48 protein-coding genes and 3 tRNA genes (1 of these 51 running past the window's edge) are annotated in these 57,671 nt (G+C 36.3%); 26 read left to right on the top strand and 25 right to left on the bottom strand.

Going from position 1 to position 57,671, the window contains the following annotated elements; translation table 11 throughout:
* The 6 genes from QWY78_RS13345 to QWY78_RS13320 form a co-directional block, all read left to right on the top strand.
* Positions 1-931, top strand: partial view of a vWA domain-containing protein gene (locus tag QWY78_RS13345; RefSeq protein WP_435389075.1) — the 3' portion only. The gene continues 77 nt to the left of window position 1, outside the view; only the last 931 of its 1,008 coding nucleotides appear in the window; its start codon lies beyond the left edge, outside the window; it ends in the stop codon at positions 929-931.
* 182 nt (positions 932-1,113) lie between these two features.
* Entirely contained in the window at positions 1,114-2,121 is a 1,008-nt protein-coding gene (locus QWY78_RS13340) for a vWA domain-containing protein (protein WP_290220640.1), read from the top strand.
* A gap of 88 nt (positions 2,122-2,209) precedes the next feature.
* Positions 2,210-2,953 (top strand): tetratricopeptide repeat protein, encoded by a 744-nt coding sequence (locus tag QWY78_RS13335; protein WP_290220638.1) that lies wholly within the window; start codon positions 2,210-2,212, stop codon positions 2,951-2,953.
* Positions 2,953-4,689 carry a BatD family protein gene (locus tag QWY78_RS13330; RefSeq protein WP_290220636.1) on the top strand — a complete coding sequence of 579 codons (1,737 nt, stop codon included), beginning with the start codon at positions 2,953-2,955 and terminating at the stop codon, positions 4,687-4,689. The genes QWY78_RS13335 and QWY78_RS13330 overlap by 1 nt, the downstream gene beginning before the upstream one ends.
* A gap of 43 nt (positions 4,690-4,732) precedes the next feature.
* A complete protein-coding gene (locus QWY78_RS13325; RefSeq protein ID WP_290220634.1) occupies positions 4,733-5,329 on the top strand; it encodes a MarC family protein in 597 nt (198 codons plus the stop codon).
* Complete coding sequence (locus tag QWY78_RS13320) at positions 5,329-5,535, top strand: hypothetical protein (protein ID WP_435389074.1); 207 nt, start codon at positions 5,329-5,331, stop codon at positions 5,533-5,535. Before QWY78_RS13325 ends, QWY78_RS13320 begins: the two co-directional genes overlap by 1 nt.
* 12 nt (positions 5,536-5,547) lie before the next feature.
* On the opposite strand, the gene QWY78_RS13315 is transcribed toward QWY78_RS13320, so the two are convergent.
* The 6 genes from QWY78_RS13315 to QWY78_RS13290 all read right to left on the bottom strand — a co-directional run bounded on the left by QWY78_RS13315 (position 5,548) and on the right by QWY78_RS13290 (position 12,373).
* The gene (locus tag QWY78_RS13315) at positions 5,548-6,600 is read right to left on the bottom strand and encodes a diphosphomevalonate decarboxylase (RefSeq protein WP_290220632.1); all 1,053 of its coding nucleotides are present in this window, start codon (positions 6,598-6,600) and stop codon (positions 5,548-5,550) included.
* Positions 6,601-6,702: 102 nt separating this feature from the next.
* Positions 6,703-8,466, bottom strand: coding sequence for an AMP-dependent synthetase/ligase (locus tag QWY78_RS13310; RefSeq protein ID WP_290220631.1), 1,764 nt, complete (start codon positions 8,464-8,466; stop codon positions 6,703-6,705).
* A 2-nt stretch (positions 8,467-8,468) separates the two neighbouring features.
* On the bottom strand, positions 8,469-9,473 hold the full coding sequence (locus QWY78_RS13305) for an NAD-dependent epimerase/dehydratase family protein (protein ID WP_290220629.1): 1,005 nt from the start codon (positions 9,471-9,473) through the stop codon (positions 8,469-8,471).
* A gap of 46 nt (positions 9,474-9,519) precedes the next feature.
* On the bottom strand, positions 9,520-10,305 hold the full coding sequence (locus QWY78_RS13300; RefSeq protein ID WP_290220626.1) for an alpha/beta fold hydrolase: 786 nt from the start codon (positions 10,303-10,305) through the stop codon (positions 9,520-9,522).
* Positions 10,306-10,387: 82 nt separating this feature from the next.
* The gene (locus tag QWY78_RS13295; RefSeq protein WP_290220624.1) at positions 10,388-11,107 is read right to left on the bottom strand and encodes a pyridoxine 5'-phosphate synthase; all 720 of its coding nucleotides are present in this window, start codon (positions 11,105-11,107) and stop codon (positions 10,388-10,390) included.
* Positions 11,108-11,113: 6 nt separating this feature from the next.
* Entirely contained in the window at positions 11,114-12,373 is a 1,260-nt protein-coding gene (locus tag QWY78_RS13290; RefSeq protein WP_290220622.1) for a mechanosensitive ion channel family protein, read from the bottom strand.
* 69 nt (positions 12,374-12,442) lie between these two features.
* On the opposite strand from QWY78_RS13290, the gene QWY78_RS13285 reads away from it, so the two are divergent.
* The gene (locus QWY78_RS13285; protein WP_290220620.1) at positions 12,443-12,928 is read left to right on the top strand and encodes a DUF456 domain-containing protein; all 486 of its coding nucleotides are present in this window, start codon (positions 12,443-12,445) and stop codon (positions 12,926-12,928) included.
* 11 nt (positions 12,929-12,939) lie between these two features.
* Positions 12,940-13,551: a hypothetical protein gene (locus QWY78_RS13280; RefSeq protein ID WP_290220618.1), complete on the top strand. Its 612-nt coding sequence runs from the start codon at positions 12,940-12,942 to the stop codon at positions 13,549-13,551.
* On the opposite strand, the gene QWY78_RS13275 is transcribed toward QWY78_RS13280, so the two are convergent.
* Positions 13,538-14,179 (bottom strand): uracil-DNA glycosylase, encoded by a 642-nt coding sequence (locus tag QWY78_RS13275; RefSeq protein WP_290220617.1) that lies wholly within the window; start codon positions 14,177-14,179, stop codon positions 13,538-13,540. The genes QWY78_RS13280 and QWY78_RS13275 overlap by 14 nt on opposite strands.
* Before the next feature lie 336 nt (positions 14,180-14,515).
* Between QWY78_RS13275 and QWY78_RS13270 the strand changes: the two genes are divergently transcribed.
* From QWY78_RS13270 to QWY78_RS13255, 4 genes are all read left to right on the top strand, one after another.
* On the top strand, positions 14,516-16,666 hold the full coding sequence (locus QWY78_RS13270) for an endonuclease MutS2 (protein WP_290220615.1): 2,151 nt from the start codon (positions 14,516-14,518) through the stop codon (positions 16,664-16,666).
* A 271-nt stretch (positions 16,667-16,937) separates the two neighbouring features.
* Positions 16,938-18,185, top strand: a complete 1,248-nt coding sequence (sqr, locus tag QWY78_RS13265; RefSeq protein ID WP_290220613.1) for a type III sulfide quinone reductase, selenoprotein subtype — start codon at positions 16,938-16,940, stop codon at positions 18,183-18,185.
* Between the two features lie 20 nt (positions 18,186-18,205).
* Entirely contained in the window at positions 18,206-18,514 is a 309-nt protein-coding gene (locus QWY78_RS13260; protein WP_290220612.1) for a TusE/DsrC/DsvC family sulfur relay protein, read from the top strand.
* A 37-nt stretch (positions 18,515-18,551) separates the two neighbouring features.
* Positions 18,552-19,070 (top strand): DsrE/DsrF/DrsH-like family protein, encoded by a 519-nt coding sequence (locus QWY78_RS13255; RefSeq protein WP_290220610.1) that lies wholly within the window; start codon positions 18,552-18,554, stop codon positions 19,068-19,070.
* Positions 19,071-19,166: 96 nt separating this feature from the next.
* Here QWY78_RS13255 and QWY78_RS13250 read toward each other — a convergent pair whose 3' ends face one another.
* From QWY78_RS13250 to QWY78_RS13235, 4 genes are all read right to left on the bottom strand, one after another.
* A complete protein-coding gene (locus QWY78_RS13250) occupies positions 19,167-19,757 on the bottom strand; it encodes an HD domain-containing protein (RefSeq protein WP_290220608.1) in 591 nt (196 codons plus the stop codon).
* A 194-nt stretch (positions 19,758-19,951) separates the two neighbouring features.
* Positions 19,952-20,025, bottom strand: a tRNA-Arg gene (locus tag QWY78_RS13245).
* 80 nt (positions 20,026-20,105) lie between these two features.
* A tRNA-Pro gene (locus tag QWY78_RS13240) sits at positions 20,106-20,180 on the bottom strand.
* 21 nt (positions 20,181-20,201) lie between these two features.
* Positions 20,202-20,288: transfer RNA gene (locus QWY78_RS13235), tRNA-Ser, on the bottom strand.
* Between the two features lie 132 nt (positions 20,289-20,420).
* On the opposite strand from QWY78_RS13235, the gene QWY78_RS13230 reads away from it, so the two are divergent.
* The 4 genes from QWY78_RS13230 to QWY78_RS13215 all read left to right on the top strand — a co-directional run bounded on the left by QWY78_RS13230 (position 20,421) and on the right by QWY78_RS13215 (position 27,259).
* Complete coding sequence (locus QWY78_RS13230; RefSeq protein WP_290220606.1) at positions 20,421-21,437, top strand: N-acetylmuramoyl-L-alanine amidase; 1,017 nt, start codon at positions 20,421-20,423, stop codon at positions 21,435-21,437.
* Between the two features lie 115 nt (positions 21,438-21,552).
* Positions 21,553-22,956, top strand: coding sequence for an aspartate ammonia-lyase (gene aspA, locus QWY78_RS13225; RefSeq protein ID WP_290220604.1), 1,404 nt, complete (start codon positions 21,553-21,555; stop codon positions 22,954-22,956).
* A gap of 134 nt (positions 22,957-23,090) precedes the next feature.
* The gene (locus tag QWY78_RS13220; protein WP_290220602.1) at positions 23,091-26,006 is read left to right on the top strand and encodes a M16 family metallopeptidase; all 2,916 of its coding nucleotides are present in this window, start codon (positions 23,091-23,093) and stop codon (positions 26,004-26,006) included.
* Positions 26,007-26,563: 557 nt separating this feature from the next.
* Positions 26,564-27,259: an ABC transporter ATP-binding protein gene (locus QWY78_RS13215; protein ID WP_290220600.1), complete on the top strand. Its 696-nt coding sequence runs from the start codon at positions 26,564-26,566 to the stop codon at positions 27,257-27,259.
* 49 nt (positions 27,260-27,308) lie between these two features.
* On the opposite strand, the gene QWY78_RS13210 is transcribed toward QWY78_RS13215, so the two are convergent.
* Positions 27,309-27,695 carry an SRPBCC family protein gene (locus QWY78_RS13210; protein WP_290220598.1) on the bottom strand — a complete coding sequence of 129 codons (387 nt, stop codon included), beginning with the start codon at positions 27,693-27,695 and terminating at the stop codon, positions 27,309-27,311.
* Between the two features lie 33 nt (positions 27,696-27,728).
* Here QWY78_RS13210 and QWY78_RS13205 point away from each other — a divergent pair, with 33 nt between their 5' ends.
* The gene (locus tag QWY78_RS13205; protein ID WP_290220597.1) at positions 27,729-28,334 is read left to right on the top strand and encodes an NUDIX hydrolase; all 606 of its coding nucleotides are present in this window, start codon (positions 27,729-27,731) and stop codon (positions 28,332-28,334) included.
* Here the strand turns inward: QWY78_RS13205 and QWY78_RS13200 are convergent.
* Positions 28,331-29,605: a UDP-N-acetylmuramoyl-tripeptide--D-alanyl-D-alanine ligase gene (locus QWY78_RS13200; protein WP_290220595.1), complete on the bottom strand. Its 1,275-nt coding sequence runs from the start codon at positions 29,603-29,605 to the stop codon at positions 28,331-28,333. The genes QWY78_RS13205 and QWY78_RS13200 overlap by 4 nt on opposite strands.
* 61 nt (positions 29,606-29,666) lie before the next feature.
* The gene (gldJ, locus tag QWY78_RS13195; RefSeq protein ID WP_290220593.1) at positions 29,667-31,274 is read right to left on the bottom strand and encodes a gliding motility lipoprotein GldJ; all 1,608 of its coding nucleotides are present in this window, start codon (positions 31,272-31,274) and stop codon (positions 29,667-29,669) included.
* A 161-nt stretch (positions 31,275-31,435) separates the two neighbouring features.
* Here gldJ and porU point away from each other — a divergent pair, with 161 nt between their 5' ends.
* From porU to QWY78_RS13180, 3 genes are all read left to right on the top strand, one after another.
* Entirely contained in the window at positions 31,436-35,329 is a 3,894-nt protein-coding gene (gene porU / locus QWY78_RS13190) for a type IX secretion system sortase PorU (protein WP_290220591.1), read from the top strand.
* Positions 35,330-35,364: 35 nt separating this feature from the next.
* Complete coding sequence (porV, locus tag QWY78_RS13185; protein ID WP_290220590.1) at positions 35,365-36,498, top strand: type IX secretion system outer membrane channel protein PorV; 1,134 nt, start codon at positions 35,365-35,367, stop codon at positions 36,496-36,498.
* Between the two features lie 76 nt (positions 36,499-36,574).
* Positions 36,575-38,818 carry an FUSC family protein gene (locus QWY78_RS13180; protein ID WP_290220588.1) on the top strand — a complete coding sequence of 748 codons (2,244 nt, stop codon included), beginning with the start codon at positions 36,575-36,577 and terminating at the stop codon, positions 38,816-38,818.
* Here QWY78_RS13180 and QWY78_RS13175 read toward each other — a convergent pair.
* Positions 38,815-39,426, bottom strand: a complete 612-nt coding sequence (locus QWY78_RS13175; RefSeq protein ID WP_290220585.1) for a 4'-phosphopantetheinyl transferase family protein — start codon at positions 39,424-39,426, stop codon at positions 38,815-38,817. The genes QWY78_RS13180 and QWY78_RS13175 overlap by 4 nt on opposite strands.
* Before the next feature lie 203 nt (positions 39,427-39,629).
* On the opposite strand from QWY78_RS13175, the gene ahcY reads away from it, so the two are divergent.
* A complete protein-coding gene (ahcY, locus tag QWY78_RS13170) occupies positions 39,630-40,943 on the top strand; it encodes an adenosylhomocysteinase (protein ID WP_290220583.1) in 1,314 nt (437 codons plus the stop codon).
* A gap of 61 nt (positions 40,944-41,004) precedes the next feature.
* Here the strand turns inward: ahcY and QWY78_RS13165 are convergent, their stop codons facing one another.
* Entirely contained in the window at positions 41,005-42,789 is a 1,785-nt protein-coding gene (locus QWY78_RS13165) for a tetratricopeptide repeat protein (RefSeq protein ID WP_290220581.1), read from the bottom strand.
* A 708-nt stretch (positions 42,790-43,497) separates the two neighbouring features.
* On the opposite strand from QWY78_RS13165, the gene QWY78_RS13160 reads away from it, so the two are divergent.
* From QWY78_RS13160 to QWY78_RS13140, 5 genes are all read left to right on the top strand, one after another.
* The gene (locus QWY78_RS13160) at positions 43,498-44,307 is read left to right on the top strand and encodes a phage tail-like protein (RefSeq protein ID WP_290220579.1); all 810 of its coding nucleotides are present in this window, start codon (positions 43,498-43,500) and stop codon (positions 44,305-44,307) included.
* 11 nt (positions 44,308-44,318) lie between these two features.
* Positions 44,319-45,158: a phage tail-like protein gene (locus QWY78_RS13155; protein ID WP_290220577.1), complete on the top strand. Its 840-nt coding sequence runs from the start codon at positions 44,319-44,321 to the stop codon at positions 45,156-45,158.
* A gap of 50 nt (positions 45,159-45,208) precedes the next feature.
* A complete protein-coding gene (locus QWY78_RS13150) occupies positions 45,209-45,967 on the top strand; it encodes a phage tail-like protein (RefSeq protein WP_290220575.1) in 759 nt (252 codons plus the stop codon).
* A 525-nt stretch (positions 45,968-46,492) separates the two neighbouring features.
* Entirely contained in the window at positions 46,493-47,149 is a 657-nt protein-coding gene (locus QWY78_RS13145) for a GDSL-type esterase/lipase family protein (protein ID WP_290220574.1), read from the top strand.
* A 52-nt stretch (positions 47,150-47,201) separates the two neighbouring features.
* A complete protein-coding gene (locus QWY78_RS13140; protein WP_290220572.1) occupies positions 47,202-47,648 on the top strand; it encodes a hemerythrin domain-containing protein in 447 nt (148 codons plus the stop codon).
* Positions 47,649-47,689: 41 nt separating this feature from the next.
* On the opposite strand, the gene QWY78_RS13135 is transcribed toward QWY78_RS13140, so the two are convergent.
* From QWY78_RS13135 to QWY78_RS13095, 9 genes are all read right to left on the bottom strand, one after another.
* On the bottom strand, positions 47,690-48,802 hold the full coding sequence (locus tag QWY78_RS13135; protein WP_290220569.1) for a 5-(carboxyamino)imidazole ribonucleotide synthase: 1,113 nt from the start codon (positions 48,800-48,802) through the stop codon (positions 47,690-47,692).
* Between the two features lie 348 nt (positions 48,803-49,150).
* Positions 49,151-50,125: a chorismate-binding protein gene (locus QWY78_RS13130; protein ID WP_290220567.1), complete on the bottom strand. Its 975-nt coding sequence runs from the start codon at positions 50,123-50,125 to the stop codon at positions 49,151-49,153.
* A 28-nt stretch (positions 50,126-50,153) separates the two neighbouring features.
* Positions 50,154-50,570 carry a PaaI family thioesterase gene (locus tag QWY78_RS13125; protein WP_290220565.1) on the bottom strand — a complete coding sequence of 139 codons (417 nt, stop codon included), beginning with the start codon at positions 50,568-50,570 and terminating at the stop codon, positions 50,154-50,156.
* A gap of 51 nt (positions 50,571-50,621) precedes the next feature.
* The gene (locus tag QWY78_RS13120; RefSeq protein WP_290220562.1) at positions 50,622-51,188 is read right to left on the bottom strand and encodes a 1-acyl-sn-glycerol-3-phosphate acyltransferase; all 567 of its coding nucleotides are present in this window, start codon (positions 51,186-51,188) and stop codon (positions 50,622-50,624) included.
* Between the two features lie 340 nt (positions 51,189-51,528).
* Positions 51,529-53,226: a PspC domain-containing protein gene (locus QWY78_RS13115; RefSeq protein WP_290220560.1), complete on the bottom strand. Its 1,698-nt coding sequence runs from the start codon at positions 53,224-53,226 to the stop codon at positions 51,529-51,531.
* 4 nt (positions 53,227-53,230) lie between these two features.
* On the bottom strand, positions 53,231-53,602 hold the full coding sequence (locus tag QWY78_RS13110) for a PadR family transcriptional regulator (protein WP_290220559.1): 372 nt from the start codon (positions 53,600-53,602) through the stop codon (positions 53,231-53,233).
* Positions 53,603-53,862: 260 nt separating this feature from the next.
* Entirely contained in the window at positions 53,863-56,154 is a 2,292-nt protein-coding gene (locus QWY78_RS13105; protein WP_290220558.1) for a GEVED domain-containing protein, read from the bottom strand.
* A gap of 139 nt (positions 56,155-56,293) precedes the next feature.
* On the bottom strand, positions 56,294-56,560 hold the full coding sequence (locus QWY78_RS13100; protein WP_290220557.1) for a chaperone modulator CbpM: 267 nt from the start codon (positions 56,558-56,560) through the stop codon (positions 56,294-56,296).
* Complete coding sequence (locus QWY78_RS13095; RefSeq protein ID WP_290220555.1) at positions 56,557-57,474, bottom strand: DnaJ C-terminal domain-containing protein; 918 nt, start codon at positions 57,472-57,474, stop codon at positions 56,557-56,559. Before QWY78_RS13095 ends, QWY78_RS13100 begins: the two co-directional genes overlap by 4 nt.
* Between the last annotated feature and the right edge of the window lie 197 nt (positions 57,475-57,671).

Genomic DNA, 57,671 nt, shown 5'->3' with positions numbered 1-57,671 from the left:
AATCATCCGTGATGTGCGTAAGAAAAAACGCGCAGGAATCACCGTTCCATCTACCCAAAATATGGAGGAAAACAAATCGATTCTCTTCGTGTTATTTTTACTAAAGATCTCAAAATACCTCCTGCTTTCTTGTTTGATTATCGCCTTGGCAAGACCGCGAACCTTTACAATTTCCCAAAATCAAGATGACAGCAAAGGAATAGACATCATGCTCTCGGTGGATGTTTCACTCAGCATGTTGTCCAAAGATTTAGATCCCGACCGTTTAACCGCGTTAAAAGAAATTGCAAAAAAATTCGTCAACAGCCGCCCAGCCGATAGAATTGGCCTTGTAACATACGCTGGAGAAGCATTCACCAAAGTTCCGGTCACCTCTGATCACGCTGTAATTATCGATGAACTAGAAAATCTTAACACCCGTGAATTAATTCAAGGCACCGCAATTGGTGAAGGACTTTCGGTCGCTGTGACTCATTTGATCACCAGCAAAGCGAAATCAAAAATTATTATTTTAATGACTGATGGGGTCAACACCATTGAAAATGCAATGCCTACGCAAGTTGGTGCAGAACTGGCACGCAGCAACGGAATTAAGGTGTATTCCATCGGAATCGGGACCAACGGTTATGCCTTAATGCCCACACGACAGGATCTTTTTGGAGACCTTGTATTCACCGAAGAAGAAGTTAAAATTGATGAACCTGTACTCAAAGAAATTTCTCAAACTACTGGTGGAAAGTACTTTCGAGCTACCTCCAAACAAAGTTTAGAAGAAGTGTATAATGAAATTAATCAACTCGAAAAATCAGAATTAAAGACGAGTAAGCTCTACAATTACCAGGAATACTTCCGCAATTTTCTGTGGATGGCTTTAGCCATTTTGTTATTTGATGCCCTATTGCGCTGGGTTTTCTATAAATTTTTAAGTTAGGTGCAAAATGAATATTTTTGGGCGCAATACTATTAATTATAAGAGCAGTCGCACGTGGCGTTGCGGTTACTCATTTCGACGAGTCAAATTAAAAGGATGATTCAATGAATCAGTCGAGCTTACAACTTTAGGCATTTGCTCCATTAAAAGGAAACTAAAAGAATTATAATGAATTACAATAAATGAATTGGACTTTAGGAAATAACTGGTATTTATTTTTGTTGCTGCTTTTGCCGCTGCTGGGAATTATCATGATTGCGTACCTCAACTGGAAGAACCAGCGAAAAAAAATATTTGCAGCGGAAAAATTTCAAAATCAATTATTTGAAAAAAAATCAGGTTTTTCAAAAATATTATCCATTCTCTATTTAATAGCCACCTTATTTTTGGTGCTATCTATCGTTGATTTACTAAGCGGTTCAGAAGAAATAAAATCCAAACAGAAAATGAATAACGTAATTTTTCTACTGGACGTTTCTAATTCTATGAACGCGCAAGATGTAGAACCCAACCGTTTAGATGAAGCCAAAAACATCATCATCAATACCATGGGGCAGATGAAAAATGACAAAGTAGGCATCGTGGTTTTTGCGGGCGAAGCCATATCAATAATGCCATTAACTACGGACTTTACGGCCGCTGAAACTTACCTTGGCGGTGTAGAAACTGCCATTATAAAAACCCAAGGAACCAATTATTTACGGGCCATGCAAACCGTTGCCGACAAATTCAAAAACATTCCTAAAGGCTCTCGGCAAGTGGTTTTACTAAGTGATGGCGAAGATAATGAAGGAAATGAAAAACCAGCCATAAAACTTGCGCAGAAAGAGGAAATTTCAATAATCACCGTCGGTATTGGATCTGAAGAAGGTGCTCCGATTCCGGAATATGTTTTTGGACAGTTGATGGGCTATAAAACAGATCGTAGTGGAATAACCGTGATTTCAAAGCGAGAAAATATAGCCTTGCTAAATATTGCGGACCAAACAAACGGCTCGTATGTCGACGGAAATAATCTAGAAAATGCTAGCACGCAAGTTATTGATGGACTTGGTAAAAGTGCAACTTCTACTGAAACTATGGTTAAATCTAATAATGCGATTCATTATTATCAATATTTTCTCGGTGTTTCGCTCTTTTTCTATCTGTTTATTTTTCTGTTAAATCCCAAGCGTGACTTCAATATTTGATTCAAAATCAACATATTCGCTAGACTTTAACCGAAATTTAACAATTTCAGCCATAGACTTTAACATATAAAGGAATAATTTTGCAGTGATGAATTTAAAATTATTTTTTACGGGATTTTTTTTAGCGCTTGGCTCAGTCTTTTTTTCTGCCCAGGAAAATTATAAGACTTTAGTATTCAAAGGCAATCAGCAATTTGATAAAGAAAATTACGAATCCTCTTCTTCAAAATATATGGAAGCTGTGCAACTCAATGAGAACGAGTTTATGGCACACTATAATCTTGGCAATTCTTTATATAAAAGAAAAATGTATGAGGAAGCGAAAGCGGAATACGAAAAAGCTGAGAAACTTTCTACCACTCTTCCCGACAAAAGTGCTGCACTCTATAACTTGGGTAATTCCTATATGATGCAGGAAAATTCTAAAAAAGCTGCCGAACTTTACAAGCAAGCCTTAAAACAAGATCCTTATAATGAAAGCGTTCGTAAAAATTATGAGATTGCCATGTTAAAAGAGAAAGAAAAAGAACAGCAGAAAAACAAAAAAGATGATTCTGGCGAAGGCGAAGGCGATGAGCAGAGCAAAGAAAAAAACAAAGGCCAAGACAAAGGCGATCAACCACAGAAGGAAGCTGGAAATGGCCAACAAAATAAAGGAGAAGGAGACGGCAAGGATCCCAATGAAAATAAAAATAACAATTCCGATAAAATGCCGAAAGATTTAGAAGATGCTATTCTAAACCGGGTTGGTAATAAAGAAAGAGAAACTGCCAAACGCATTCTTAATAAAAACTCCTACTCCATGCCTGAAAGCAACGAGAAGGATTGGTAATGAAACAACAAATTTCCTACATATTATTTCTTTTTTCTGCCGTATTCACTTACGGGCAGGTGACTTTGGCGATATCTGACGTGAAAGACCAGAAGATTAATCAACGGTTCACGCTTACGGTTCTGCTAGAAATTAGCGGTGAAAATATGGAGCAACAAACCCCACTCCAAATGCCGGATTTTTCAAAGTTTGATATTATTGGTAGTGCTTCTGAACGAAATACGGTTGTACTCGATGCCAGCAAAGGAAATGTTATTAATCAGTTGGTTTATCAATATGTTCTTTCCCCCAAACAATCAGGTAGAATCAAGATCGGCTCAGCATTGGTGACCGTAAACGGAAAAATTTATAAAACCGAACCCTTTGACATTACCGTTCGCGAGGCTGATAAAACAAATTCAGTCGCAGATAATACCGATCGAAACGATCTCTATTTAAACTTAGAAGTTCAGGATAAAGTAGTCTACAAGAATGAACCTACGATTGCCGTTTTACGAGCTTACAGTCGTGATTACGACAATTTCAGAAAATTGGGAAAACTTCATTTCCCTTCCCAAAGAAATGCGAATATTAAACCGGTAAGTTTTGCAAAATCTGAAATCGAATCCAGCGCGGGTATGGCCTCGCAAATCATTGGCATCTTTATGATTTTCCCTTCTGAAACAGGAACGATTGAAATTAACCCAATTTCCGCGACGTTTGCCAATCCTGCAAAGGAAAATAAAATCTCATCAAATAAAATACAGCTCAATGTAAAGAAGCTTCCCGTAGGAATGCCCAATCATTTTAAAAATGCGGTCGGGCAATTTACCATTGATTTATCAACGAATGTGAGCAACCAGATTTCCGAGATTAATAAGCCAGTACACCTTTTCTTAAAAGTCGCAGGCTCAGGAAATTTAGGAAGTTTACATCTTCCCAAGATTTTAAATTCTGAAAATTATTCGTTTTTTACGCCAAAAGTTACTTCCCAAACCACAGCCAATAAAAACGGACTCTCTGGAGCAATCATTGCAGAATACATTGTGGTTCCAAAAATCCCAGGAACGGTGATGATTAAGTTTGAAAATTTCTCCTACTTTGATCCCAATTCAAAAAAATATACCGATTTAGGCTCAAAAGAATTGGTTCTTCAGGTAAAAACACCTGAACAAATCGCCGAAGCCAAAACAACTTTAGAAAAAGTAAATGATTATACCAACACGGTTTTAGAAACGGTGAACACTCCGGTATTGCAAACTCAAAATTTTATAGTAACAGACAAAAACCAAATCAACTGGAAAATTGTGGTAGGCAATATTGCTTTGCTGACCTCCTTAATTACTTTGTTTGCAGTGGTAATGCGCAAAAGAGAAAAAAGAAAATTGAAACCACAACTGCTTTCAAAACCAATCACCACCATTGCGGATACAGAGGAGATGCTTCGAAAAAACCTTAGCAACCATTTCGAGGAAAGTATCGCTTATTTAAATATTTTAAAAGACAATAAAGATATCACCAATTTCTTCTCTGCGTACGACGACCTTCACCGCGAAACGAAAGATTACTACGCTGCTAATACCGAGTCCGATTTTCGAGCTTTTTTAGAACAAAATTTTGGCAAGCAACTTTCTGAACAATATCGTGCACTTTCAGAGCAAATTCAAATTGAAAAATATGCGCCATTTCATTCAGAAGAGCAAGTAGATGAGTTGTATACATCGATTAAAACTTTATATTCTGACATTAACAAATAATGAATAATTTTTCATATTTTTGCGAAATTAATAATTTACACAAATGTTTGAATTTTTCTCTCTAAAAGAAACACTTACCGCTTCGATGATTCTTTTTGCAGTAATCGATATTATCGGTTCTGTGCCTATTATCGTGGGTTTAAAAAAGAAGTTTGGTAAGATTGAAGCTGAACGTGCTTCTATTGTTGCGGGCGCTTTGATGATCGCTTTTCTTTTTATTGGAAATAATATCTTAAAATTAATTGGTGTAGATGTTAATTCATTTGCAATTGCGGGTGCATTTGTAATTTTCATTATTGCCGTAGAAATGATTTTAGGAATTGAAATTCAAAAAAATACCGAAGCCAAATCAGCGTCGATTGTTCCGATTGCATTTCCCTTGATCGCAGGGGCGGGAACATTGACTACAACACTTTCTTTACGTGCAGAATATCATGACATCAACATTATTGTAGGGATTATTATCAATACAATTTTCGTATATTTGGTGCTGAAATCAGCAGATTGGATGGAGAAAAAATTAGGTGATGGAACGCTCCAAGTTTTACAAAAAGTATTCGGGATTATTCTACTCGCCATTTCTATTAAATTGTTTACTGCAAATTTCGCCCAACTTTTTTCAACGTATGTTAAATTTTAATGATTAAAAAAATGCAATTGTTTTACAAAATATTCTTAGCTCTTTTCGTAATATTTATCGGTATTAACCTGTATGTTATCGAATGGAATCTAGGATTTCTTGCGGAAGAAAATTCAACTTTCATCCTTTCAATGTCGGCAGCCATCGTGGGAATTATCATCGTGTTTATCTTGCACAATTTGAGTCGACTTTCGCTTAGGAAATAATTTTTTCAGTAGTTAAAACTGCATTACATCTTTTACCACACCGTTATTTTGGGTATGTGGCATCAATTCTTTGATGATGAATGCCTGAATTTTTTCTTCATCTTTGGTAGTCGGGAAAAGCAAATGAACGTTCGCTCCGGCATCTAAAGTAAAAAATAGCGGGAGATGGGTGTTTTTTCTGAACTCCCAAATTTTATTAATAACCGCTAAAGTTCCGGTTTTCATTAAAATAAATGCAGGTTCGCTCATCATCATCATCGCATGCAATGTTAAGGCCTCATGCTCTACCATCATGATAAAACTTTTCATATCTCCATTTTTCAAAATGGTTTTTAAGGAAGCGAAATTTTCATGCGCTTCTTGAAATCTTCTTTCTGCGTAAGGATTGGTATTCATCAAACCGTGTCCTACGGTAGAACTCACCGATTTTTCACCTTCGTGAATCAATAAGACCCAATCATTGAAGTTTCTAAAATCGGCATGGATTTCTTCGTTAGGATAGCGAACGGCAAAAAAATCAGAACTGCCAGAAACTTCTTTTGTCTCGCCCCAAACAACGAGCCCCTTATACAAACTTCTACACGCACTGCCGCTTCCTAAACGGGCCAGAAAACTTGCTTTCTTTAGAGAAAATTCATCATTTATTTTCCCGCTAAAAGCAGCATCTAAGCTCATCAAACATTTGGCGATCGCACCAAAACCTGAGGCAGAACTCGCAATACCGGAACTGTGTGGGAATGTATTTTCTGTTCTAATGATGTATTTTCCTTTCAAAATCCATGGTAAATATTGTTCTATATTTTGAAAGTATTTTTCAATTTTCTCAGCAAATTTTACTTCTGATTTGCCAGCTAAAAAAGTCGTTACCGAAAATTGATCATCCGCAATAAATTCAATTTCTGTATTTGTTTTACAGTGGTTTAAGGTATAACTAATGCTGGGATTTGCAGGGATTTGATTTTCATATTTTCCCCAATATTTGATCAAAGCAATATTTGACGGACAAGACTCCGCTATTTTTCTATTTGAAATGATATAATTATTTGCACCAAAAAACTCTTCCATATCTACTCTATCGCGGGTTGGCCGCTATTTTATAACGATTAAAATTACTGCCCAAGGGTCATTCCTTCGTCGCATGTTTTACATTATTAAAAAAAATCAGCTTTAAGAAATATACATTTTTTCGACGATGTCGGCATATTTCTGCAAAACCACATTTCGCTTTACTTTCAAAGTTGGGGTAATTTCACCACTTGCAATTTCAAATTCTGCTGGCATCAACACAAATTTCTTAACTTTTTCAAAACCAGAAAATCCTTTTTGTATTTCATCGATTTTTTCTCGGTAAAACTCTTTAACCCGATCCATATTCACCATTTCCTCCCACGAGGTAAATGGAATATTCATTTTTGAAATCTGGTCCTGTAACGCTTCAAAATTAGGAATAATCAAGGCGGTCACGTAAGGTTTTCCTTCGGCAACGATCATCGCTTGATTGATGAAATTATTATTTGAAAGCACATTTTCTATGGGCTGTGGCGTGATGTATTTTCCGTTAGAAGTTTTCATTAAATCTTTAATGCGATCGGTAATAATTAAATTTCCAGCTTCGTCAAATTTCCCTGCATCACCTGTTTTAAACCAACCGTCATGGGTAAAAACTTCTGCGGTCTCCGTTGGTTTTTTATAATAGCCTTTCATAATCCCGCTTCCTTTGGCTAGAATCTCATCATTTTCACCAATTTTAATGGTGGTATCACCAAATGGAATTCCGGCTGAACCATGTTCAAAATGATGAAAAGGGAAGCAAGTTAAGGTTGCAGTTGTTTCGGTTAAGCCATAGCCCACCGTAATATGTATTCCCAAGGCTTCAAAAAACTGCGTAACTTCTGCTGAAACAGAGGCACCGCCACATGGCATAAACCACAGTTTACCACCCATCTTTTTCTTGATCTTATTAAAGACCATCATTCCGGCAATTTTGTTTTTTATATTTAACACCAGCGGAATAGTCTTATTTATTCGTCTGAGTTCAGCAACCTCAGCTCCAGTTTGGATGGCCCAATTGAAAATTTTCTTTTTAGAATCAGAACTGGTATTTACCATTTCGTGAACGCCTGCGTAAATTTTTTGATAAAATCTTGGTACCGCACACATTACGGTTGGTTTTACTTCTGCCAACGCACTCGCAATAAGTTTCGTATTCTCTAAAAAATAAACCTTCGCACCGCCATAAAGCGCAAGTAAAGTCCATGAACGCTCGAAAATATGCGTTAAGGGCAAAAAAGCCAAAGAGGTTTCTTGCTCAAAGTTTTTAAATTTAAAAAAATCAAAATGAGCTTCTACCGATTTATGGAAATTTCCATGCGTGAGCATCACTCCTTTAGGAACTCCCGTTGTACCAGAAGTATAAATAATGGTAGCCAACTCTTCATCATCTTTAGCAATAATCTCAAAAGTTTCTGCTGCTTTTTTGATAAAATCTTCAAGATATTGACTGTCTTCTTTTTTAATCCAAATTGATTTTTTCGCAACGATGACTTGCTTTAAAATCTGATTTCTATTTAAAATATTAAAAGCGGCGTCATATTGTTCCTGATTGCCAACCAAGATGATTTTACACTCCGATTCGTTTAAAATATATTCTGCCTGCTGCTCGTTGTTGGTTGCGTAAATAGGCACTGTTACCGCTCCTAAGGACAAAATCGCTAAATCGGTTACAATCCATTCCGCGGAGTTGTCTGCATAGATGGCAACTTTATCATGTTCATTTATTCCTGCCTCGCGAAGCGCATTTGCGGTTTTAAAAACCAATCTTCTAAAATCGGTCCAGCTAATTTCTGTCCATTTTTCTTTCTTCTTAAAGCCGATCGCCGATTTCCTGGGAAATTTTGCGGTATTTATATTTAAAAACTCTGCAACGTTCATAGTTATTTTTTATCTGAAATGTAATTATTTAAATGAAAATCAATGCTATCAAGCACAGGGATAAACTCAAAATCGAGTTCTTTTTTAATTTTCATATTGGAGATGATATGGTGTGAAGTTACGGTTTCCAGGTTTACTTTACTCATCATTCTAAGCTTAGAGAAAAACCATCCAAACAATATATTGAGCAAATAGCCTATGGTCAAGATTTCTTTCGAAATCATTTTTGCTTTATTTTTTCCTAATTTCTGCCGGACAAAATTGGCAACTTCGAGTATTTTCTTGGTTTCAGAAATGATAATATATCGTTCTCCAAACCTGTTGTTTTCCATTAATGAAATGGCGATTGCCGTAACATCTCTTACATCAACATACGCTGTACTTCCGCTCATCGCATAGGGATATTTCTCGAACGCCTCAAACATTTCGCCGCTACTCGACTGCCAATTTCCACTGCCGATAATCACGCCGGGATTAATGATGACGGTTTGAAGTCCCTCTGCTGAGGCACGCCACACTTCCATTTCTGAAAAATGCTTTGATCGAGCGTAGGGAGAGTGGTTGACTTTTGGGTTGTAATTGGAGTCTTCCGTTGTTTCGCCATTGTCATCTACTCCATCTAAAACTGCGGTTGAACTTACAAAGCAAAATTTCTGAACCGATGAATTTTCACAGGCAAAAAGCAATTGGCGAGTCCCTTCGATATTGGTATGATACATTGTACGACGGTCATCTGGGTGAAAACTTACCTGTGCAGCGCAATGATAGACTTCTGTAACTTGATGTAAGGCTTTGGTAAGAGAATCCTGATCTTCAAAATCAATATCAATCCACTCAATTTTATTAAAAAATTCTTGCGGTTGCTCCGTATAAAATCGGTAGGACTTGTGAACTTCTTCAATATTACTGGAAGTTCTTTTGGTGGCCCGCACCGATTTTCCGCGCTTCAGTAATTCTAAAACGATAACTCTGCCGAGAATTCCTGTAGCACCTGTAACTAAAACCATAATTGCGAGCTAAAATTAAGCATTTTCGTGGTTGTATATTTTTGGATTAAACTCTATTTTCGGATAAAAAATCTTTAACTACTTCATTGAAATCAGTTGGATTTTCGGCCTGAACCCAATGTCCTGCATTATTTATCGTCACTATGGAAGAATTGGGAAACTGTTGTTTCATTTCAAACTCATCTTGAGGCAAGATATAGTTGGATTTTTCGCCGGCTATAAATAATGTTTCGCCTGAATAGACGCCAAATTTTATTGCATTTGAGACAAATTGCGCATATTTGTCGGCTAAAGTTTTGAGGTTGAACCGCCAATTTAATCTTTTATCATCCGTCCAATAAAGGTTTTTAGCAAGAAACTGAACGACCATTTTCTCGGGGATATACTGAAGCAAAACTTCCTCCACCTCTTGTCGGGTTGTACTTACCGCAAAGTCAACACTTTCCAGCGCCTTCAAAATCCCCTGATGATGTGGTGGATAGGCTTTCGGCGAAATATCTACGACCACTAATTTTTGTACTTTGATGGGATATTTAATCGCAAACTGCATCACCGCTTTCCCTCCCAATGAATGCCCCAACAAATTTACTTTCTCCAACTTATGAAATTCCATATAATGAAGAATATCGTGAGCTAAATCATCATGAGACATTTCTGTTGAATGAAAACTTTTACCGTGATTCCTTAAATCAATTAAATGCACTGGGAAAAACTCACCCATTTCTCTACCGAAACTTCCCCAATTATCGAGCATTCCAAATAGCCCATGAAACACCAGCAAAGGTGTTGCTGATTTATTTTCTCCGTAAATTTTTGAATGTAGAATTTCCATCAATAAATATTAAAGTTCAAAATTGAAATAATTATTTGCCAACGCCTAAAAATAAAGAATGGTTACTAATCGGTTAATCTAATTACCATTTCGCCAAGCGCTTCAAATAGGCCTGAACGGTATTTTCAAGTCCCATGTAGAGTGCTTCGGAAATCAAAGCATGACCGATGGAGACCTCTAATAAATTAGGAATATGATCTGAAAAGTATTTCAAGTTTTCTAAGCTTAAATCATGTCCGGCATTAATTCCCAAACCATATTTCTCAGCTTCTAAAGCGGTTTGAATATAGGGTTTAATTGCTTCTTCCTTATTTTTTGAATAATTTATCGCGTAGGCTTCGGTGTATAATTCGATCCGATCAGCGCCTGTTTTCTTGGCATATTTCACCATTTCCGGATTTGGGTCTAAGAAAATTGAAGTTCGAATACCAGCATCTTTAAATTCAGCAACGACCAATTTTAAAAATTCTAAATGGTTTTCGCAATCCCAGCCCGCATTGGAGGTGATGGCATCTTCGCCATCGGGAACGAGCGTCACTTGCTCTGGTTTTATTTCTAAAACCAGAGCAATAAAAGCGCGGTGTGGGTTTCCCTCAATATTAAATTCGGTATGTACCAAAGGTTTTAAATCATAAACATCTCTGCGGGTAATATGTCGCTGATCGGGTCTGGGATGAATGGTAATCCCTTGAGCACCAAACTCCTGTAGCTTTATAGCAGCGTCGGTTACGCTGGGCAACTCACCACCTCTGGCATTTCTGAGCGTTGCGATTTTGTTAATATTTACACTTAGTTTTGTCATTTATTTTTAAATTTTATTCAACTGCATTATTTCCAAATCAAATTCTTTGGAGGCTACCATAAGATGATCGAAAATATCAGCCATAATCACCTCGTAGTTTTCCCAAAGCGAATCATTGGTAAAGCAATAAATTTCTAAAGGCATTCCTTGAGGTGTGTTTTCCAATTGCCTAACCATCAATGTTCCTTCTTGATCGATATGTTCATTCTGCTTCAAATAATTTAAAGCATAGTGTCGGAAAACTCCAATATTGGTTAGTTGCCGACCATTAATAACTAACTCTGCATTTTCCATAGGACCTCTTTCCCTATTTATTTGCTTTTTCATCTCTTCCAAATACTCTTTAATTAAATTTATTTTTGAAAGGTGAGCAATTGCTTCCTCATCCAAAAACTTAAAGGACTTGATATTGAAAATAATCGAGCGCTTTATTCTGCGGGTATTACTTTCAGACATTACTTGGATATTCTTGATCTCTGTAGTTAAAAAATCATAGGTCGGAATGGTAGACATTGTTTTATCAAAATTTTCGATTTTGGTTGTTAAGAGATTTAAATCTACGATGGTTCCTTCCAGATTATATTTGGGAATCCCAATCCAGTCGCCCACTTTCAAATTTTTTGAAGTTGCCACATGAATTCCGGTAACAAACCCAAGAATCGTATCACGAAAAACCAAAACCAGCACAGCCGTAATTGCTCCTAAACTGCCCACAATCGCTGATCCACTGATGCCAAAAAGCACACTGATCGCAATGACCGACGTTACGAATACCGTGAAAATATTTAGGGTTTGAGAAACCGCGTTTAAGGCGATGATTTTATAATAATCTTTATTGATTATAAAATAATTTCTAATCGCTGTAATCCCACGAAAGAGCATTTGAGCAACCACCAAGACGATTAATAAACCAATGAGGCGTTCTAAAAATATATGGCTTTTCGGGTGGCGGTAAAAAAATGAGGACAGTGCAAAACTTCCGAATAAAAGCGCAATTAAATGCGAAACGGAGTTGGTGAGTTTTGCGCCATACACTGATTTTAGAACTGGATATTTATCTTTATCAAAAAAAATCCGAAATATACTGTTGATGATTAATTTGAATAAGAAATCAACCAGATAAATGATGGCGATAAAGACCATAAATTTCGTTAGAATCTGCAACAGAAGAACCCAGCTATCGGGCGTGTTATCTTTCACAAAAAAATGAATATAATCACTTATATTCTGCAGGAAATCTTTGGTATCGGTCAGCTCTTTATTCATTCCTACAAAAATAAGAATATTGTTTGTCTTTACCAGATTTATAAGTACATTTAACAAAATTTAGCATCCATGGACATTGCTTTAATACAAGTTGCAAGTATTATTTTATTAATTCTAGGTATTTTGGGAACATTTTTGCCGGTATTGCCAGGTTTACTTTTAAGTTTGGCGGGCCTTCTCATTTATAAATTCGGAACTGATTCATCATTATCAATGGTTTATATTTGGATTTTTGTATTTCTTACCATCTTGTCTGCGATTTTAAATTATGTGATTCCCGCCAGAACGAATCGAAAATACGGCGGTACACGTTGGGGAAGTGTTGGATCTGTACTGGGAACGCTAGGAGGATTATTCTTCATTCCGGTTCCTTTTGGATTCTTGATCGGCATGTTCTTGGGCGTTTTCATTGGGGAATTACTCCACGATGCCTCCGACAAAAAAAAAGCGTGGAACTCTACCAAAGGTGCTTTAATTGGATTTCTTTACGGAACAGGTTTCAATTTCATCGTGGGATTGGCAATGTTTTTGGTAGTACTCATTGACCTACTTTAAAAAACAAACCTATGATTTACAGACTATTATTAAGTTCGTTAACCATTTTCACTTTGGCAACCTGCCAGAATCAAAAGACTGCGACTGCTAAAAAAAGCAATGCTGTTGAGCATACCAAACACGTCATTAGTACGGAAAACAATCCAATCAAAGAGACCCCAAAAATTACACAAGGCATACCAGCAGGTAAGAAAGTGGTAAAAACCACCTATGAAGAAAAACAAGAAATTATCAATAAAAAAAATGTGGTTTATTTAGCAGAAGGCGAAAATAAATTCTTAAAAGAATTTGAAATGAATGTCACGTTCAAAAGAATGGTGGAAGACAGCCGGTGTCCGAAAGATGTAGAATGCATTTGGGCCGGAAATGCCATGGCAGAAGTAGAACTGATGGGTCTGTATACGCGCCCGGTCACCATTCAACTCAGCACCATGAATGACACCAGTAAAAAATATGTAAACACCCAGAACTTCAATGGTTATTCGATTTCATTGATTGAGGTAACACCGGAAACCACCTCAGCTAAAGGTTTTAAAGCGTTGAAAGGAACGTATAAAATTGCACTTCAGTTCAATAAAGAGCAGCCGAATCCGAGCGAACGTGGCGGATCTACCACCAAATAGGAGTTTTACCATTTGAAATCAAATAATCATTAATCTGCGAAAATGGTTTGCTTCCGTAGAAGCCGCAATACACAGAAAACGGCGACGGATGCGCAGATTTTATAATAAAATGTTGAGAGGAATTAATCAGTTCCTCTTTTTTTTGGGCAAATGCACCCCATAAGACAAAAACGACCTGTTCTTTCTTTTCTGAAATTTCTTTAATAATGAAATTGGTGAATTTGTCCCAACCCAAATCTTTGTGAGCATTCGGCGAATGCGCTTTCACCGTTAGCGTTGCATTCAGCAATAAAACACCTTGTTTTGCCCAATCATCCAGCTCTTGCTGGGAGCGCTCAACATCTAAGTCATCTTTTAATTCTTTAAAAATATTTTTAAGTGACGGCGGAGCTTTCACTTTTTCAGAGACCGAGAAACACAAGCCATTTGCCTGATCATCATTATGATAAGGATCTTGACCAATGATTACGACTTTTATTTGGTCAAAAGGTGTTAATTCTAAAGCCCGAAAAATCTGATCTTTTGGTGGGAAACATTTTTCGGTTGCATAGGCCGCTTCTACTTTTTCCCAAAGTTGTTCAAAATAGGCGCTGCTTTTAATTGGGGAAAGAATTTCAGTCCAATTCATGGGTTGATTTTGATGGGTTGATGTGGTGATTTGTGACGTCTAAAGTAAGATTTTCTGCGAATTTTCCGTGGCTGCATTAAAGGCAGAAAATTTCATCTTTCAAAGATAAAAAAAATAGAATCCTCCACATTCTCTACCTACAGACGTTTTGCCGAGTAAGAGCTGGTTTAAATTTGCAAAAAAAATCTTTTTATTTCCTCCTGAAAAGTGGTATATTTCTTAAAACCATATCAAAACTGCATGCTTTAGGGAGTGAAAAATAGATTTTATTGAATTTTACATGCACTCTAAAAAAACAATTGCAACTGTTCTATTTAAATAAATTATTTTTGCAAGGTGCATATACAAAAAGAAGATTTAAACGAACTTGAGTTTCCGGAATTATTAGCGGAAATTTCGCCCTTTGCTTTCTCCAAAAAAATCGCAGATAAAATCGCAACCATTCGTCCATTTGAGCTAGAAGAAGCGGAATTATCCTTAAAAAAAGTCGCTGAATATCTGTCGAGTTTCGAGAGTGACAATGCCATTCCATTCAATGAATATGAAGATATTGAAGCAGAATTAAAATTAATGTTGATCGATAATTTCCGGTTAGACAACGCTGCTTTTCTTAAAATAAAAAGTTTGACCGAACAAATTGCCAGACTTCAAAAATTTTATCCGGTGTATGATGATCTATTTCTTCATTTGAATAATGATGTTAAAGATTTAGAATACCGCAAAGAAATCATCGATAAAATCGATAAGGTTTTTAATCGTTTTGGTGAAGTTAAAAGCGAAGCTTCGCCACTCCTGAAAACCCTTCGAAGTGAAATTTCGCAGGCTAAAAAAGCAATTCAGGAGAATTTTAACCGTGCCTTAACCGCACTTTCCTCGACTGATTTTTTAGATGATATTCGGGAAAGCATTGTAGATGATCAGCGGGTTTTGGCCGTAAAATCAGGATACAAAAAACGCGTTGCAGGTCGGGTTTTAGGACTTTCTAAAACAGGTTCAATTACCTATATTCAACCCGAATCTGTGGTAAAACACCAGTTTAAATTAAGGGAAAATATTGAAGAAGAGAAAAAGGAAGTTGATAAAATCCTGCGAAAACTTACTTTTGAAATTTCAGAATTCCAACCCCAACTTTTTGATTATCAAAAGTATATTTTTGATTTAGATGTAACGAGAGCCAAAGCAAAATTTGCCGAAAAAATAGATGGCGTTTTACCCAAAATCAACCATCACCGGACAATGCGATTGGTTAATGCTTTTCATCCGCTGTTGCTTATTAGAAATAAAGAAGAACAAAAAAAAATCTATCCGCAGACTTTAACTTTAACGGAGCAAAATCGCGTTTTGTGTATTTCTGGGCCAAATGCAGGTGGCAAATCTATCACCCTAAAAACGGTAGGCTTACTTCAATTAATGATTCAGAGTGGCATTTTGGTACCGGTTCATCCGAAATCTGAAATGTTTTTCTTTGAAAAATTAATGACGGATATTGGTGATAATCAATCGATTGAAAATCATCTATCCACCTACTCTTCCCGCTTGAAGAAAATGTCGAAAATTATTCGCGAAGCCAATTCAAAAACACTATTGTTGATTGATGAATTTGGTACAGGATCTGATCCGGAATTGGGTGGTGCTCTAGCGGAAAGTTTCCTGGAGTTTTTCTATGAGAAGAAAAGTTTTTCGATTATTACGACGCATTACACCAACATCAAATTGGTGATTGAGCAGTTACCGCACGCAACCAATGCGGCGATGCTTTTTGATGAACACTCGTTGGAACCTCTTTATAAATTAGAAGTCGGACAAGCCGGAAGCTCCTTTACATTTGAGGTGGCCGAGAAAAATAAAATCCCGAAATTCATTATTGAATCTGCAAAAAAGAAGGTGGAGCATGATATCATTAACCTCGATAAAACCATTGTAAAATTACAGCAGGAAAAATTTGAAGTTGAAAAACTAAAAACCGATTTAACTGAAAAAAGAGATTCTACTCAAAATAAAAAAGAAAATCTGGAGAAACTGAATGATCAACTGGAGCAAAAACTCTTTAATTTTCAAAAACTGTATGAAGATGAACATCGGAAATTGCAATTCGGAAATAAGATTGAAGCCTTCATCGATTCTTATGTCAAAGGAAAATCACGCAAGCTGGTCGTGGCTGATTTTGTAAAAATTCTGGAGCAGGAAAAATTCCGAAAGTTGGGATCTGATAAAGATGAAACAAAAAGATTACAAGTTGTAAAGCGGAAAATTACGCAGCAATTAAAGAAAGTTGACGTGCAGGAAAAAATCATAGAAACCAATGAAAAATTGGAGGACAAGCGCCAAAAAGAACGTGCCGTGTGGATGAAAGTTGGACAAAGGGTACGAATTAAAGGCTCAGCAAGCGTTGGAACCATCGATAAAATTGATAAAAACGGTAAAGTTTCGGTCAACTACGGAACCTTTAAAACACAGATTTCTGGTGACGAGTTAGAAAGGATTTAAAACAACCATAAAACATAAAAGCAATGATGCGAGATTTTTTATAGATCTCGCATTTTTATTTTCCTAAACCTTGAAAGAAAATAACGGAATCTATGAGCGATTATGTAAAGAAATTATTACTTAAAAACTGATAACATTCAGGTCTCTTCTGTGATATAAGTTACACAGCCAAAATTTTATGTCCCCTACCTTTGAGTGTAATTAAAGCATTGATAATGAACCATCTGCTGTAATTTTCTATTGTATTTTAAGAATAATAAAAATGAAGAACATGAAAAATATTGTAATCCTTGGCTCTGGAACCGCTGGAACAATGATGGCCAACCACCTCACCAAAAAGCTGCAAAAAAATCAATGGCAAATTACGTTGGTAGACCAGTACAGCTCTCATTATTACCAGCCAGGCTTTCTTTTTATTCCTTTCGGCACCTACAAGCCAGAAGATGTAAAACGTACTGTTGAAGAATTTCTGCCAAAGTCTGTTCATCTTATTAAAGAGAAGATTGACAAGATTGATAAAGACACAGACACCGTTCTATTAAGCAACGGAAAAACGGTTTCTTACGACCTGTTGATTATTGCCACAGGTTGTAAAACGGCACCTGAAGAAGTAATTGGGATGAAAGATGATTTTTGGTATAAAACCATTTTTGATTTCTACACCTTTGAAGGAAGTTGCGCATTGGCTAAAAAACTAGAAACCTGGGAAGGCGGAAAAATGGTGGTTCACATCACCGAAATGCCAATAAAATGCCCGGTCGCACCATTAGAATTTGCTTTTTTGGCCGATGATTATTTTACCAAAAAAGGGATGCGCGATAAAGTAGAAATTTCTTATGTTACCCCGCTATCAGGAGCTTTTACCAAAGAAAAATGCACGAAAGCTTTGGAATATCTCTTAGAAGAAAAAAACATCAAAATCGTCCCAGACTTTGCAGTAGAACGCATCGAAGGTGAAAATGGCAAAATGTACGAATATGGCGGCGAATCTGTTGATTTTGATTTATTGGTTACCGTACCTACCAATATGGGCGATGAATGTATTTTGCGCTCAGGCTTTGGGGATGATTTAAATTATGTACCGACTGACAAGCACACGCTACAGTCTAAAGTAAAAGATAATATTTTCGTCATTGGAGATGCTACGAATGTCCCAGCTTCTAAAGCGGGCTCTGTGGCACATTTCCAGGCAGAAATTTTAACTGAAAATATTATGAATTATATGGAAGGGAAACCGTTAAAACCTGATTTCGATGGACATGCAAACTGCTTCATCGAAACGGGAAAAGGTAAAGCGCTCCTCATTGACTTTAATTACGAAACCGAACCGTTGAAAGGAAAATTCCCATTTGCAGTAGTAGGCCCACTGAATCTTCTGGAGGAAAGCACGTTTAATCATTTCGGTAAAATGGCTTTCAAATGGGTGTATTGGAACATGCTTCTCCCTGCCAGAAAACTCCCTTTCATTACTCCGAAAATGAGCACGGCGGGAAAAATATTCGATAAAGAAAAAGTATAAAAAAATTAAAATTTAATAAAATGGAAAAAACAATTGCAGGTTTCACCGTAGATGTGAACGAAGAAGGGTATTTAACAAATATGGAACAATGGAATGTAGACATTGCGAAAGAATTGGCGAAAGAAACTGATATTGAACTCTCACCGCGACATGTAGAAGTCTTGGAGTTTCTGAGAGATCAACAAAAAAACGAGGTCGCACTCACCATTCGTGGGGTAGGAAAATCTGGATTTGTAGACATCAAGGAGTTTTATGCCTTGTTTCCAAAAGGTCCTTTGAAAATTTCAAGTAAATATGCCGGAATTCCAAAGCCAAAGAGTTGCATTTAACCAGAAAGAACATCATTAATTATTAAAATTAAAAAAAATGAACACAACCACAGAAATATCGCCTCTTGCCGATCTTGATAAAAATCTAAAACCTATTGAAAAGGTTATGGTGATTATCTCTAAAGGAACTTTGGAAAATATATACGCCGGATTCATCCTTGCCAACGGTGCCAGAATGGAAGGAATGGAAAGCGAAATTTTCTTTACGTTTTTCGGCCTTGATGCGATCAACAAAAAGACGATCAAAAACATCCATGTTGCTACCGTAGGTAATCCAGCGATGCGCATGCCGACCATGTTGGGTGGCCTACCAGGAATGGAAGCATTGGCCAGTAAAATGATGAAATCTAAAATGGAAAAGCTTGACATCCCTCCTATCGATGAATTTTTAGAAATCCTTTCTGCCTCCGGCTGTCGATTATGGGCATGTAAGCTCGCAGTTGAAATGTTTGACTTACAGAAAGAAGATTTAATACCAGAGGTAGAGGGCATTATCACCGTTGGTGATTTCTACGCAAGAGCCGCAGGCGACGGAACACAAATTATATTTATATAAACTTTATATCGACGCAGTTTTTCCATCAACTGCAGCAATCGTAAAAGCCGTAAGGTGAGACTTTTAGTAAGCTCACCTTTTTTGTTTATGATGCTTCTAGGTTTTCAGTTTACCCTCATCAATTGCTTTTTTTAGTAGAATATCAAACGCTTCTCCCATTTCTGCAGAAGCTCTTTTCACGGCTTTCCCCACGATGTTTTCCACTTGTTCTTTCTTTACGCTGGCTTCAGTCCAACTTAAGGCCGAGCCATATACATTCAAAACAAAAGGCATAATGCGATCGACTGCACAGGCAAAGATTGCATCTGGTGTTTCCTCTGCTTCAAACTCGATCCAAAGTTTCAGAAAGTCGGAACGTAAAGGTTCATCTAATATCCCGAATGTATTTTTTGCCGCTCGCAATTCACGTTCATATTTCCCGTTCATCGCAGATTGATCAAAAATAAAAGTATCACCGGCTTCAATTTCGACCACATCGTGTATAGAAAGCATTTTAATGACGCGTAACAAATCGATTTGACTTTTGTCTTTTGCATACGGCAAAAGAATCTGAGCGAAAACTACAATTTGCCAACTGTGTTCGGCGGTATTTTCTCTACGTAAATTATCAAGATTAAAATTTCGTCGGTTTACATTTTTCAATGCATCTAAAGCGAGAATAAAATGTATTTCTTTTTCTAAAATCATTAGAATTTTTTAAAAAAATGGAGGTTGTTGCTTTTTTGCGGGGCGAAGTTACCCATTTAAATTATAGGAAAATGGTTCTGATTTTATGATGATAAAAGTATTCTGTAAAAATCCATGGATCCGATTAAACCAGCATTTGGGATCAGTAGAGATTGAAAACAAAAAAAGACCGAGAATATTCTCAGTCTTTTCAGTGAGCGCGACAGGATTCGAACCTGTGACCGTCTGCTTAGAAGGCAGATGCTCTATCCAGCTGAGCTACGCACCCAATTTCTTGGGATTTTTAATTCACCATTGGGAAAATGAATCCTTAAAAAAAGAAAACTCTCGGAAGAGTTTTCTATAAAGTCGGGGCGGCAGGATTCGAACCTGCGACCTCCTGGTCCCAAACCAGGCGCGATGACCGGACTACGCTACGCCCCGAATAATTTTTGGTGGATGTTGCGGAGAGTAAGGGATTCGAACCCTTGGTACAGTTTCCCATACGCTTGTTTAGCAAACAAGTCCTTTCGGCCACTCAGGCAACTCTCCTTAGCAATATTTATAAGAGCTTCTGTTCTGTAATTGCGAGTGCAAATATAAAAGAGTTTTTGTTATAAACCAAAAAAAAATCCTAAAAAATATTCGTATTTTTGACTCTAATTTTAAATCAATTCAAAATACATGCGTAATTCATTATCTATCATATCCTTAGGTTTTTTAATTATTTCTTGTGGCACACAAAAAAGTTTAAAAACGACAACCACAAAAACAACGACACCCGTAGTTGCTCCAGCAAAACCGGTAATAAATGTACAAAAACCGAAAATCCAACATGAAGGTGGCCTCGATTTTTTCAAAGAAAACATCGCCAACATTACGAAAAACGACAATACAATTAGTTATGGTTCTATCGTATCTGCAAATCCCGCGGGATATAAAGTGGTGAAATCATTTTTTCCCTCGGTGGGTCAAAATTTTCGTCAAAAATACATCATACTACATTATACGGCTTTAGATGACGACAAATCAGTAATGGTGCTTACACAACAATCAGTAAGTTCTCATTATTTAGTAAATAATCTTGGGGATAACGAAATATACCAGTTGGTCGACGAGAACAAAAGAGCCTATCATGCTGGCATAAGCGCCTGGCGGAAAGACAAAATGCTCAACGATACTTCAATCGGAATCGAGATCGTAAATACAGGTTATAAAACCGATGCTAATGGTGTTAAAGTTTTCCCTGAATATCCTGAGGCTCAAGTGAAAAAAGTTGCAGCCTTGGTGAAAGACCTCGCTGATCGGTACATGATTTCTCCAACCAATATTCTAGGTCATTCAGACATTGCACCAACTAGAAAACAAGATCCAGGACCAAAATTCCCGTGGAAGAAATTATATGAAGACTATCAAATTGGAATGTGGTACGATGAGGATACGAAACAAAATTTTTACAACAGTGCGGTATTAGAGGATTATGCGGTTCAAATGACCGTGCCATCATTCGTGTTTAAAATCCAAACTGCCTTGCGAGATTTTGGCTACGACCTGAATCCCAACGGGACATTTGATAATGCAACCATGAAAACCATTGAGACTTTCCAATATCATTTTCGTCCAGAAAATTATTCCGGAATGATGGATGCCGAAACTTGGGCAATTTTACAAGCCTTAAATGTGAAGTATCCAAATAAATAAATATCTTTACCTTTCTAAAATGGGCGATCAATCATCGTCCTTTTTCTTAGATATAGTAGTGAAATCAATTTAATACAATAAGTAAATATTCTTAACTTTTCAACCAATTATTTTTATGGAAAATTTCAGAAGTGAAAGCGATTTATTAGGAACATTACAAGTTCCCCGCGGCGCATATTATGGAGTTCAAACCCAGCGTGCTATTGATAATTTTAAAATTTCGGGCCAAACACTTTCTTCTTATCCACATTTTATTAAAGCCTTGGCAGTGGTAAAAAAAGCCGCTGCAAAAACCAATTATGAATTGGGATTATTAGAAGAAAATTTGTATAAAATGATTGCCGAAACTTGTGATGAATTGATCGCCGGAAATCTACATGAAGCGTTTCCCATCGATATGATTCAGGGCGGAGCCGGAACCTCGGTAAATATGAATGCCAATGAGGTAATTGCAAACAGGGTTTTAGAGAAATTAGGAAAAGAAAAAGGCGACTACCAATTTTGTTCGCCCAACGACCACATCAATCTTTCCCAATCGACGAATGATGCCTACCCCACTTCTTTAAAAATGGCTTTATTGTCGATGAATGTTGAATTGGTAGAAAAACTAAAAAAAATTGTTGAAGCTTTTCGGGAAAAAGGAAAAGAACTGACTCCGGTGATTAAAATGGGAAGAACCCAACTACAAGACGCTGTTCCAATGAGTATGGGTCAAGAGTTTGAAGCGTTTGCCGCAACTTTAGAAGAAGATATTTCTAAATTAAATGCGAATGCGAATCTTTTTGTAGAAGTTAATATGGGCGCAACCGCCATAGGAACGGGCTTAAATGCTCCTGTTGGCTATGCCAATTTATGTGCTAAAAACCTGGCTCAACTTACAGGATTCAATGTCATTTCAGCGCCAAATCTGGTAGAAGCTACTCCAGATACCGGTTCATATGTCATTTATTCATCAGCATTAAAAAGACTGGCGGTAAAACTTTCTAAAATCTGTAATGATTTGCGTTTGCTGTCATCTGGCCCAAGAGCTGGCTTCTTTGAAATTAATCTTCCACCAATGCAACCAGGCTCTTCAATAATGCCGGGGAAAGTAAATCCTGTGATCCCAGAAGTGGTCAATCAGGTTTGTTTTAAAGTCATTGGAAATGATCTAACAGTTACTTTTGCCGCAGAAGCCGGGCAATTACAACTTAATGTCATGGAACCCGTGCTCTCTCATTCCATCATGGAAAGCATGATTTTCCTTGGAAATGCCATGGATACTTTAAGGGAAAAATGTATCGTAGGTATTACCGCGAACAAAGACGCGTGTTTAAATATGGTTAGAAACAGTATCGGTATTGTAACTGCCTTAAATCCGTATATTGGGTATAAAAACTCGACCGAAATTGCAAAAGAAGCACTTGAAACAGGCCGAAGTGTTTACGATTTGGTCTTAGAACGCGGGATTTTATCTGAAGAACGACTCAATGAAATTTTGGATCCAGAAAATATGTTGAAACCCCATCAACCTATGTAACATTTCAACGATGATGTCTACTTATCTCAGGTTGTAATTTTAATTTTAACAAGGATCAAATGAATTCCTAATTTATCGACTGAAAAAAAGCGACTTCAGCAAAAAATAACACCTATCAAATAATCAAAAATTTAATGAAGAAATTCTTAACATCAATAACAATCATTGGAGCACTTACCATGAGCAACGCACAAAAATTTGAAACTAAAAAAGTGACCGACAACTCGGGTTATCAATATGAATTAGTCACTAACGACAAAACAGGCGTTAGAGTTTATACTTTAAAAAATGGTTTAAAAGTTTTTCTGGCCAAAAATGATGATGCCCCAAAAATCCAGACCTATATTCCGGTACGAACTGGGAGCAATAACGATCCGGCAGATAATACCGGTTTAGCGCATTATTTAGAACACATGATGTTCAAAGGAACTTCAAAAATGGCAAGTGCAAACTGGGCGAAGGAAAAACCACTTTTAGATCAAATTTCTAATTTGTACGAACAGCATAAAGCGGAGCAGAATCCAGAAAAGAAAAAAGAACTTTATAAAAAGATCGACGAAGTTTCTCAGGAAGCCAGCAAATATGCAATTGCCAACGAATATGACAAAGCGATTTCATCCTTAGGAGCCTCTGGAACCAATGCTCACACTTGGTTAGATGAAACAGTTTATAAAAACAATATTCCGAATAACGAACTTGAGAAATGGCTTAAAGTTGAAAAAGAACGATTTTCTGAATTAACTTTGAGGTTATTCCACACCGAATTAGAAGCGGTTTACGAAGAATATAACCGCGCACAGGATAATGACGGGCGTTTGGTGAATTATGAATTAATGGATGCACTTTTCCCAAAACATCCCAATGGACAGCAGACCACGATTGGAAAATCAGAACATTTGAAAAACCCATCGATGGTTGCGATTCACAAATATTTTGATGAGTATTACGTACCGAACAACTATGCAATGGTCTTGGTTGGAGATTTGGATTTCGACAAAACCATCAAATTAGTAGATCAGTATTTTGGAAGTTTTCAATACAAAGAACTCCCGAAAAAACAAACCATCACCGAAGAACCGATGACCAAAATTGTAGAAAGAACCGTGAAAAGTCCTTCTACTCCCCGGTTACAAATTTCTTGGAGATCTGATTCTTACGGAACCCAAAATGCAAGAATTGCCGACATCATTGGTAATATTTTGTCCAATTCCGGAGACTCTGGTTTGATTGATTTAAACATTAATCAAAAACAAAAAGCCTTACGAGCAATGTCGTACGCATCGGCATTTAAAAATTATGGAAGCTTTTCCCTGATTATTGTTCCGAAAAATGACCAAACTTTTGAGGAAGCTAAAAAATTAATGCTGGATCAAATTGCCTTGGTGAAAAAAGGAGAATTTCAGGAATGGCTCATTCCAGCGATCATTAATGACATGAAAATTCAACGGATGAAATCCTTCGAAACCGCTGATGGATTGGCTTCTGCTCTTTACGGGTCGTATATTAGCGATAGAACTTGGGAACAAGAACTGAATGAAATTAATGAATACGAAAAAATTACAAAAGCTGATGTTGTAAAATTTGCCAATGAATTCTTTAAAGATAATTATGTAATCATTAAAAAAGAAAAAGGCGTAAATGATAAATTGGTTCGTGTTGAAAACCCAGGAATTACCCCGATCAAATTAAACAGAGAAGAGCAATCTCCGTTTTTGAAAGAAATTCTAGCCGAGAAATCTTCTGAAATTACCCCCGCATTTATCGACTACGCAAAGGTGATTAAAACAGATAAAATCGGTGATAAAAAAGTAAGTTTTGTAACGAACAAATACAATGATATTGCCCAAGTTCATTTTGTTTTCCCGTTTGGCAGCGATCATGACAAGGAATTAGGATTGGCCACCCAAGTGATCCAATATTTAGGAACAGACAAATTATCAGCTGAAGCATTGAAAAAAGAATTCTTTAAGTTAGGAATTTCAAGTGACTTCAGAACTTCACCAGATCAATTGAGAATTTCATTGAGTGGCTTAGAGGAAAATATGCCAACGGCAATCGTGTTGCTGAGAAATTGGTTGCAAAACGCAAAACCAGATCAGAAAGTGTATGAAGAGAATGTGAAAACAATCTTGGAAGGTCGTGAGGTTGCCAAAAAAGACAAAGGAAGAATCATGGCTGCTTTGTCTAATTACGCAAAATACGGTAAAGTGTCGCGCTTTACAGATGTACTTTCTAAATCAGAACTAGAGGCGATTAACTCGGTAGACATGACCAACAAGATCCAGAATTTATTGAAGATGCCTTATGAAATTTTCTTCTACGGACAGGACTTCAAAGCCTTTAAAAAATATGCAAAACCTTTCGTAGAAAAAGAAACGATGAAAGTTGCGCAGAAAAAAGAATACCCAGAACCAGCCACTGATGGAAATGTATATTTCACGAATTATGATATGGTACAAACCGAAATGAGCAAAGTAGCGAAAGGCCCTAATGTTAATTTAGCAAACCTTGGTAAAATCAATGTATTTAATGAGTATTTCGGACGAGGATTGTCTTCAATCGTATTTCAGGAAATTCGTGAAAGTAAAAGTCTGGCGTACTCTGCCTATGTTTCTTATGCATCGAGTTCAGAGCTAAATCATCCGGATTATGTAACCACGTACATTGGAACTCAGGCGAATAAACTTCCGCAAGCGGTGACTGCGATGGATGATTTAATGGCGAATCTTCCGCAAATTCCGGCCCAGTTTGCAAATGCAAAGAATGCAGCCTTAAAACAGATTGCCTCAGGAAGAATTAACAGAACAAATACTTATTTCAATCAATTGAACCTTAAAAAATTAGGAGTTGATTACGATTTGAGAAAAGATATTTATGCTGAAATTGAAAAATTAACATTGGAAGATCTTACGAATTTTTATAATTCGCAGATGAAACCAATGAAATACAATACAGCAATTATTGGTAAAAAAGAAAATTTAGATATGGAAGCACTTAATAAAATAGGGAAATTCCATGAAGTAAGTTTAGAGGAAATCTTCGGATATTAATCTTGACTAATCTTGTTGATATCAAAAGAGTGAAGCTTCGGTTTCACTCTTTTTATTTTTTAGCACATGATGATTGAATTTTCAATTGTACGAAAAATTTCACCGCCGATAATTAAATAGGGTGTTTTGACTCTTTTACACTTCATTTAAAAATTCCATATTTGCAAAGCAATGCATCACAACTTGTTTGTTATGAAGTTATTGTAAAAACTAAACTAATAACTCTGGAAACAGAGATTCCGGATATTGCATCCGGAATTTTTTTTGGCAAACAATATGGTGGTAAAAGTTCGTTTAGAAAAGTAATTTTAATAAAAATGTAGAAAAATGAAACATCTGTTCACGCCGCATATTTACCCTTAAATTTAGACATTCATCGGCTTAAATTGTAGAGCTTTTTTGCATTTACTTGAAAAAGAAATTTTCTTTTTCGTCAACCCTACCGGGTAAAAAATTTCTTAATGTGATGATCCAGCTCTGCGTTTTATACTTTCAAACTTTTTAGCTCCAAATTCTTTAATGATTTCTTAAATTTGTGGATCATTAAATAAAAACGCATGTTACTACAGCTTATTAATCTGACTAAAAAATTTGGCGACCAAACCGCTTTAAATAACATCAATATTGAAATTAACACTAATGAGATTATTGGATTGTTGGGTCCAAACGGCGCAGGAAAATCAACCTTAATGAAGTCGATCGTGGGCGCCTTAAGAATTGAAGAGGGACAAATTCTTTTTAATGGAAATGATATTGGTGAAAACGAAATTGAAACCAAGAAAAATATCGGTTTTTTACCAGAGAACAATCCGCTGTACAGTGAGATGTACGTGAAAGAATATCTAAGTTTCGTGGCGGATCTTCACCAAGTACCGAAACAAAGAATTGAGGAGGTGATTGACTTGGTTGGCATCACGCCAGAAAAATCAAAAAAGATTTCTCAGCTTTCAAAAGGATACAAACAAAGAGTTGGTCTGGCGCAAGCCATTTTACACGCACCTGATTTGTTAGTTTTAGATGAGCCAACGAATGGTCTTGATCCCAATCAAATCATCGAAATTAGAAATCTCATCAGAGAAATCGGCAAAGAAAAGACCGTAATTCTCTCTACACACCTCATGCAAGAAGTCGAAGCACTGTGTTCTCGAGTGATTTTGATTCATCAGGGAAACATTATACAAGACACCACTATTGAAGAATTTAAAGGCAAATACAGCAGTTTAGAAGAAGCATTTGCGAGCTATACAAATTAACAAAAAACCCTGACCAATCGGTCCAGGGTTTACAGTATAATTATTTTTATTAAATCTTTTCGATATTGTCTGTCAAAGCATCAATAAAGTTTTTCAAGGGTTTTTCTACCATCATTTTAATAAACGGATTAAATTTTCCTTCGAAAAGCAATTGAACTTCAGTTTGATTTTTGGTTACTGCATTCATCATCCCCTTCAACGCAAAATCTAAACTGGAGCTAGCTGACTTCAAGGTTACCTGATTTTCAGTTACTTCATCAATCACCAAAGCAATTTCTGGCATTCCTTTCAAGCTGAATTTAAAACCTTGATCACGAACTTCAAAACTCTGCAAAGAATCTGGCATTAGTGCGCGGTATCCTTCTGGAGTGTTTAGCATTTCAACCAATTCAGCCCCTGATTTATTTACGATTATTTTACGTCCTTCTAAATTCATTTTTATATTTTTGTATTAATTAAAACGTTGCAAATGTATAAAGTTTTTGTGAATGAAAAAAAATTATCGATTAGTAAATATCCGGAAGATGTAGAAAAGAAATTTCAGTACGAAAATTTTGCAACTTTAGAAATTGCCATCGATCTATTGGAAAACACTTCTTGTCCGGAACTCAATATTTACGGTGATAACTTATTGCAGATTTGGGAGGATTTTTCAAAACTATATCGGGTCATAGAAGCGGCAGGAGGCGTAGTAAGCAATAAAGATGAAGACGTTTTATTTATTCGTCGCTTAGGCAAATGGGATTTAGCGAAGGGCAAAATCGAAAAAGGAGAATCTTTGGAGCAGGCAGCCTTAAGGGAAATAGAAGAAGAAACCGGTCTAAAAGAGCTTATTTTAGAGAAATACCTGAACACCACCTTCCATATTTATACCGAAAGAACAGGCGAAAAAATATTGAAAACAACCTATTGGTTCAAAGTCACCTATGTAGGAAACACTGCTCCAATCCCACAAACAGAGGAAGGTATTTCTGAGGTTTCCTGGAAAAATAAACAGCAAATTATGGACGAAGTACTACCCATGACGTTTGAAAACATCAAATTAATTCTCGCTGACTATTGGAAAAGCAATTAATCGATAAATTCTAAAATTTGCTCTAAAGCAATACCTCGCGAAGCTTTTAACAAAATGTTTTTAGACGCTATGCTGTTAATTTTCAGATAAGTGGATAGTTCTTGTGAATTTTGAAAAGATTTCGCGTGGTGATTAACTTTTTTAAATTCATTTCCTACAGTGATTATTTCATCAAAAGTTAAAGAATTTGCCAGGTCAAGAATCGACTGATGCTCTTTTTCAGATTCATCGCCTAGCTCTAACATATCGCCTATGATGACCGATTTAGTCCCCGTAAATTGGTTGAAGTTTTTTAAAGATTCCGCCATGGAACTCGGGTTGGCATTATAGGTGTCCAAAACAAAAGTTTTCCCATTCTTTTCCATCATTTGCGATCGCATATTGGTTGGGATATAAAGTTCAATTGCCGTTTTAATTTGGTCAAAACTTAAGTCGAAATGAAAGCCAAAACTTGCGGCGGCACATAAATTAGTGTAATTATAATTTCCGGTTAAATTTGAAAGTGCTTGCTTGTTTTGATACCTTAAACCCACAAGATTATCTTTTGAAAATTCTGAAAATTGATAATCAGATGTTTCCAAACCAAAACTTATTTTTGGTTGATAATCTGCGACCTTCTCTACCTGGACCGGATCATTTTCATTAAACAAAATCGTTTGTGAATTATTTTTCAGATACTCGAACAATTCTGATTTCCCTTTAATAACGCCCTGAAATCCACCAAAACCTTCGAGGTGAGCTTTACCAAAATTAGTAATATATCCTAAATTAGGCTTTGCAATTTCACAGAGCATTTCGATTTCCTTTTGGTGATTTGCGCCCATTTCTACGACCGCAATTTCATGTTCGGGCTTTATGGAAAGTAACGTAAGTGGCACACCAATATGATTATTTAAATTTCCCGTAGTGTATTGCACGTTGTATTTCTGGGATAAAACCGCATGGATAATTTCTTTGGTAGTGGTTTTACCATTGCTTCCGGTTAATCCTATGACGGGAATTTCAAGTTGATTTCGATGATGTCTTGCAAGTTCCTGTAGGAATTTCAATGTTGAGGGTACAAAGAAGATATTTTTGTTCTCATTTGCGAATTCTTTTTTTTCCACTATTACTGCCAACGCACCTTGCTCAATAGCTTTCTCTGCTAAAGTTGCGGCATTAAAAGTTTCACCCGAAAAGGCAAAAAACAGATCATTTTTATCAATCTTTCTACTATCGATTGTTACTTTTGCGCATTTTAGAAAAAGCGGATAAAAGGAAATTGCATTCATAGGTCAAAAATAAAAAATCCTTCTGCATTTACAGAAGGATTATGAAATATTTTATTAAAATTTATCTTTTTGTTCTACCTTTTCCACTAGATTTAGCATCTTGTGCCACACGGAAACCAACCCAGCCATATGCTTTGATTTGATCTCGGTATCTTCTTTGACCTGGATCAAGCCAGTAGGATCCATCCAACCAGGATCCACCTTTAATAACCCTCACATCATCTGATAATCTGGTTGTTCTTGCCGTTTTATCTTTCTGAAGAACGACTCTCCCTCTGCTGTCTACAATAAATCTTTTTTCTTTAGAATTATACATATTGTAACCTACCGTTGAGCTATCTTCAGCCCGACCATAACCTGCATCTAATGAAGATTGGAAGTCACCATCTCTATAATTTCTGCTATCAGCTACGACCTCTCTTTCATACTGTCCTGGAAGTCCTCTATACACTAATCTACCATCAGCTAAAGTGTCGTACTTCACCTCTTCAACTTTCTTAAAAGAGCCATCAGCATTTTTTAAGACTTCTTTAGAAATGTTCCCTCTATAATAATTAAAGTCACTTGCTTCTTCATCAATAATTGGTCTGTACACATCTGCAGTCCATTCTGCTACGTTTCCGAACATCCCATAGATTCCCAAGTTATTAGAAGGATAAAGTTTTACATCAGAAGTAGTTGGTGACCCATCATTTTTCCAACCTGCAACTCCAGAATAATCACCTCTTCCTTGTTTAAAGTTCGCCAAGTACATTCCTCGATCACGTCCTTTTTTGCCTTTCAGTTGCTCGATTTGTGGTTCTTTATTGGTGTATAGGTTGTATTCTCTTTCTTTCTGCATGCCAAGTGCCGCAAATTCCCATTCTACTTCAGTAGGAAGACGGAATTTTTCTACAACACCTGCGGTTGCATTACGATTTGCAGCGATAATTCTTTCATTCTTACTTTTAATACCGGTTTTCTGCATTAAACGTTGCTTATTGATATATGCTTCCATTTCTGGATCATTTCCTTTAAACTTGTCTAAATTAAAGGCAGTGGCGCCTTGATTGTTAGAATCATTGGTATATAAATCTTTAGAAATTACACCTTGCTCCATCAGTGCTTTTTCATTTGTACGATCTGTCAACCAGTCGCAATATCTAGAAGCTTGTAACCAAGAAACGCCCACTACAGGATAGTAGTCGTACTCTGGCGAACGAAAATAAGTTTCAGCAAAATCGTTTCTGGAGAGTTTGTTATTCCAAACGAGAGTATCTGGAAGCGCTCCAGTATAGATTTCTTTAAAACTAAGATCCGATGGAGGAAATACATATTTCAGCCACGTAACATATTCTCTATATTCGTAGTTGGTAATTTCTGTCTCGCCAATAAAAAATGCGCTGACTTGCATTCTTTTGGGGGTATTATTCCAATCATGCATCACGTCATCCTTCACCAATCCCATGGTAAAAGTTCCGCCTTCCACATAGACCATTCCTGGCCACCCTTTCTGTTTTTGTTGTTTCCCGGTAAAGAACCAACCTTTCTGCTCGTTCGGTTTCCAGCCGGTTTTACTAGTAAAACGCTTTGTCCCACCACCTTTTTTGCTATTGCCGCCTCCGCCGCAACTCATCAAAATAAGGGTTGAACTTAACGCCATTATTGTAAACAACTTTAGTTTATTCATAGTTAACATAGAATTTATCAAAGTACAAAGAAAAAATAAATTATTTAATAAATCAAATTAAAGATTGATTTTTTTGCAAAACGCTCACAATTAAATTTTATTGTATCATATTATTATTTAATTATTTTCGTTTAATTTGTAATTGGCTAATTTTACACCTCATGAAACGAAATTTATCACTCTTATTAATATTATTTTTTAATATTTTTTCATTTTCACAATCTTTTAAAATTGATTGGAATGAAAGTACCGTTATTGATTATGGAAGCATCAAAGTTACTGTTCCTTTTTTTAATAATGAAGGCTTCTCTTTCGAAAATGGATCGGTCTATTTACGAATGGTCGAAAAAAGCACGGGTTCCGAGCGGAAAGCTTCAAATATGGTCTGGCAAAAAATAACATCAAAAGATCTTTTTGACCTAAACGATTATTCCCTTCCGACCAAAGAAGAATCAGAAGTTAGCTATTATACCAATCCTTATACACAAGAAAAAACTACCAATATTCTGGTGTCAACCTTAAAATTCGAGAAAGGCGCTATCTACCGGCTCAGTTCTTTTAGCCTCATCAATGCTGAAAAGAGAACAGAAAGCAACAAGTCTACTAGTAGAATTGGAACCACTGACAACCCCTTAAAACAAGGTAATTTTTATAAAATAAAAGTTGATAAATCGGGCGTTTTTAAAATCACTGCGAAATTTTTGAGAGATAATGGAATGAATCCCGCCAATATCAATCCGAAAAACTTTAGAATTTATGGAAATGGTGGTCTGATGTTACCTGAACACAATCAGGATTTGCGCTATGATGCTTTACAAGAAAATGCCATTCAACTGGTCGGCGAAGATGATGGGGTTTGGAATGATAGTGATTACGCCCTGTTTTATGCCCAAGGACCCAATGGATATAATATTTATAAAAGCAATAACGGTAACGGAAAAAGAAGAATCGATACGAGAACTGACAAATCAAATAATTTCATTAATATCTATGAAGATTTTGCCTATTACTTTATCAACTTCGATACTGGCCCAGGGAAGAGGATACCAGAAATAGATCAACCAGCAACAGGTACCGTGATTTCTCGCTATGATGAATACCAATTCCTAAACGAAGAGAAATTCAATCTTATGAAAATTGGAAGAATTTGGACAGGCGATGCCTTTAATGACAGTAAAACAGTTAATTTTACGACAAAAACACCAATTCAACCAACTGATATTATTCTATACAGAACCAAATCCATCGCTTTTCAATCGCAAGGCAATAAATTATCAGTCAATATTAACAATGCCAGTCCTGTAACTTTTACGGTGGCACCAACTGATAAAAGAGAATACCTCCCAATCATTTATACTGGCTCGGTCACCAATTTACAAGGCAATCAACTTTCTTTTTCTTATACACCAAATACAAGTAGTAACCCAAATGGTAAATTTTATTTCGATTATGCCGAAGTTCAATATAAAGAAGATTTAAAATTCAACAATAGTCAAATGAATTTTAGAAGTTATGGTATTGATGAAGAAAGTGGAAACTCCTATACTTTTAATCTAACAGACGCTTCATCTGTGGAGCAGGTGTGGCAAGTTTCGGACATTACCAATGTAATAAAAAAAGTAAATAAATCAGGAAATACTGCTAATTTTAATTTTGGCTATTTGGCAAACAGCAATCTTTTCGTGAACGAATTTGTCGCCTTCAAGAATAGTGATGCGTATACTCCTGGTTTTGTAGGAAAAATTGATAACCAAGATTTGGCAGGTTTGCAAAACATTGATTATCTAATGATTACCATACCAGAAATGATGGGGCAAGCGCAACGTTTGGCAACCTACTACCAAGGCCGATTTAATATAGCCGTTATTGATATTAATAAAATCTATAATGAATTTAGCAGTGGCAGTAGAGATATTACCGCAATTCGCGACTTTACAACCCGACTAAATACCCCTACTGGTAAACTGAAATATCTTTTTATCTTAGGAGATACCTCTTATGATTTCAAAGGAAAAAATTACCCTGGCTCCGCCGTCGTTCCAAGTTATCAAAGTGAAGAAAGCGGAAATTATGCAGATTCCTTTGTAACAGATGATTATTTTGTAATGACTGCACCCCAAAGTTTGGGCGCGGTAAATGTTTCAGCAACTTTACCCAATTTACCAGTAGGTAGACTGCCTGCTGCGACCGTATCTGAAGCAAAATTACTGATCGATAAAGCCTTGGCTTACAACAACGCACTTCCAGGCCAGTCTACTCCTTTTGGTGAGTGGCGAATGAAAATGGATTTCGTAGTGGATGATGATGCCGATAATCAAGTTCCTTTCCACAATACCATGAACGGTTCTTTAAACAGCGTTTTCGAAATAGGTGGGCTTCGAAAAGAATACAATATCAGGAAGCTTTACCTCGATTCTTTTGCCGCGCAAACCTCCGCTGGCGGACAAAGATATCCTCAGGTTAATCAAGCGATTTCAAACGATGTGGGCAACAGTCTTTATCTGTTTTATTTCGGCCATGGTGGTATCAATGGTTGGGCGCAGGAACGGGTTTTAACCATTGATCAAATTCAAAACTTTAATAATTATAATAATGTTTACTCACGTTTTCCGCTAGTTTCTACCATCACTTGCGAATTTACGCTGTGGGACGATCCAGCAACTTTTTCTGCTGGTGAGCAAGTCATTAAGTCGAAAACAGGTGGTGCCTCAACCATGATTACCTCTAGCCGTGCAATTGGCGTAGGTTACGGCGAAGACTTTACCACGATATTTACAAGGAATATTTTCGACTTGGTTAATGATGATTTTTTATCATTAGGTGATGCGCTGTTAAAAGCAAAAATACAAAAAGGGCCATCCAATGATCACCTAAAAGTTAATTTTCTGGGTGATCCCGCCACCAAATTGAGCAGACCAAAAAGGTTAATTACAGTCGATGAGATTGAGTCACCCATTCCTGGCCAACTGCGCGCTCTGGATTTTGTTAAAGTAAAAGGGCATATCACAAAAAGTGATGGCACAATTGATGAAACATTTAACGGACGTGTGGCTGTAAATATTTTTGATAAAAGACTGACTAAGAAAACTTTGAATAATGATGGGAATCCGAAAATGACCCCAGTTTTAACGTACACCGAAGAAGGCAGCCCTATTGTAAAATCTTCGGGAGTTGCAATCAACGGCATATTTTCAGTAGAATTTTATGTGCCTAAAGACATCAACTATGAAATCGGAACAGGTAGAATTTTGGTGTATGCAGACAATAAAGTTTTTGATGTTTTCGACAATCAGCCCCAGAGTATTGGTGGAATTAATCCAGAAGGGATAAATGACATGGAGGCCCCGAAAGTGAAACTCTACATGAACAATACCAATTTTGCTGATGGAGGAATTACCGATCAAAATCCCCTACTCTTAGCTTGTGTGACTGATGACAAAGGAATTAACTCAACCGGCTCAGGAATTGGCCACGATGTCACCGTGATACTGGATGGTAAAATCATCGATACCGTTGTTCTGAATGATTTTTATTTCTCAGGAGATGGAAATGGCTGTACAAATCCATCATTAGCAGATTATCAAAAAGGAAACGTAACTTACCCCTTTAGAAATTTAAGTCCTGGCGAACATCAATTAACCTTTAAAGTTTGGGACATTAACAATAATTCCACAACCGCCACGTTAAACTTTATAGTTAAGGATGAAAGCGATCAAAATTTAATCGTTAAAAAATTGTTAAATTGGCCCAATCCTTTTACCAATAAAACCTATGTTCAGTTTGAACATAATTGCGATGATGTTTTAGATGTAAATGTTCAGATCTATACCATCACCGGCAGATTGGTAAAAACGCTAAGTACAACGGTGACTGCAGAACCATTTTTGCAAGGGTTCAGAACCCCGAAAACAGCAATTGAGTGGGATGGAAATGATGATTTCGGAGATGCAGTTGGTAAAGGTACCTATATATTTAAAATTTTCGCACGCAGTCAAAACCAAGACAAATGTAAAGGAAGTGCAACTGCGGTAGAAAAAATGGTCTTATTAAAATAAAAGAAAAAAAATTTATAACGATAAAAATTGACTTTATGACATTGACTAAAAAATTATTTTTAGGAGTAGGATTAGGAGTAAGCATGGTTGCGTACGCTCAAGTTGGCACCATACAGCCAGTCCTAACCGGTGCGCCGTTCTTAAGAATATCACCCGATGCCAGAGCTGGTGGAATGGGTGATCAAGGGGTAGCTACTACAAGCGACGCTTTTTCGCAGTTTTGGAATGCAGCGAAATATCCTTTTAGTAAAACTACTTCTGCGATTGGGATTAACTATACGCCTTACATGAGCAAACTGACCAATGATGTATTCTTGCTTTATGGCGCGTACCACCAGTTTTTAGGAGACGAAGAGAGAGCCACGATTTCTGCAAGTATCTACTATTTTAATATGGGACAGGTAGATTTAACAAAAATTAATGCCGGAGTGGTAACTTCAGATGGAACTGTTAAACCAAATGAATTCTCCATTGACGTGGCGTATGCTTTAAAACTTTCAGATTATTATTCCATGGCGGTTACAGGTCGATTTATCCGTTCTGATTTGTCGGGAGGATTTAACTCAGACAACACCCTAAAACCAGCAAACTCATTTGCAGTAGATGTTTCAGGGTATTTCCAATCTGATAAGCATACCAGCATCAACGATTTTGAAGGTCGTGTAAAAGGGGGATTTGCCATCCAAAACCTTGGTCCAAGATTGGATTATACTGGGGATGAAGAATCAAGATCGTATCTTCCAACAATGGCGAGAGTCGGCGCAGGATATGATCTTTTCCTGGATGATTTAAACAGGGTTGGCGTCAACTTTGAAGCCTCAAAACTATTGGTTCCTGGTCCCGATGCGACTGGAAATGTTCCTAATGTGGGCGTAATGGAAGGAATCGGAAAATCATTCAATAATACCAAAAGCATGATGTTTAGTGGTGCTGTTGAATATGAATATGATAACGCATTTGCAGTAAGAGGCGGTTATTTCCATGAAAGTGTAGAGCAAGGAGGAAGACAATATGCAACGGTGGGAGTTGGTTTAAAATACCAATCTTTCGGTCTTGATATGTCTTATTTAATTAACACCTCTAAAATTAATTCAGCTTTAGATAACACGCTTCGTTTCGGCTTAACCTGGAATATTGGCGAAGAATCTTCCAATGCTCAAGATTATTAACAAAATTTAATTTAGCATAATAAAGTCTCAAATATTTTGAGGCTTTTTTTTATACTTAAAAGTTTAAATTTGCAGTATGAATTACGCGACCGAGTTAAAAAAATTTGCCACCAGCCAGTCGATTTACTCGGCGGTTAGAATCTCGTTGGCGATTGTTTTACCCAGTGTAATTCTTGCTCATTTTGGCTTATTAAAAGAATATTTTCTTTTCCCCCTGGCCACAAGTTTCGTTGGGTTGACCGATCAAGCTGGCCCTTATATCCGCCGAAGAAATGCGCTCATTTTCGCAATTGCCTCCTTTTTTATCATCTCTCTTGTTGCCAGTTCGCTCAAGGATTTTCCACTTTTAATTTATCCAGAAATTATTATATTCAGTATTTTTTTTACCATGCTTGGGGTTTACGGACAGCGGCTAGCAGCCGTTGGTTCGCTATCCTTGGTCGTGCTAGGAATATTTATTGATGGAAATCTAACGGGTGACCATATCCTCAAAAGTTCCTTGATATTTCTAGCAGGATCGGTCTGCTATTTTCTGATTTTCCTTATTGTTTCTAAAATTCAGCCTTATAAACTGGCGAGTCAGATGATTGGTGAAAACTATTTAGAACTGGCCCAATATCTTTCGTTGAAATCTAAATTTTATTTAAAAGACCCGAATTTCGACAGCCTTTACTCCCAAATAATCACCAAGCAGATTGCCATAAAAAACCTGCAAGAAGAGACCCGTGAAACCGTTTTTAAAACCCGGAAAATCGTTAATGAATCTACCACAACCAGCAGATTACTTATGTTAATGTTCCTCAATGCGATTGATTTACACGAAAAACTCATGACCTCGGAAAATGATTATCGCAAGGTGCAAGAAAATTTTGGTGCTACCGGATTTTTGAGTTCTTTAGGTACCTATTTACAAATTCTTTCTGAGGAAATGAGCAACATTGGAATTGCCTTACAAAGTGGCTCCAAAGCTAAACCGCTTCGGAATATTGATGAACTATTAGCACAAATTTACACGGAGTATTTTAACCTGCGAAACAGCAAACTGACGGCAGATAGTTTGGGAGATTTTATGACACTTCGGCTAATTTTGAATAGAATTACAGCGATTTCAGATGAAATAAAAACCATCTACAAGGTTTTCAGTCAGGACGAAAAATTAGCAAAAAGCCTGTCAACCGGTCTGGATTTTGAAAAATTTGTTACCGCAGAAGAAAAATTAAACAGTAAAGTTTTTCTCACTAATTTTTCTTTAAAATCGGCACATTTTCGGCATGCCATAAGAATCACCGTAGCATTGGTGATCGGATATTTCATCTCGCAGCTCGCGTTTTTAAAAATCGGACATTCTTATTGGGTTTTCATCACCATCGTTGCGATTCTAAAACCCGCTTATGCTACTACAAAACACCGTAATTTATTGCGGTTATACGGAACGGTCGCAGGTGCATTAGTGGCTTATGCTATTTTGTATTTTATTCAGAATCAAAATATTTTGTTTGTTCTCTTTCTATCTTCGATGATTTTGTGTTTCGCGTTTTTAAAAACCAATTATTCCTGGGCAGTATTTTTCATGACGATTTATGTTTTCTTGGCCTTTAATATTCTAAATCCAGGAAATTTGAATGTTATTTTTAAGGATCGCATTTTAGATACGATTATTGCGGGTGTAGTTGCATTTGCAGTCTCCTACTTTGTTTTGCCTGTTTGGGAACATACCAAAAAAATTGATTTTATGAAAAAATCTGCCGAGAGTAATTACAATTACTTCTCTGCAGCGATGGCTTATTTTAAAGATCATTATATCGGTATTCAAAATTATAAATTAACCAGAAAAGATGCGGTCATTGACTTAGCGAATTTATCTGATAATTTTCAAAGAATGATTTCGGATCCGAAACATCAGCAAAAAAATCTGGAACATCTTCATCAATTTGTGATTACCTCACATCTAATTACCGCCTATATTGCGTCGTTTTCTCAATATTCTGAATCATCAAAAGAATATCCTGAAATTGATTTTAACAGTTGGGATTTGAAAATTTCAGCAGAATTATTAAGAACGAATTTAATTTTGAATCAAAAAAAGACCAATCAAAACATCATTCAGGAAAGTCGCCTGGAGCCGGAAGATTCTGTAGAGAAATTACTTGAAAATCGCCGAAAAGAATTGCAGGAGAACGAATTTTTTGATCGGCGTGATCCCACAAAAATAAGTCATTTGACTAAATTAAAAAATTTAAAGGAAATATTGGAACTGATTTATGATGCAGCGAAAGAACAGCGAAAAGTGACCGAAAAATTAGACCCTGAAATCGTTTAATCTACGATGGTGAAACAATAATTTTCGAAAAACTCAACACGCGCTTTATAAAGATCCGACACGTGCTCATCATGCACACGGCATTTAATATTAAAGGGGAAATCTAAGCGGAACGGTTTGATTTCATAATGTTTTTTCAATGACCAATAATTAGAATGGTGGATTTTATACAAACTTTCTTTCAGCGACCAAATAACGGTAAGATAAGCTACCTCTTTGTCTTTTTCAATAAAACCACGCTCCTCTTTTTGTAAAAATTTATCTTGAATTCTGATTATTTTTTCATTAAAAGGTTCGATATCAATCCCTACTTTTTTTTTCGAAAATGCGAAGGCAGCAAACGGAAAAGAATGGGTTACCGAGATTTCATAATCATTCGGTTCTAAAAAAGGTTCTCTTCCGCGGTACAAAATTTTGTGGTCAGGCAAAACCGATTTCAGAATTTTTCTTACCAAAAGAAGCTCCTTTAATTTTGTGGGATGATACTCTTTTATTTTTTCAAAATTTTCTTTTTCCAATAAATTTTCAGGGTTCAAATCTTCATCCTCACTATATTTCCAAAGAAGAATAGTGGCGTTGTCATCAGAAAAATCTCGGTAAAGTGGCATTTAAAATAAATTATAGTGTAAAATTACGGAATTTAAAAAAAATACAAATCAAAAATTAAAGAAAGGGGCTTCATTAGATTTCGTAGAGGAAATGAAAATGCTTTATCTTTAATATTCCCATTATCTAAATTGAGATTGTCTATAACATGCACTTTATTTTGACGAAGAGTTTTCTTACCTTTGCAGCTAATTTATTTTATTAGATGGAAACTACAACACAATACGTTCCTTACAAAGTGAAGGACATTTCGTTAGCCGAATTTGGCCGAAAAGAAATTAATTTAGCAGAAGCAGAAATGCCAGGATTGATGTCGATCCGTGAAGAATACGGCCCATCTCAACCTCTGAAAGGAGCGAGAATCGCGGGTTGTCTTCATATGACCATTCAAACTGCAGTTCTAATCGAAACTTTAGTAGCCTTGGGTGCTGATGTTACTTGGTCTTCGTGTAATATTTTCTCGACTCAGGATCATGCAGCGGCAGCAATTGCAGCAGCAGGAATCCCAGTTTACGCTTGGAAGGGAATGACTGAAGAAGAATTCGAATGGTGTATTGAGCAAACTGTATTTTTTGGTGAAGACAGAAAACCATTAAACCTGATTTTAGACGATGGTGGAGATTTAACCAATTTGGTTTTTGATAAATACCCAGAATTAACTGCGGAAATTAAAGGACTTTCTGAAGAAACGACTACGGGTGTTCATAGATTGTATGAAAGAATGCAAAACGGAACTTTGGTAATGCCGGCAATCAACGTGAATGATTCCGTAACAAAATCAAAATTTGATAATAAATACGGCTGTAGAGAATCTGCAGTTGATGCGGTAAGAAGAGCAACCGACTTGATGTTGGCTGGAAAAAGAGTGGTCGTTTGTGGATATGGTGATGTTGGCAAAGGTACGGCAGCCTCTTTCAAAGGTGCTGGATCTATCGTAACCGTAACTGAAATAGACCCGATTTGTGCGCTTCAAGCAGCGATGGATGGTTTTGAAGTTAAAAAACTGGATTCTGTTGTAGATAATGCAGATATCATTATTACCACTACCGGTAATTATAACATTGTTAAAGGAGAACATTTCAAAAAAATGAAAGATAAAACCGTTGTTTGTAATATCGGTCACTTCGATAATGAGTTGGATATGGCTTGGTTAAACGGAAACTACGGTGATACTAAATATGAAGTTAAACCACAAGTTGATGTTTATAACATCGATGGAAAAGAAATTATCATTCTAGCGGAAGGCCGTTTGGTAAATCTTGGTTGCGCAACTGGTCACCCAAGTTTTGTAATGAGTAATTCGTTTGCTAACCAAACTTTAGCTCAAATCGAATTATGGACAAATTCTGAAGCCTACGGGAATGAAGTTTATATGTTACCAAAACATTTGGATGAAAAAGTAGCTTTCTTACACCTGAAAAAATTAGGAGTAGAACTAGAAACTTTATCAGACGAACAAGCGAAATATATTGGAGTAGCTGTTGAAGGACCTTACAAACCCGAATATTACAGATACTAAAAAGGTATTTTAGTGTTATAGATTTAGAACGCTCTGATTATTTCAGAGCGTTTTTCTTTATTTAATCCTCAGAGGAGGCGATCATGTCGAATAGCAGGTCAGATTTATCGCCTAATTTATGTTTGAGTCTTTGTTTTGATTTTTTCACCGCGTCGATAGTGATGCCCAAAAGTCCGGAAATCTCAGCATTGGTAAATCCTAATTTCTGTAAAAGAATAACCCGAAGATTAGAATCGGTAATTTCGGGAAAGGTCTCTTCTAAAGATTCTAAAAAAGAACCATATTCCTTTTTAAATTCCCGCTTGAAACTTAGCCAGTTTTCTTCCGTCATTAAATGTGATTTTAGAATTTCATCAAGCTTACCTTGTTCCTTTTCACTATTCGACGAGGTGGATTCTTTAATATGTTTTATTTCGGTATGGAGTTTTTGAATCTGCACAGTTTTCTCTTTTAAGAAATTAATTTGCGCATCCAAAGTTCTGCGGGCCTCCAAAAGTTTCTGTTCATTTCTCAATTTCGCATTCTCGTAGGCGATTATTTTATTTTCCATTTGCTGCTTCTTCTTCTTTTCGCGTCTTTTTGCATTGACAAGAATTAGTACAACACTTAAAATTAGGAAACCAGCTATGATGAAAATAACATTTTTCCAGAAAGATTCGGAGGATAATTTTTTTTCAGCGAGCTCAATATCTTGTTGATATTTTCTTTTTTGCACCAACCAGTTGGCCTGATTTAATGGAAGTACGCCATCTGTTTTATTAAGTGAGTCCTCTAGAATCCCAATTCTTCTTCTGATTGCTAATTCGTCATCTCCCTTTTGTTCTTTATTAAAAATGCTTAATCTCAGTTTCAAAATTTCCAATTCGTTAATTTTAAAATAGGATTTAGATTTTGCGATCTCATTTGCTTTTTCTGCGCTCTCCTTCGCTTCTGCAATTTGGTTATTTGCAATCAATAACCTGGTGAGCAAGGTATAAGCATACATGGTATTTTGATCACTTTTATTTCGCTCAGAAATTTCAATATCTTCTTTAACCAATGCAACTGCCTTTGCAAAGTCCCAATTACGCTCATAAATAAGAGCTAAATTCCCTAGTGCTTTTGCATATCTAAGTTCATCTTCAATTGATTTCGCAATGTTTGCAGCCTCTTCAAAGTGTTTTTTTGCTTTTTTTAAATCTCCGATTTTAAAGAAGTAAAGGCCCAAATTATCACTAATTTTAGCGTATTCACTGGATCTGGGTTTGGCAAATTGATGGGCTTTCTCCAAATATTTGATGGCTTCCACATTATCGCCGATTGTTCCCATAAAAAAGCCAATTTTTGTAAACGATTCAGCTGGGAATAGCAGATCATTTGGATTCAGTTGCTCGATTTTATCGATTACAGAAATAAAAACCGGTAAGGCACTGGTCATTTGTCTATAATTATAAAGATAGTCGGCATAATGCAAATTCACCCAAATATCAAGGCTAGCATTATTGAACTTCTTCGCATTGCTTATGGATTTTTTGTAATAATAATCACTTTTATCATTCACCTTATCAAAATGCGTTGCGTAAGAACTTGCTAGTAGTGCATCATAAATAATGATATCGCTTTTAGAGTTACGGGATTTCAATGGATTCAAAAAGTTTTTTAAAGACGACAAATCACTTTTACTATTTTGAACCTGACTGATCACATGTTCCCAGTCGGAAATTTTATTTCCGGACGGAGCAAGTTGAATTTCCTGCGCCTGCAGAAAAAAACTGAAACATAAAAAAAAGACCTTTAGAAAATAATTTTTACCCATTGACTTGCTTAAAATTTCCAGTTTGAAATATACCATTTTATCAGTAAACAAAATACTTTTACTTCTTTTTAAAGTAACTTACGCATAAGATATGGGTATTTTATGCTGAGTGAGTTTAATTTTATATGAAATCAATTCCCGTATGAAAAATAGGCACTGATTTATATAAAAAAAACAGAAACACCTACAAATCAACTAGATATTATGACTTATACGCTACAAAAGTAATGGATAAATAGTTTTAAAAGATTTGTCCCTCGTTTGTCCACCCCAAAAAATTGGTGTAATTTTGCTTAACAATATATATTTGCAAAAACACAAACTAATAACCATTAAAACTATTGAGCTTTTTGCATGATTAATCGTTTTAATATTCTAAAAACACAAATGATGAAAAAATTAATTACCACTCCATTCAAAAAAAAACCTCCTTCTAACAATTAGTTATAAGGAAACATGCGACGATGGCCTTGGAATCAGACAAGTTACTACTCCAATGCTTAATTATTTTTGATCTTACGATTCCAAGTAATGATTAAATCGCGTTTTCTCTCTACCACATCTTAGTTAAAAAGACTCGCACTTAAGAATTTAATTCTTATGGTTTGTCATGCGTTGGCTTACTTACCCGTAATATTATTTATAGATTAATTAGCTATTTTTAATTATAAAGAAAGGGTTTTTGGACTGTGGTTAAAAAGGTGTATTGCCGAAGGATGATGCACTGGAGATAAGTTAAATTTGTACAACAAAAACCAAATGATGAAAAGTAAATTTATTTTTGCCCTACTGCTTTACGCAGGGGTTAATTCCGCACAAGTTGGAATTGGGAATAACGTAACGACCTTTGATGATTCTGAGATTTTGAAAATTGTCTCTGCCAACAAAGGTGTTTTATTGCCCAATGTTTCAATTCCTGACCTAAATGATGCCGCACCCGTCGTTTCGCCAGCAAATTCACTGGTTGTTTATAATACCAATACCTCCACGGGAAAAGGTTTTTATTTTTGGTTGAATAACAAATGGAATCCATTTTTAAACACCTCCAATGTTTATAAGTATTTAGGAATAGTTCGTTCTGAAACGCTTATTTCCACAGGAGGTATCAATGACAGCAGTCCGATTACGGGTGTCTCCTATACCATGGGAGAAGCACCCTCTGCGCATGATTTTCAATTAATTCCTGGACTCTCGAAACAAATTAATGTGTTCTCGCCGCAAAACACAACTTCTATCACTGGAAGTGGTATTGTGCAAGTAAATTCTGCTGCAAATTCAAATGTTTTCATGAGTTACTCCGTCGGTTTATTTGTGAATTCGAAATTAACGGCTGTACGAAATTTTGTTATTAATGGAAATGATGCTTGTTTATATAATGACTTTAATGTCTTTTTTACAGTTACCAATCTTGCACCTGGGATTAATCATTTAATTGAATTGCGGGAGACATTGCGTGTCACTGAAACATCTAGCCATACTCTTACTTTTGGTAGTAAGCATTCTAGTTGCTCGAATTTAAGTCCATTGATGGATAAGTCGATAATGAATATTCAAATATCTGAACAATAAAAAATTCAATCATGAAAAAAATTTTAATAGCACTCTATTTGCTACTCGCCATTTCCTTTGGCGCTCAAGTAGGAATCAATACAGTTAATCCGCACGCCTCTGCAGGTTTAGATATCCATGCAAATAACAAAGGGGTTTCATTTCCTGCTATTTTCTTACAAAACTATACAGACTTATCTACGATTTCCGCTCCTAAAGAATCGCTTCTTATTTACAATACTAATAATTCATTAGTAGGAAAAAAGGGATATTATTTTTGGAACGGCGTAAAATGGGATTATTTTTTCTCTGATCTGAATCAAATTAATTTGATGAATCAAACCAAATTTTACTCCGCAACCTCCACCACCTCCTATATATTTAGCAGAGCTGCAGGACAATTTTATGGTTACAGCGCACACCTGTTGGGAGAATCATTAAGTACATCAGGCCAATGGACTGAATTGTCAGATCTTACAAAGACTGTTACAATTGACAGGGCAACAAATGATGTATTAATGAATGTAAACGGGATGTTTCAAGCAAATAATGGAAGTTCAAATACCACCAGCGGTATCAGAACTTCCATAGGTTTTTTTGTTGATGATAAATTGGTAGATGTGAAACCTCTTTTTTTAGATTTTAATTCGCAATGCTCCTTTCGACAATATATGGTCTATGGAAATGTGAAAAATCTACCGTTGGGGAATCACACCGTGAAATTCGCCATAAGGAATATCGAATCCCCATCTATTTCAGGCCTTTCTGTGACCTACGGTGCACCAAATTCATCTTGCTCACCTGCTCAACTTTCCAACTTTGAAACTCGAATAAGTGCTACGATATTTATTAACCAACCATATGTCTTTTAATTATGAAAACTAAAATATTCTCACTTGGATTAACACTTTTGATTTTAGGCATGCTTCAATCGCAAGTCGTACTGATGCCCAATTCCGCTACCGTAGTAACTCCAGAAGCAAGCGCCGTATTAGAAGTAAGATATAATGATAAAGGAATTCTCTTCCCACAAGTACCTTTGCTTAGCTTTACTGACAATGCAACTGTTCCAACACCAGTAAATGGCTTAATAACGTACAATACTACAGCCAAAAAATTAAACTTTTGGGAAGAAAACAAATGGAACAGAAATTTTGATATTGAGGATGGTAGCGCCATAATCAAACTTACAAAAAACTTCTCTGCCTCCTCTTCTTCTAGCGTAACTAATTCTACTTTTCCCAGTACAATGCCACTCTTTAATTTAAATGACAGCACTACTGGATGGATCAATCTCGGAACTTCTACAACAATTACCGTTACTAAAACTACCAATAATAATTATATTATAACAGAAGGAATGGTGCAAATCAATAACGATTCAAATTCTGGACAGGAATTCCAATTTGCTATTGGAGTCTTTGTAAACGGACAACTTAAATTAGCCCGCAAATATACGGAGATTGGTAAAACATATGTATGCAACTGGAAGAAATTCAACTTGTCAGGAGTTTTTGATGATTTACCAATTGGCACTCATACCGTCTCCATTTATGGTAGAAATTTACCTAAAATAACATCAGGTTATAGTTCTATTACCTACGGCGGTAATACCTCTAACTGCTCAAACATTAATAACGATATGGCAAGAATATTTGTTACTGCACAATTAACGCAATAGTAACAATCTAAATATACTCCTACTGTTTTTAATTCCCTTTTATAAATTGTAAAACTGACTGCAGAGATGTTTTAAAAACCCGATTTTAATGAATTGATTTACAGAAAAGTATATATCGATTATTCATGAAAATTTTTTGTCCACCATATGTCCACCTACTCTATTTGGTATTTTTTTAAATAACCTATACTTTTGAATCAGAAAAAAAGATAAGCTTGAAATAAATTAATTAATAAGGTTCAAACTTAAAAACACAAATGATTTTTTTCCTCCTTTAACTTTTGTTGAAGGAGTTTTTTATTTGTCCTTGCACCTAATTTTCAGCATTTCCTCTCCACTTAAATTTTCACATTGGCTATCAAAAATTAGCCGCAGAAATAAAAATATGGTCTTAAAGAAAGTATTACTTTTCTCAATAAACAAATTATCATTAATTTATGGAGGAGCAACTGACCTTTAATCTTATTAAAAAAAGAAAAACATCATTTCAAAATTTTTAATTAAATTGAGAACAAATTAAATCCAATGAAAAAGATCTTTATTTTGCTCATGACCTTTGCGGCGGTATTCTTTCTAAAGGCTCAGGATAAACCCGCTTTTTGGACTGATATTGAGCTTTTTAAACAAACCAATAAAGAAAATCCTCCACCCCAAAACATTATTCTATTAATCGGGAGTTCATCTTTTACCATGTGGCAAGATGTTGGTAGCTATTTCCCAGAAAAAACGATAGTTAATCGTGGATTTGGTGGATCCAGTCTTTACGATTTAAATTTTTATTCAGATGAACTCCTAAAACCCTATTCGCCTAAACAAATTATTATTTATTGCGGAGAGAATGACTTTGCAGCAAATGAAAAACTCACTTCCAAGCAGGTACTTAACCGGTATAAGCATTTTTATGCAGAAATTAGAAGATACCATCCAGGTGTTCCGGTCGCTTATATATCCATCAAATTGTCACCAAGCAGAGAAAAACTTTGGCCGCAATTCATTGGAGCCAATGCATTGATAAAAAAATTCATGATGAAAAGAAAAAATAGTGCGTACATTGATATAACCCGTGGTATGAATGATGAAAATGGAAGAACAAGAAAGGATCTATTTTTAGAGGATATGCTTCATATGAAACCTGCAGGTTATGAAATCTGGAGTAAAGAGATGAAGCCTTATTTAAAGTAAAAGCTCTTCATCATTCTTAAGAATCAGTAAAAACCAACAACAAAAATCACCTATGAAAAGACATGATGCCTTAGTACAACTCAGTCGCGACCATCATTTTGGGTTGCTGCTCTGCTGGAAATTAAAAGAAGGATTAAAGAAAGAGATTTCGGTTGAACGAATGGCAAAATATATCGAACTCTTTTACCAGCATAATCTGAAACCACATTTTGCCGAAGAAGAGCAAACCATATTTAAAATTTTAGGCGAAGAACATTCTCTAATTAAAGAAGCGATTTCACAACATCAGATATTTCATAAAATGATTGAAGATGGTTTTGAAACAACAGAGCATATCGAAAATTTCCGAGCATTACTCGAAATTCATATTAGAACTGAAGAAAGACAAATATTTCCAGAAATAGAAAAGCAGGCGACAGAAGAGCAATTACAAGCCATTTTAAAATTGGAACATCCAGAATTAAAAGAACCCGAATACGACGATATTTTCTGGAAGTAACTGTTTAAGATTGACTTAATAATTATTTCAAGCAGGAATTTTTAAACCGAAATCACTTTCACCAATGATTTAATATGGATCAATTGCTTCAAAAGTTCCTCGCGGGAATCTGCCAAAACATTGATGTGACCCATTTTTCTACCTGGTTTTGTTTCTGTTTTTCCGTAAAGATGAACGTAGGCATTGGGTAATTTCAATACGTTTTCTAAGCCTTGATATTTCACTTTTCCGCTAAAGTTTTCTTCGCCCACCAAATTGAGCATTCCGGAAAATCCAAAAATCGAAGTATCAGCCAAAGGTAAATTTTTCAAAACACGGTAAAACTGTTCGAATTGAGAATTGGCATTTCCTTCCTGAGTTTGATGACCGGAATTATGTAATCTGGGCGCAGTTTCATTCACCCACACTTTCCCATTGTGATCCATAAATAATTCAATAGCAAACAAGCCCTCAGAATCAGCGGCTTGCATAAACTTTTCTGCAATCACATCAATTTGATTTTGAACGTCATTTGAAAGCATGGCGGGACAAATATTAAAATCAAGTAAATTTAATTTAGGATCGGCAACCATTTCGGTTACCGGAAAGCTCTGGATTTCCCCGCGCTCATTTTTAGCGATAATTAATGAAAGTTCTTTGTCGATTGCTACCAAATTCTCCAAGACAGAAGGTTCATTCCACATGTTTTTCAGCTCCGTTTCATCTTGAATCACCTGCACTCCTTTTCCATCATAACCGCCCGTATTTAGTTTCTGAACGAATGGAAACCCGATTTGTATATCGTCTTCTAAAGATTGGATAATCTGAAAATCAGGACTCGGGATTTGATGGTGCTTGTAAAACTGCTTTTGTAGAATTTTCTGCTGGATAATTTTAATAATCGACGAATTTGGAATTACTTTTATTCCTTGGTTTTCAAGTTCTTCCAAGGCTTCTACATTCACATGTTCGATTTCAATGGAAACCACATCTTTGCCTTGGCCAAAATCAAGAACCGCTTGCTTTTCATTAAAATTTCCTTGGGTGAAAAAAGAAATATTGGCGCACGAACACTCTTTGTTGGGATCAAGGGTATAAAAATCATCATCATATTTCAATGCTTCCTGAATCAACATGCGCCCGAGCTGGCCGCCTCCTAATATTCCTATTTTCATTTCTCTTTTTTTTACTGATTTTATAGCTGTATAAGTACCGGCAATCGCATGTTTACCATCAACATGAATTATCGAATTTGCATAACCAATACTTTATTAAAGTTGGTTTTTGTTCATTTTCGAGCGATTTCAAAACTCATCGCTCCTATCATCAAATAGTACTCCTTCGTTCTACCGTTTGCCGGTACATTGATCATGATCTAAAATAGTTTACTATTTTCTAAAAACAAAATTACGGCTAAATTCATTTCTACAAAATAGTATTCTTTTTTTGGTTAGCATCGCGATTCATCTTTGAGCATTGTATTTTTATAAATTTTACCATCCAAGATCAATCCAACTGCATCTTTAAGATGAAAATGCAATATTTTTTAAAATGGCTTCCGCTTTCAACTCTGTTTCTCGCCATTCTTTTTCGGGCAAACTTTCGGCGGTAATGCCACCACCAACATAAAGTAATGCTGCATTTTGAAAAAACTCTGCACATCTTAAATTGACGAAATACTGAATATTCTCCTCTGTTTCAACTTTAATATACCCGGAATAAAATCGCCGTGGATGCTGTTCAAATTCTGCGATGGCGTTGCGACAAAACTCTTTTGGAACGCCACAAACTGCTGGAGTTGGGTGCAGTTCTGCAATGATCTGTTCTAATTCCTGGCGGTTAATTTTGGCGGTGAAATCAGTTCGTAAATGTTTTATGTTGCCCGAAGAATGGTCATGGGTTTGTGATTGATTAACCTCCGCAGAAAACTTTTGTAAAATATTTTTAATATAATCGGTAACGGGTTGCTGTTCCTCAATTTCTTTTTGAGTCCATTGTTCATCGATGGGAATTGTACCGGCCAAACTCATGGTCTCCAATTCCAAAGTTTCTTTATTAAACTTACCCAAAACTTCCGAAAAAGCGCCGATCCAGCAACAGCCATTTTCGATAAAAAAATAAACAAATGCATTCGGATACGCTTTGCAAAGGTTTAAAAAAGTGTGGGATAAATTAATTTTTTCAAACTTAAAATCAACTAACTTTCGGCGCGAAATCACCAATTTAGACAGGTCTTTTGCTTTTACAAAATCAATAACCTTTTGAATTTTCTCTACATAATCAGCTTCCTTTTCTTCTTTAAAATTAGTTAATTCTGATACCATTAATTTTGGCTGAATTTCTAAATTTAAAAACTCCTCCAAAGAAACCTTTATTATATTTCCTTGAAAATCAAGAATATCCAAGCCATCGTAAGATACAAACTGAACCACAGTTTTCACAGAATTTTTATCGGTGGAATACAATTGCTCAGAAAAAGGAAATTTAAAATAGATCATTTTTCAAAAATGCTTTGGCCAAGAAAATTTAGCGCGGAATAATATTATTGGTCATCGTAGTATGGTTAATGAGCGTTCCTTTTTCATCACGGATTTCTATTTCAGAGACGTGCATGGTATTTCCTTTGCGGATAAACCGAGCAGTTCCGGTTACAATTCCCTCTTTTTTACTGCGCAAATGATTAGAATTGATATTGGTTCCAACGGGTGCAAATTTTTCGGTATCTACATGGATCACCGACAAACAAGAGCCGAGTGTCTCGGCCAAAACACAGCTGGCTCCACCGTGCATTATCCCATAAGGTTGATGAATTTTTGGGGTAACTGGCATCGTTGCAGTCAGCGTATCATCAGTTAGATCAGTGAAAATAATATTTAAAGTTTTTCCTAAGTTTTCGCCACCCCACGTGTTCAATTTTTCTAAAATCTGTTTTTTATCTTGCATTGGGTTTTAGGTTATAGGTTTTGGGTTTTGGGATTAATTCTAAAAAAATGATTAGTAAATTTTAGGATTCCAGTTTTCAGGAATTTTCGGGGTTATTTTTTTATAATACTCCTCCAATTCAGCCATGATATCTTCGTATGTTCTTGTTTCTAAGTCTTCTACTGAAATTTTCTTTCCTAAATAAATAATTCGGTCTTTAAAATCTCCTGCTGCAATTACAATAGGAACTTTGGCGGCCATCGCCATATGGTAAAAACCTTTTCGCCATTTTGGCACCCAGCTTCTGGTTCCTTCCGGCGTGATAACCAAGGAAAAATCTTCTTTTTTAAATAACTCTGCCACAAAGTTGACCAGGTCATTTTTTTGCGAACGATCAATACCGATGCCACCAATTGCTTTGATGAAGAACCCGTACCAGGCTTTGGTATGCTGGTCTTTAATAATAACTTTCAAAGGTTTACCCAGCGACCAGTAGGCAAGGTTTCCTAAGATGTATTCTTGGTTCACCGTATGCGGAGCTACCACCAAAATGCAACGGTCGAGGTTATCAACATCACCTTCTAACACCACCTTCCAACCAAGCAGGTTAAATAATAATTTAGCAAAAAATTTTTTCATAAAATAGAAAATTAGGTTATAAGAACCCGTTTTTTTTTAAAGAGTTTAAAACAAAAAAGTATAACCAAACTCAACTGGTTATACTTTACAAAGATATTGAATTATTATTCTTACTGTAATAAATTACTTATGAAATCTATTATCTTAATTGCGATTTCTAAAACAAACTGTACCATAATTTTAGGTTTTGGGTGTTAATTATGTCATTATGAAATTAACCCTACGAATTTAAGACTTATATTCTACAAAAAGAATTCTGTGGGTGTTAATTTTTATTAAAGTTTTCGAGTTGTGCAAAAATGGTTGAAAGACGATTGATTTTTCGACCTTTTTCCAGCATCTATTTCGTTTTGATGGAAATTTCTTTCTTTCCGTTTTTAATGGTAATGTTTACATCTTTTAAATCTTTAAAATCAATATCCATAGAATCTATCATTTTTTCACCAACTGCTTTAGACACCTTTTTACCATTGACAATCATGGAGTCTTGGTTGGTCGAGTTTGCAACAATCGTGTTTTTACCGATGTTCATGGTCACGCCATCTTCATTCTCGTTGTACTCAGAACCGTGTTCCTCACTCAGATCATCTTCAAGATCAAGAACATGGTCTCTCACTTTGAAAACCTTTGTGTTTTGCGGGACCACCAATTCATAACTTACATTATAATCCCGGAAGCGATCTTTATAAGGATACTTCATAAAATTCGGAAGCAATATTTTATTTCCTTGAATTTCTATCGGAACATTGAGTTGAACTGGTATATTATACCCCTTCCCTTGTTTTTTAACAATTAAATAGGGTGAAGTTGTTCCCGATCTTCTGCTCACCTCTACTGAAGGATAATCTTCTTCATAAACCATTTTTTTATCAGAAAAAAGATCATTGTCGTAAGCAGTAAAGTTCTGCGGAATCACCACCTGTTTCATATCCACAAACAAACTATCCGAGGTTGTATTAATGTTGATATTTTCGATATCTTCTTTATCCCCTTTTAAAAAGGCTTCATTTTTCGCCATACTAACTCCGAAATAGGCACCAAGTCCCATCAACGTGATAAAAAGAGCACCGATTACCCAGCCAATATTATTCAATTTGGTTTTTGGCGATAAGATGGTAACACTCAACAAACTGAATAGAATTGCAGGAATTAGAGATCCAATAATAATCATAGCCGATAGTATTTTGTATAATCCATTATCATCAAAATAGAACTTCATTTCGTTGGCCCCCGGAAAATTGGTATCCATGCCGAAAAGCCCGAATACTACAAATACCCCTATAATGCAGCCAATGGCAATTAAGCCAAATATTGCACCGATAAAATATCTGATAACATTCCACAATCCGCTTCCTGCTTTGTTAATATAGGGTTTGTTTTCGGTGTAAAGCTGACCCACTTTTTGGGTAGATTCATTGGCAAACTGTACAATTTTGGTCGATTCTTCCTTGAGGTTATCAAAGTTCATCGGTTTCCCTTTCATTTTTAAAAAATCAGTTGCAGTTTCTGCTCGGGGCAAAACGATCCAAAGAATAATATAAATAAGGATGATTAATGAAGTAGAAATTGCTGCGGTAAATACGCCTAAAATCGCTATTCCTAACCATATTGCACGCATCGCACTCATGTCCATTCCAATATAATGCGCTAAACCTGCGCAAACACCAGCAATCTTTTCATGCTCTGGATCGCGGAACAATTGTTTCTGCCCATTGAATGATGATGAAGATTTTTGTTCCTTTTTACCATGGTTTATTTTTTCAGAGAAATACGCTTCTTCTTGTTCTTCAATTTTTTCAGGAGATCCTATTTGCGCAATTACTCTTTCTACGTCGATATCATTGATGACTTCTCGTTTACCAAGCGCATCCTTAAATATTTCGACCATTCTAATTTCAATATCGTGCATTACTTCATCAGCTTCGGTAATATCCAGAGAGCTTCGGAGTGCAGCAAGATAATCGCTGAGTTTGATATAGGCATGTTCCTCTATGGTGAAAGAGAAACCGGCAAGTCCTATGGAAAGTGTCTTATTCATCGTTTTAGTTTTTTGGTTCGAACGAGGTTTCAGGAGCGTTCGTTTGGTTATTGTTTCTAGTAATTTGGTTCACGGATTCCGTAAGGTCTTTCCAGGTGTTGAGCAATTCGGTGAGAAATAATTTTCCTTTCTCGGTCATCTGGTAATACTTTCGAGGGGGTCCACCGGTAGATTCCTCCCATCGGTAGGAGAGAAATTCTCCATTTTTCAATCGGGTGAGCAAAGGATAAAGTGTTCCTTCAACCACATCCAGTTTTCCTTTTTTAAGTTCTTCAATAAGGTCAGAAACATACATTTCCTTTTCATTAATTAAACTTAAAATACAGAATTCCAGAATGCCTTTTCGCATTTGCGCTTTGGTGTTTTCTGTGTTCATTGCTTACAGGTTATTAATTAGTTCAACTGTTAAAAATAAAATTTGATGAAGAATTGATCTGTAAAAGAATATCCTTAACCAATCTTACTATACAAAGATATGTATTTATTTTAGTATTATGCAATACAAAGTAGTAATTATTTAAATTTATTTTTAGTTAAAGTTTTAAATAATGCTGTAGAGTCCCTTTAATATTGAAAAGTTTAGATCAAAAAAAACCGCCTCAAATTGAGGCGGTTCTTATATCAAGTAACGAATTACTATTTTTTGATCGCTTTGAACGATTGAATTGTTCCGTCTTCCATCTGAAGAGTCACGATATACAATCCAGTTTTCAAATCTGAAAGATTCAGTTCTGCAGAAGGTTTCAAGTTTTTAACCTGTCTTCCTGAAACATCGCTTACAGAAATTGATTTCACTCCTTTGATGTCTGAAATTTTCAATACATCTTGGAAAGGGTTAGGATAAACAGAAAGTTTATTTTTATCAGCATTAATGGTTGCCGCAGCAGCATCATTAACTTGGATGGTATAATCTTCTACTTGTCCAAAAGTGGTGCTACCACAAGCAGGTGGCGCAGCGCTATAATTTGTTCTTACACGCATCCGCGTATTTCCTAACTTAGCACCTGCTGGTATTGCAATGGTACCGGTAGCAGAAGCTGCTGTCGTAAGTGTTGTTTTTTCACTTTCAGCAAAGATTCCATCTTGATCAAAATCAATCCATACCGCTGTTTGATCATTATCAAAATTAGCAATGGTAACCGTGATAGGATAAGATTGTCCTTTGGTAACGATACCTGCAGGCAGTGCTGTAAAATCTTCATAACCTACTCCGCTTGAAGCTGGGGTCGTGTTAGAAGTATTATCAATATTAGAGAATACGACTCTACCAATTCTTTCATAGGTTTGATTTGTACTTGTTGCAGTTGCAGTACAATATACTACATTACCTGTGGTAAACATAATCTCAGTACATCCCGTTGGCTCACCGATATTATTATAAGGAACTACTTTCGCATAGTATACCGTATTGGCATTGAGTGTAACACTTTTAGAGGTAGTTGTTACTACTGTCCCATTCTCTACATCAGTACCACCAGAAGTAGTCCCAACATATAGTTTATAAGCACTTGCTCCCGCCGCAGCAGCCCAAGTTAAAACTGCAGGGTTTGGTACTACAGCCGTCGCTCCATTTGTTGGACTTGTAAAAGTTGTACACGTAGGCGCAGCTGTTACTGGCGACACTACCAGGGTGTAATCCTCAACTTGACCATTATTCATATCAGAACAAGCGGTTTCCAAAGCTGGATGTAAAGAAGTAAGTGAACTGCTAAAGTTGTACTTAATTCTCATTCTTTTGTTACCCGCACTCGCACTTGCTGGAACCGTAATGTTTCCAAGCAGGTTAATGGTTGCACCAGTAGAACCACCAACATAAGTTGCCGGAGTATTAAAGTACTGCTCATTTGCATCAGCAAAATCACCATCATTATTCCAGTCAATCCAAACGGTCATTCCAAATCTGTTTGCACCTACGCCAGTAGCGACCACATTTAGTGGGTATGTGGATCCTGCTAGTACATTAAACTGATACGCTGTAAAATCTTCATAAGCTGGTGAACCTACTGTTGCAGCAGACGTATTTGGTCCAGTTCCCGCAAAAGTCACCGATGAAATCGGGTAAGTTGCTGTTGGTGCGATTGAAATTATAGGACCACAATAACCAATGTTTGCATCGGTATTGAACATAACTTCCGTACATGAAGTGGCATCGCCAATTGCATTAGAAGGGGTTAATTTTGCATAAAGTGTTGCATTGGTTGGTAAAGAAACATTAGCATTTAATCCGGTCACTGTAGCATTATAAATATCAGAACCACCAGAAGTCGTTCCAACGGTTAATTTATAATTTACAGCTGTTGCCTCAGCAGTCCAAGAGAAATAACCATTACCACCATTAATTGTTGATCCTGCTGCAGGAGTGTTAAGGGTAGTACATGCTGGCACTGTGGTTACAGAGGTATCTTGTGTAAAATTAATGTCATCAACAAAAACATTACCTGTTCCGGAGGTTCTGGTTACCCATACTCCAACGGCAACCTCAGCAGATGGCTGTAAAGCGCCAACTGGGATTGTTGCAGTTAATTGCGCGCAGGTCGTTATTGCTGCAGTTGCTAGAGCTACTGGCGTTCCTACATTCGTAATATTCCAAAGACCACTTACTTGATCCTTTACAAAATAAGCGATAGAAATACTTCCAACAATGCCAGCTCCTTTTTTGTAAGAAACTTGTACATCAACTTTTTGACCGTTGCTGGTTTGCGGGATTGCCGCTGGTTGAATCATCCATCCGGTAGATGTTTGCGTGCTACTAAGTGCCAATTGACCACCATTTGCACCGTTACAGGCAGCGGTGGTAACTCTTGTTCCACCTCCAAACTGACCGTAAATAGCTCCATAGGTGCCATCTTCAAAATCACCGTTAAAGGCAATTTGTGCACTTGCTCCAAGTCCTATCAATAAGGACAGTGAGAGTAAAATTTTCTTCATAAAAATAATTGTTTAAAATGTTATTACAAATAAAACAAATTTTATCTATATAAAAAAAACAAAAAGATGAAATATGTTTAAAGTTTATGCGAATACCTTACGAAATCCGAAAATCAGATCGTATTGCAAGCATTGTAATTTATAAATCCAATTGTCTTTTTTCTTGTTGAAGTTTTTCAATTTGATGCAATAAATGATGGATGACCTCTAGTCCTGCCAAATTAACTTCCAGATCGTAATGCCAAGTGGTAAATTTCTCAAAATTAGACAATTCATCAAACATTAGATATTTAATATTGTTTTCGGTTTCTATGTGTAGGAGGCCGGCTTCTTCCAATGAATCAAAAAAAGTAATTTCAACATTGTAGATTTTTACCAGCTCTTCCCGTGATATTCTTTCGCTCATGTCGCTAAATTTTTAAGTTGAAGAAACAGCTCTTTTTCCTGATCGGATAAGTTGGTTGGCATTTTTACCCTATAAGTAACATACAAATCACCAAACTCTCCTTCTTTTTTGTAGACCGGAAATCCTTTGCCTTTTAATTTCACTTTGGCACCGTTCTGCGTTTCTGGTTTCACTTTCAGGTTAACTGTTCCATCTAATGTTTTTACTAAGGTTTCCCCGCCTAAGATCGCTGTATACAAGTCGATCTCCACCTCGGTTGTCAAATCATTTCCCATCCTTTTGAATTGTTGATCTTCCTGAATATTAAAGGTTATGTATAAATCGCCATTCGGCCCACCGTTATGACCACGATTTCCGTGGCCTTTTAATTTAATTTTTTGGCCATTAGAAATTCCGGCCGGAATCGTAATCCTTACTTTTTTTCCATTAATATCAAAAGTTTGCTGATGGGTTTTCGCCGCCTCATGAAGCGGTAAGTTCAAGGTCGCATCTACATCCTGACCTTTAAATTTTCCTGAGGCACTGCCCCGTGAACCTCCTGAAAAACCGCCGCCACCGCCAAACATACTTTGGAAAAAATCGGAGAAATCGGCCCCTTCACCAAAATCTGACTGCGAAAAGCCGCCATAACCACCACCTTGTCTAGATTGCTGCGACCGTTGCTGCTGGGCTTGGTCATATTGCTCGCCATGTTTCCAGTGCTCACCATATTGGTCATATTTGGTTCTATTGGCTGCATTGCTCAAAACTTCGTTGGCTTCATTGATTTCTTTGAATTTCCGCTCCGCATCTTTATCACCAGGATTTACATCGGGATGGTACTTACGGGCTAATTTCCGGTAGGCCTTTTTTATTTCGTCAGCAGTTGCTTTTTTATCAATGCCTAATACTTTGTAATAATCGATATATGCCATACAATAATGATTTACTCAAATTTATAAAAACTTACACGAAACCTATTCTAAAGTTCTGTTAAATATTTCTAATAATAATTTCTTATATTTAATCTAAACCTGTTGTGCATTTAGCATAAATTAATTTTTGTTTTATTTATACTTCTTTTAAAAACGAAAAAATTCAGATACTGTATCATTGTAAAGGAAGTGATTTT

Source organism: Kaistella yonginensis (assembly GCF_030409525.1).
Lineage (GTDB): Bacteria > Bacteroidota > Bacteroidia > Flavobacteriales > Weeksellaceae > Kaistella > Kaistella yonginensis.
The sequence above is the reverse complement of the archived record's forward strand: the minus strand, read 5'-3'. Positions and strand labels throughout refer to the sequence as shown.

What these genes read in the sequence shown, in the direction of transcription:
- QWY78_RS13340 (WP_290220640.1), top strand. Translation starts at nt 1,114, where the DNA reads ATGAATTGGACTTTAGGAAATAACTGGTATTTATTTTTGTTGCTGCTT.
- QWY78_RS13335 (WP_290220638.1), top strand. Translation starts at nt 2,210, where the DNA reads ATGAATTTAAAATTATTTTTTACGGGATTTTTTTTAGCGCTTGGCTCA.
- QWY78_RS13330 (WP_290220636.1), top strand. Translation starts at nt 2,953, where the DNA reads ATGAAACAACAAATTTCCTACATATTATTTCTTTTTTCTGCCGTATTC.
- QWY78_RS13325 (WP_290220634.1), top strand. Translation starts at nt 4,733, where the DNA reads ATGTTTGAATTTTTCTCTCTAAAAGAAACACTTACCGCTTCGATGATT.
- QWY78_RS13320 (WP_435389074.1), top strand. Translation starts at nt 5,329, where the DNA reads ATGATTAAAAAAATGCAATTGTTTTACAAAATATTCTTAGCTCTTTTC.
- QWY78_RS13315 (WP_290220632.1), bottom strand. Translation starts at nt 6,600, where the DNA reads ATGGAAGAGTTTTTTGGTGCAAATAATTATATCATTTCAAATAGAAAA.
- QWY78_RS13310 (WP_290220631.1), bottom strand. Translation starts at nt 8,466, where the DNA reads ATGAACGTTGCAGAGTTTTTAAATATAAATACCGCAAAATTTCCCAGG.
- QWY78_RS13305 (WP_290220629.1), bottom strand. Translation starts at nt 9,473, where the DNA reads ATGGTTTTAGTTACAGGTGCTACAGGAATTCTCGGCAGAGTTATCGTT.
- QWY78_RS13300 (WP_290220626.1), bottom strand. Translation starts at nt 10,305, where the DNA reads ATGGAAATTCTACATTCAAAAATTTACGGAGAAAATAAATCAGCAACA.
- QWY78_RS13295 (WP_290220624.1), bottom strand. Translation starts at nt 11,107, where the DNA reads ATGACAAAACTAAGTGTAAATATTAACAAAATCGCAACGCTCAGAAAT.
- QWY78_RS13290 (WP_290220622.1), bottom strand. Translation starts at nt 12,373, where the DNA reads ATGAATAAAGAGCTGACCGATACCAAAGATTTCCTGCAGAATATAAGT.
- QWY78_RS13285 (WP_290220620.1), top strand. Translation starts at nt 12,443, where the DNA reads ATGGACATTGCTTTAATACAAGTTGCAAGTATTATTTTATTAATTCTA.
- QWY78_RS13280 (WP_290220618.1), top strand. Translation starts at nt 12,940, where the DNA reads ATGATTTACAGACTATTATTAAGTTCGTTAACCATTTTCACTTTGGCA.
- QWY78_RS13275 (WP_290220617.1), bottom strand. Translation starts at nt 14,179, where the DNA reads ATGAATTGGACTGAAATTCTTTCCCCAATTAAAAGCAGCGCCTATTTT.
- sqr (WP_290220613.1), top strand. Translation starts at nt 16,938, where the DNA reads ATGAAAAATATTGTAATCCTTGGCTCTGGAACCGCTGGAACAATGATG.
- QWY78_RS13260 (WP_290220612.1), top strand. Translation starts at nt 18,206, where the DNA reads ATGGAAAAAACAATTGCAGGTTTCACCGTAGATGTGAACGAAGAAGGG.
- QWY78_RS13255 (WP_290220610.1), top strand. Translation starts at nt 18,552, where the DNA reads ATGAACACAACCACAGAAATATCGCCTCTTGCCGATCTTGATAAAAAT.
- QWY78_RS13250 (WP_290220608.1), bottom strand. Translation starts at nt 19,757, where the DNA reads ATGATTTTAGAAAAAGAAATACATTTTATTCTCGCTTTAGATGCATTG.
- QWY78_RS13230 (WP_290220606.1), top strand. Translation starts at nt 20,421, where the DNA reads ATGCGTAATTCATTATCTATCATATCCTTAGGTTTTTTAATTATTTCT.
- aspA (WP_290220604.1), top strand. Translation starts at nt 21,553, where the DNA reads ATGGAAAATTTCAGAAGTGAAAGCGATTTATTAGGAACATTACAAGTT.
- QWY78_RS13220 (WP_290220602.1), top strand. Translation starts at nt 23,091, where the DNA reads ATGAAGAAATTCTTAACATCAATAACAATCATTGGAGCACTTACCATG.
- QWY78_RS13215 (WP_290220600.1), top strand. Translation starts at nt 26,564, where the DNA reads ATGTTACTACAGCTTATTAATCTGACTAAAAAATTTGGCGACCAAACC.
- QWY78_RS13210 (WP_290220598.1), bottom strand. Translation starts at nt 27,695, where the DNA reads ATGAATTTAGAAGGACGTAAAATAATCGTAAATAAATCAGGGGCTGAA.
- QWY78_RS13205 (WP_290220597.1), top strand. Translation starts at nt 27,729, where the DNA reads ATGTATAAAGTTTTTGTGAATGAAAAAAAATTATCGATTAGTAAATAT.
- QWY78_RS13200 (WP_290220595.1), bottom strand. Translation starts at nt 29,605, where the DNA reads ATGAATGCAATTTCCTTTTATCCGCTTTTTCTAAAATGCGCAAAAGTA.
- gldJ (WP_290220593.1), bottom strand. Translation starts at nt 31,274, where the DNA reads ATGAATAAACTAAAGTTGTTTACAATAATGGCGTTAAGTTCAACCCTT.
- porU (WP_290220591.1), top strand. Translation starts at nt 31,436, where the DNA reads ATGAAACGAAATTTATCACTCTTATTAATATTATTTTTTAATATTTTT.
- porV (WP_290220590.1), top strand. Translation starts at nt 35,365, where the DNA reads ATGACATTGACTAAAAAATTATTTTTAGGAGTAGGATTAGGAGTAAGC.
- QWY78_RS13180 (WP_290220588.1), top strand. Translation starts at nt 36,575, where the DNA reads ATGAATTACGCGACCGAGTTAAAAAAATTTGCCACCAGCCAGTCGATT.
- QWY78_RS13175 (WP_290220585.1), bottom strand. Translation starts at nt 39,426, where the DNA reads ATGCCACTTTACCGAGATTTTTCTGATGACAACGCCACTATTCTTCTT.
- ahcY (WP_290220583.1), top strand. Translation starts at nt 39,630, where the DNA reads ATGGAAACTACAACACAATACGTTCCTTACAAAGTGAAGGACATTTCG.
- QWY78_RS13160 (WP_290220579.1), top strand. Translation starts at nt 43,498, where the DNA reads ATGATGAAAAGTAAATTTATTTTTGCCCTACTGCTTTACGCAGGGGTT.
- QWY78_RS13155 (WP_290220577.1), top strand. Translation starts at nt 44,319, where the DNA reads ATGAAAAAAATTTTAATAGCACTCTATTTGCTACTCGCCATTTCCTTT.
- QWY78_RS13150 (WP_290220575.1), top strand. Translation starts at nt 45,209, where the DNA reads ATGCTTCAATCGCAAGTCGTACTGATGCCCAATTCCGCTACCGTAGTA.
- QWY78_RS13145 (WP_290220574.1), top strand. Translation starts at nt 46,493, where the DNA reads ATGAAAAAGATCTTTATTTTGCTCATGACCTTTGCGGCGGTATTCTTT.
- QWY78_RS13140 (WP_290220572.1), top strand. Translation starts at nt 47,202, where the DNA reads ATGAAAAGACATGATGCCTTAGTACAACTCAGTCGCGACCATCATTTT.
- QWY78_RS13135 (WP_290220569.1), bottom strand. Translation starts at nt 48,802, where the DNA reads ATGAAAATAGGAATATTAGGAGGCGGCCAGCTCGGGCGCATGTTGATT.
- QWY78_RS13130 (WP_290220567.1), bottom strand. Translation starts at nt 50,125, where the DNA reads ATGATCTATTTTAAATTTCCTTTTTCTGAGCAATTGTATTCCACCGAT.
- QWY78_RS13125 (WP_290220565.1), bottom strand. Translation starts at nt 50,570, where the DNA reads ATGCAAGATAAAAAACAGATTTTAGAAAAATTGAACACGTGGGGTGGC.
- QWY78_RS13120 (WP_290220562.1), bottom strand. Translation starts at nt 51,188, where the DNA reads ATGAAAAAATTTTTTGCTAAATTATTATTTAACCTGCTTGGTTGGAAG.
- QWY78_RS13115 (WP_290220560.1), bottom strand. Translation starts at nt 53,226, where the DNA reads ATGAATAAGACACTTTCCATAGGACTTGCCGGTTTCTCTTTCACCATA.
- QWY78_RS13110 (WP_290220559.1), bottom strand. Translation starts at nt 53,602, where the DNA reads ATGAACACAGAAAACACCAAAGCGCAAATGCGAAAAGGCATTCTGGAA.
- QWY78_RS13105 (WP_290220558.1), bottom strand. Translation starts at nt 56,154, where the DNA reads ATGAAGAAAATTTTACTCTCACTGTCCTTATTGATAGGACTTGGAGCA.
- QWY78_RS13100 (WP_290220557.1), bottom strand. Translation starts at nt 56,560, where the DNA reads ATGAGCGAAAGAATATCACGGGAAGAGCTGGTAAAAATCTACAATGTT.
- QWY78_RS13095 (WP_290220555.1), bottom strand. Translation starts at nt 57,474, where the DNA reads ATGGCATATATCGATTATTACAAAGTATTAGGCATTGATAAAAAAGCA.